The sequence below is a fragment of the Streptococcus ictaluri 707-05 genome, assembly GCF_000188015.2.
Lineage (GTDB): Bacteria > Bacillota > Bacilli > Lactobacillales > Streptococcaceae > Streptococcus > Streptococcus ictaluri.
In genome coordinates this window covers 57672-115342 of record NZ_AEUX02000006.1, presented here as the reverse complement: position 1 = coordinate 115342, position 57671 = coordinate 57672, and the positions used below count along the sequence as shown (strand labels likewise).

General features: G+C 37.3%; 51 protein-coding genes, 3 tRNA genes, 1 other RNA gene and 6 pseudogenes (2 of these 61 cut by a window edge). 9 read left to right on the top strand and 52 right to left on the bottom strand.

Annotated features, from left to right (window positions below; all coding sequences use genetic code 11):
• A protein-coding gene (pfkA, locus tag STRIC_RS05610) for a 6-phosphofructokinase (protein WP_008088741.1) crosses the window boundary here: on the bottom strand, positions 1-214 show its beginning. It extends 800 nt beyond the left edge of the window; only the first 214 of its 1014 coding nucleotides appear in the window; the start codon lies at positions 212-214; its stop codon lies off the left edge, out of view.
• A gap of 79 nt (positions 215-293) precedes the next feature.
• On the bottom strand, positions 294-3404 hold the full coding sequence (locus STRIC_RS05605; protein WP_008089567.1) for a DNA polymerase III subunit alpha: 3111 nt from the start codon (positions 3402-3404) through the stop codon (positions 294-296).
• Between the two features lie 201 nt (positions 3405-3605).
• Here STRIC_RS05605 and STRIC_RS05600 point away from each other — a divergent pair, with 201 nt between their 5' ends.
• The 3 genes from STRIC_RS05600 to STRIC_RS05590 are packed head-to-tail and all read left to right on the top strand — an operon-like array spanning position 3606 to position 5485.
• Positions 3606-3977, top strand: a complete 372-nt coding sequence (locus tag STRIC_RS05600; RefSeq protein ID WP_008088976.1) for a GntR family transcriptional regulator — start codon at positions 3606-3608, stop codon at positions 3975-3977.
• A complete protein-coding gene (locus STRIC_RS05595) occupies positions 3977-4675 on the top strand; it encodes an ABC transporter ATP-binding protein (RefSeq protein WP_008088941.1) in 699 nt (232 codons plus the stop codon). Before STRIC_RS05600 ends, STRIC_RS05595 begins: the two co-directional genes overlap by 1 nt.
• Positions 4676-4684: 9 nt before the next feature.
• On the top strand, positions 4685-5485 hold the full coding sequence (locus tag STRIC_RS05590; protein WP_008089033.1) for a hypothetical protein: 801 nt from the start codon (positions 4685-4687) through the stop codon (positions 5483-5485).
• A 46-nt stretch (positions 5486-5531) separates the two neighbouring features.
• Here STRIC_RS05590 and STRIC_RS05585 read toward each other — a convergent pair whose 3' ends face one another.
• Positions 5532-6143 (bottom strand): TVP38/TMEM64 family protein, encoded by a 612-nt coding sequence (locus STRIC_RS05585; RefSeq protein ID WP_008088994.1) that lies wholly within the window; start codon positions 6141-6143, stop codon positions 5532-5534.
• An 89-nt stretch (positions 6144-6232) separates the two neighbouring features.
• On the opposite strand from STRIC_RS05585, the gene ssrA reads away from it, so the two are divergent.
• Positions 6233-6580: a transfer-messenger RNA gene (gene ssrA, locus STRIC_RS11805) on the top strand.
• Between the two features lie 189 nt (positions 6581-6769).
• Positions 6770-7386 (top strand): annotated as a pseudogene (locus STRIC_RS05580) (DUF3862 domain-containing protein).
• 53 nt (positions 7387-7439) lie between these two features.
• Here STRIC_RS05580 and STRIC_RS05575 read toward each other — a convergent pair.
• The 9 genes from STRIC_RS05575 to parE form a co-directional block, all read right to left on the bottom strand.
• Positions 7440-7511 (bottom strand) — tRNA-Arg (locus STRIC_RS05575).
• A 94-nt stretch (positions 7512-7605) separates the two neighbouring features.
• Positions 7606-8811 carry a 30S ribosomal protein S1 gene (gene rpsA / locus STRIC_RS05570; protein ID WP_008089513.1) on the bottom strand — a complete coding sequence of 402 codons (1206 nt, stop codon included), beginning with the start codon at positions 8809-8811 and terminating at the stop codon, positions 7606-7608.
• A 126-nt stretch (positions 8812-8937) separates the two neighbouring features.
• Positions 8938-9009: transfer RNA gene (locus tag STRIC_RS05565), tRNA-Gln, on the bottom strand.
• A gap of 51 nt (positions 9010-9060) precedes the next feature.
• Positions 9061-9141, bottom strand: a tRNA-Tyr gene (locus tag STRIC_RS05560).
• Positions 9142-9201: 60 nt separating this feature from the next.
• The gene (locus STRIC_RS05555) at positions 9202-9432 is read right to left on the bottom strand and encodes a DUF2969 domain-containing protein (protein WP_008089390.1); all 231 of its coding nucleotides are present in this window, start codon (positions 9430-9432) and stop codon (positions 9202-9204) included.
• A 64-nt stretch (positions 9433-9496) separates the two neighbouring features.
• The gene (locus STRIC_RS05550; RefSeq protein WP_008089297.1) at positions 9497-10519 is read right to left on the bottom strand and encodes a branched-chain amino acid aminotransferase; all 1023 of its coding nucleotides are present in this window, start codon (positions 10517-10519) and stop codon (positions 9497-9499) included.
• A 60-nt stretch (positions 10520-10579) separates the two neighbouring features.
• Entirely contained in the window at positions 10580-13039 is a 2460-nt protein-coding gene (gene parC, locus STRIC_RS05545) for a DNA topoisomerase IV subunit A (protein WP_008089055.1), read from the bottom strand.
• Between the two features lie 283 nt (positions 13040-13322).
• On the bottom strand, positions 13323-14144 hold the full coding sequence (locus STRIC_RS05540) for a hypothetical protein (RefSeq protein ID WP_040832072.1): 822 nt from the start codon (positions 14142-14144) through the stop codon (positions 13323-13325).
• A gap of 38 nt (positions 14145-14182) precedes the next feature.
• A complete protein-coding gene (gene parE, locus STRIC_RS05535; RefSeq protein WP_008089374.1) occupies positions 14183-16132 on the bottom strand; it encodes a DNA topoisomerase IV subunit B in 1950 nt (649 codons plus the stop codon).
• 133 nt (positions 16133-16265) lie between these two features.
• Here parE and plsY point away from each other — a divergent pair, with 133 nt between their 5' ends.
• Entirely contained in the window at positions 16266-16907 is a 642-nt protein-coding gene (plsY, locus tag STRIC_RS05530) for a glycerol-3-phosphate 1-O-acyltransferase PlsY (protein ID WP_008089141.1), read from the top strand.
• A gap of 59 nt (positions 16908-16966) precedes the next feature.
• Here the strand turns inward: plsY and STRIC_RS05525 are convergent, their stop codons facing one another.
• The 10 genes from STRIC_RS05525 to STRIC_RS05480 form a co-directional block, all read right to left on the bottom strand.
• Positions 16967-18235 (bottom strand): dihydroorotase, encoded by a 1269-nt coding sequence (locus tag STRIC_RS05525; RefSeq protein ID WP_008089268.1) that lies wholly within the window; start codon positions 18233-18235, stop codon positions 16967-16969.
• Positions 18236-18257: 22 nt separating this feature from the next.
• A complete protein-coding gene (locus STRIC_RS05520) occupies positions 18258-18911 on the bottom strand; it encodes a uracil-DNA glycosylase (RefSeq protein WP_008089550.1) in 654 nt (217 codons plus the stop codon).
• Between the two features lie 153 nt (positions 18912-19064).
• Positions 19065-19718: an amino acid ABC transporter permease gene (locus tag STRIC_RS05515; protein ID WP_008088849.1), complete on the bottom strand. Its 654-nt coding sequence runs from the start codon at positions 19716-19718 to the stop codon at positions 19065-19067.
• Positions 19719-19745: 27 nt separating this feature from the next.
• Positions 19746-20594: a transporter substrate-binding domain-containing protein gene (locus tag STRIC_RS05510; protein ID WP_008088727.1), complete on the bottom strand. Its 849-nt coding sequence runs from the start codon at positions 20592-20594 to the stop codon at positions 19746-19748.
• Between the two features lie 35 nt (positions 20595-20629).
• Complete coding sequence (locus STRIC_RS05505; protein WP_008089058.1) at positions 20630-21496, bottom strand: transporter substrate-binding domain-containing protein; 867 nt, start codon at positions 21494-21496, stop codon at positions 20630-20632.
• 115 nt (positions 21497-21611) lie between these two features.
• Positions 21612-23069, bottom strand: coding sequence for an amidase (locus STRIC_RS05500; protein ID WP_008088999.1), 1458 nt, complete (start codon positions 23067-23069; stop codon positions 21612-21614).
• Between the two features lie 154 nt (positions 23070-23223).
• Positions 23224-23970 (bottom strand): GNAT family N-acetyltransferase, encoded by a 747-nt coding sequence (locus STRIC_RS05495; protein ID WP_008089119.1) that lies wholly within the window; start codon positions 23968-23970, stop codon positions 23224-23226.
• A gap of 21 nt (positions 23971-23991) precedes the next feature.
• Positions 23992-24621, bottom strand: a complete 630-nt coding sequence (gene pyrE, locus STRIC_RS05490; RefSeq protein WP_008089426.1) for an orotate phosphoribosyltransferase — start codon at positions 24619-24621, stop codon at positions 23992-23994.
• Positions 24622-24656: 35 nt separating this feature from the next.
• Complete coding sequence (gene pyrF, locus STRIC_RS05485) at positions 24657-25349, bottom strand: orotidine-5'-phosphate decarboxylase (protein ID WP_008089515.1); 693 nt, start codon at positions 25347-25349, stop codon at positions 24657-24659.
• Positions 25350-25723: 374 nt separating this feature from the next.
• On the bottom strand, positions 25724-26293 hold the full coding sequence (locus STRIC_RS05480; protein ID WP_008089081.1) for a hypothetical protein: 570 nt from the start codon (positions 26291-26293) through the stop codon (positions 25724-25726).
• A 221-nt stretch (positions 26294-26514) separates the two neighbouring features.
• Here STRIC_RS05480 and STRIC_RS05475 point away from each other — a divergent pair, with 221 nt between their 5' ends.
• A complete protein-coding gene (locus STRIC_RS05475; protein WP_008088765.1) occupies positions 26515-27423 on the top strand; it encodes a LysR family transcriptional regulator in 909 nt (302 codons plus the stop codon).
• A 72-nt stretch (positions 27424-27495) separates the two neighbouring features.
• Positions 27496-28601, top strand: a protein-coding gene (locus STRIC_RS05465; protein WP_156033570.1) for an IS3 family transposase whose coding sequence is annotated in 2 segments (ribosomal slippage) — positions 27496-27772 and positions 27772-28601 — 1107 coding nt in all. Because the reading frame shifts where the segments join, the coding sequence is not laid out codon by codon here.
• 102 nt (positions 28602-28703) lie between these two features.
• On the opposite strand, the gene STRIC_RS05460 is transcribed toward STRIC_RS05465, so the two are convergent.
• The 6 genes from STRIC_RS05460 to rpiA all read right to left on the bottom strand — a co-directional run bounded on the left by STRIC_RS05460 (position 28704) and on the right by rpiA (position 33874).
• Positions 28704-29477, bottom strand: a complete 774-nt coding sequence (locus tag STRIC_RS05460; protein ID WP_040832070.1) for a hypothetical protein — start codon at positions 29475-29477, stop codon at positions 28704-28706.
• Entirely contained in the window at positions 29470-30183 is a 714-nt protein-coding gene (deoD, locus tag STRIC_RS05455; protein WP_040832196.1) for a purine-nucleoside phosphorylase, read from the bottom strand. The genes STRIC_RS05460 and deoD overlap by 8 nt, the downstream gene beginning before the upstream one ends.
• 471 nt (positions 30184-30654) lie before the next feature.
• Positions 30655-31464: a purine-nucleoside phosphorylase gene (locus STRIC_RS05450; protein ID WP_008089507.1), complete on the bottom strand. Its 810-nt coding sequence runs from the start codon at positions 31462-31464 to the stop codon at positions 30655-30657.
• Positions 31465-31481: 17 nt separating this feature from the next.
• The gene (arsC, locus tag STRIC_RS05445; protein WP_008089289.1) at positions 31482-31889 is read right to left on the bottom strand and encodes an arsenate reductase (glutaredoxin); all 408 of its coding nucleotides are present in this window, start codon (positions 31887-31889) and stop codon (positions 31482-31484) included.
• 17 nt (positions 31890-31906) lie between these two features.
• Entirely contained in the window at positions 31907-33118 is a 1212-nt protein-coding gene (locus tag STRIC_RS05440) for a phosphopentomutase (RefSeq protein WP_008088805.1), read from the bottom strand.
• 78 nt (positions 33119-33196) lie between these two features.
• Positions 33197-33874: a ribose-5-phosphate isomerase RpiA gene (rpiA, locus tag STRIC_RS05435; RefSeq protein WP_008088713.1), complete on the bottom strand. Its 678-nt coding sequence runs from the start codon at positions 33872-33874 to the stop codon at positions 33197-33199.
• Between the two features lie 158 nt (positions 33875-34032).
• Here rpiA and mnmE point away from each other — a divergent pair, with 158 nt between their 5' ends.
• On the top strand, positions 34033-35409 hold the full coding sequence (mnmE, locus tag STRIC_RS05430) for a tRNA uridine-5-carboxymethylaminomethyl(34) synthesis GTPase MnmE (protein WP_008089379.1): 1377 nt from the start codon (positions 34033-34035) through the stop codon (positions 35407-35409).
• Positions 35410-35502: 93 nt separating this feature from the next.
• On the opposite strand, the gene pepV is transcribed toward mnmE, so the two are convergent.
• From pepV to STRIC_RS12130, 24 genes and pseudogenes are all read right to left on the bottom strand, one after another.
• Positions 35503-36912 (bottom strand): dipeptidase PepV, encoded by a 1410-nt coding sequence (pepV, locus tag STRIC_RS05425; protein WP_008088798.1) that lies wholly within the window; start codon positions 36910-36912, stop codon positions 35503-35505.
• Positions 36909-37115 carry a hypothetical protein gene (locus tag STRIC_RS05420; protein ID WP_008089316.1) on the bottom strand — a complete coding sequence of 69 codons (207 nt, stop codon included), beginning with the start codon at positions 37113-37115 and terminating at the stop codon, positions 36909-36911. The genes pepV and STRIC_RS05420 overlap by 4 nt, the downstream gene beginning before the upstream one ends.
• Positions 37116-37195: 80 nt before the next feature.
• Positions 37196-37798, bottom strand: coding sequence for a nitroreductase family protein (locus tag STRIC_RS05415; protein ID WP_008089153.1), 603 nt, complete (start codon positions 37796-37798; stop codon positions 37196-37198).
• A 126-nt stretch (positions 37799-37924) separates the two neighbouring features.
• Positions 37925-39706 carry an excinuclease ABC subunit UvrC gene (uvrC, locus tag STRIC_RS05410; protein WP_008089270.1) on the bottom strand — a complete coding sequence of 594 codons (1782 nt, stop codon included), beginning with the start codon at positions 39704-39706 and terminating at the stop codon, positions 37925-37927.
• Positions 39707-39795: 89 nt separating this feature from the next.
• A pseudogene (locus STRIC_RS05405) lies at positions 39796-41169 on the bottom strand (NAD-dependent succinate-semialdehyde dehydrogenase).
• Positions 41170-41251: 82 nt separating this feature from the next.
• Positions 41252-41941 (bottom strand): YjjG family noncanonical pyrimidine nucleotidase, encoded by a 690-nt coding sequence (locus STRIC_RS05400; RefSeq protein WP_040832068.1) that lies wholly within the window; start codon positions 41939-41941, stop codon positions 41252-41254.
• A 364-nt stretch (positions 41942-42305) separates the two neighbouring features.
• Positions 42306-43301, bottom strand: coding sequence for an ornithine cyclodeaminase (locus STRIC_RS05395; protein ID WP_008088930.1), 996 nt, complete (start codon positions 43299-43301; stop codon positions 42306-42308).
• A gap of 15 nt (positions 43302-43316) precedes the next feature.
• Positions 43317-44152 (bottom strand): annotated as a pseudogene (locus STRIC_RS05390) (sulfite exporter TauE/SafE family protein).
• A 12-nt stretch (positions 44153-44164) separates the two neighbouring features.
• Positions 44165-44950, bottom strand: coding sequence for a TrmB family transcriptional regulator (locus STRIC_RS05385; RefSeq protein ID WP_008088695.1), 786 nt, complete (start codon positions 44948-44950; stop codon positions 44165-44167).
• 163 nt (positions 44951-45113) lie between these two features.
• The gene (locus STRIC_RS05380; RefSeq protein ID WP_200857358.1) at positions 45114-46136 is read right to left on the bottom strand and encodes an IS30 family transposase; all 1023 of its coding nucleotides are present in this window, start codon (positions 46134-46136) and stop codon (positions 45114-45116) included.
• A 124-nt stretch (positions 46137-46260) separates the two neighbouring features.
• Positions 46261-46752, bottom strand: a complete 492-nt coding sequence (locus STRIC_RS05375; protein ID WP_008088922.1) for a YkgJ family cysteine cluster protein — start codon at positions 46750-46752, stop codon at positions 46261-46263.
• A gap of 63 nt (positions 46753-46815) precedes the next feature.
• Positions 46816-47865: an extracellular solute-binding protein gene (locus STRIC_RS05370; protein WP_008089023.1), complete on the bottom strand. Its 1050-nt coding sequence runs from the start codon at positions 47863-47865 to the stop codon at positions 46816-46818.
• 3 nt (positions 47866-47868) lie between these two features.
• Positions 47869-48648, bottom strand: a pseudogene (locus STRIC_RS05365) (response regulator transcription factor).
• A 3-nt stretch (positions 48649-48651) separates the two neighbouring features.
• Positions 48652-50285, bottom strand: a pseudogene (locus STRIC_RS05360) (sensor histidine kinase).
• A gap of 137 nt (positions 50286-50422) precedes the next feature.
• Positions 50423-51250: pseudogene (locus STRIC_RS05355) on the bottom strand (PTS system mannose/fructose/sorbose family transporter subunit IID).
• Entirely contained in the window at positions 51247-52056 is an 810-nt protein-coding gene (locus STRIC_RS05350) for a PTS mannose/fructose/sorbose/N-acetylgalactosamine transporter subunit IIC (RefSeq protein ID WP_008089518.1), read from the bottom strand. Before STRIC_RS05350 ends, STRIC_RS05355 begins: the two are co-directional and overlap by 4 nt.
• Positions 52057-52074: 18 nt before the next feature.
• The gene (locus tag STRIC_RS05345) at positions 52075-52566 is read right to left on the bottom strand and encodes a PTS system mannose/fructose/N-acetylgalactosamine-transporter subunit IIB (protein WP_008089530.1); all 492 of its coding nucleotides are present in this window, start codon (positions 52564-52566) and stop codon (positions 52075-52077) included.
• A 12-nt stretch (positions 52567-52578) separates the two neighbouring features.
• Entirely contained in the window at positions 52579-53004 is a 426-nt protein-coding gene (locus STRIC_RS05340) for a PTS sugar transporter subunit IIA (protein ID WP_008089334.1), read from the bottom strand.
• A 188-nt stretch (positions 53005-53192) separates the two neighbouring features.
• A complete protein-coding gene (locus STRIC_RS05335) occupies positions 53193-54212 on the bottom strand; it encodes a YeiH family protein (RefSeq protein WP_008089463.1) in 1020 nt (339 codons plus the stop codon).
• Between the two features lie 168 nt (positions 54213-54380).
• Positions 54381-55616 carry a transglutaminase domain-containing protein gene (locus tag STRIC_RS05330; RefSeq protein WP_008089535.1) on the bottom strand — a complete coding sequence of 412 codons (1236 nt, stop codon included), beginning with the start codon at positions 55614-55616 and terminating at the stop codon, positions 54381-54383.
• A gap of 251 nt (positions 55617-55867) precedes the next feature.
• Positions 55868-56521, bottom strand: a complete 654-nt coding sequence (locus tag STRIC_RS05325; protein ID WP_008088780.1) for an HD domain-containing protein — start codon at positions 56519-56521, stop codon at positions 55868-55870.
• A 9-nt stretch (positions 56522-56530) separates the two neighbouring features.
• On the bottom strand, positions 56531-56941 hold the full coding sequence (msrB, locus tag STRIC_RS05320; RefSeq protein ID WP_234944203.1) for a peptide-methionine (R)-S-oxide reductase MsrB: 411 nt from the start codon (positions 56939-56941) through the stop codon (positions 56531-56533).
• 60 nt (positions 56942-57001) lie between these two features.
• Positions 57002-57499: a hypothetical protein gene (locus STRIC_RS05315; RefSeq protein ID WP_162097585.1), complete on the bottom strand. Its 498-nt coding sequence runs from the start codon at positions 57497-57499 to the stop codon at positions 57002-57004.
• A 52-nt stretch (positions 57500-57551) separates the two neighbouring features.
• A protein-coding gene (locus tag STRIC_RS12130) for a hypothetical protein (protein ID WP_008089087.1) crosses the window boundary here: on the bottom strand, positions 57552-57671 show its 3' portion. It continues 69 nt past the right edge of the window; 120 of the gene's 189 nt are visible here — the last part of the coding sequence; its start codon lies off the right edge, out of view — the gene reads right to left on this strand; the stop codon is at positions 57552-57554.

The following is a 57671-nucleotide window of genomic DNA, read 5'->3' as shown; positions in this document are numbered from 1 at the left end:
GTGCGGAATATAGGAAAGTTCCTCCGCGTGAAATTTTATCACCAACACCCTTTGAACCTAATGGGAAAATATCTCCGTCAACCATACCTGCGTAGCCACGGTTAATACCACAAACTTCCATTCCTTCTGAAATTGCTTTACGAACAACTGCACGAATAGCAGCATTCATCCCAGGAGCGTCACCGCCACTAGTTAAAACAGCAATACGTTTCATTCTTTGGTACTCCTTTAATTAATTTAACGTTTTAATTATAGCACATTCGATTGCAAATTACTTCACTAATTCACTATTTTTATCGAAAAACCGTTTTCAAAACGTAGCTTTGGAGCTTTTCTTCTAACTCAGGTGTAACACTCACTTTCAAGTTATTTATCTCTATCGTTTCTTTTTCTTCTTGGTAGTGAATCACCACTTGGCTATCTCCTGGAAAGTCACCTAATACTTGAGACAACTCTTGATCAAATTGATGATTCTTAACTAACAACCATAATTTTTTTTGATTTGCCAGTGTCACTTCTTGTCCCACTAACTGAAGTCGTCCGTCTCTTTCTTTTACTCTACCACTAATATAATACAACTCTCCTTCTTTCAAAAGAGATTTCATAAGACTAAATTGTTCAGGAAAGAGTGTCACTTCTAGCTTCTTTTTAGTATCATTGACCGTTAGAAATGCCATTTGCTGACCACTTGTTTTTGTTCGAATGATTTTGATAGTTTCTAGTTGGACTAAAACCTTAGCTTGGCTGTCTTTAACTAATTTCACTATAGGTGTAAAGGAGTCTTTATTTCTCTCGGCAATAGCCGTTAAAGGATGCTTGCTAACGCCTACTCCTAATAACTCTTGTTCCAAATAATATTTTTCTGTTGGTGAATAATCCTCTACTTCTGACCAATTAAAAGAAGAGTCTGCAAATAAAGAGCCTAATTCATTAACAAAAACCAAGAGCTCTTCTAGATTACCAATTATTTTTTTCCTATTTTTTTCAAAGTTGTCAAATAATCCAATATTAACCAAAGGCTCAATAAAGCTCGCTTTCTGGTATTTCAGAGGAGTGCGTGTTAAAAAGTCTTCAATGCTCTTAAAGGGACGGTTTTCAATAATCCAATAAGCAAAATCTCTAGGTAAACCTTTGACGTTTTTTAGGCCCATATATATTGTATTTTTAGCAATCTTATCAGTAAATGGAATTGTATTAAGGGATAAAGAACCAATTTGAAAGTCAGATTCTAGTGCATCTGTAATATAATCGCTACTAGAATAGTTCATCATAATGTCAAAAAAGTCTTCTGGATAATGGGTTTTGAAATAGGCTAATTGAAAAGCTAAGGCGGAATAGGCAAAGGCATGACTACGGTTGAAGCCATAACCAGCAAATTTTTCCATGCGTTTAAAGAGTAATTGACTGACTTCTTCTTTTCTACCAAGTTTTCTGGCGCCTGCTAAAAAGTCTTCTTCCATTTTTTTCATTTCAAAAGCATTTTTTTTAGACATGGCACGGCGCAAAAGATCAGCTTTTCCTAAACTAAATCCTGCATAGACTTGTGCTATCTGCATGACCTGCTCTTGATATAACATAATGCCATAAGTGGGCTCTAAAATCGGAGCAACAATAGGATCGATTAAATCTATCTTCTCAAGTCCTCTACGACGTTTAATGAAGTTGTTGGTATAGTCACTAGCTCCTGGTCTGTTAAGACTTGTGGTTGCTACAATCTCTTCAAATTTAACTGGTTTAATGCGTTTTAGTAAGCTAATAGCACCATTTTGTTCAAATTGAAAAATTCCTTTAGTATCCCCTCTTGCAAACAATTGAAGGGTCTCTGAATCCTCTAGATCAATAGCTGATATGTCAATGCTGATGCCATAGTCTATAGCCACTTTTTCTTGCATTTTTTGTACAAAGGTTAAGTTTCTCAGTCCCAAAAAATCCATTTTCAAGAGTCCATTAGCTTCTACAGCTTGAGCATCATACTGTGTGATCATCATATCCTCGCCATTTTTAAGCGGAATATGATCTGTTAGATTATCATCACTCATGACTATACCTGCTGCATGAATAGAGGTTTGTCTTGGTTTTCCCTCTATCCGTCTAGCCATTTCAAAAGCTTTTTGATACTCAAGACGACTTGTTATGACTTGTCGAAAAGCCATGTTTTTCTCATAGACACTATCTAGTGTATCTCGAAAACCAATTTTCTTAGTTAGATGACTCAATTCATATTCTGGAACACCGAAGCGCTTAAAGACATCTCGAATGGCTTGTTTAGGCCCAAAAGTAGAAAATGTCACAATTTGTGCAGAATGTTGGCTTCCGTAACGGTTTCTCACATAGTGAAGAAATTCTGTGCGATAAATATCTGGCATGTCAATATCTATATCTGGCATGCTGTAGCGCTCTTTATTTAGAAAACGTTCAAAGAGCAAATTATTGGCCACGGGATCAATACCAGTAATTTGAAGCGCAAAAGCTACCAAACTACCCGCTGCTGATCCTCGGCCCATTCCCATATAATAGCCTTTGCTGCGTCCAAAACGCACTAAGTCCCAGACAATCAAAAAGTAATCCTCAAATCCCATCTCTGAAATGACAGATAGCTCATGATTTAAACGACTTTGATAAGGTTCACGCCATAAGTTACGTTTCTCCAAGCCTTCTTGTGTCCGCTGTCTCAGTTCTTCTTTGGCAGACTTATCTCGATTAAATCTAGGGAGCTTTAAATCCGTGTCAAAGTCGTATGAGATGGCCGAAATTAACAGACTTAAATTGATTAAAGATTGAGGGCAAAGCTGTTCAAAATAGTCCGTCATTTCTTGACAACTTTTCAAAGACTGTCCATTTGGCACTAATGCTGTTTCTGATAAGGTAACATTATCTCTAATAGCATGTAACACTTGTAACGTTTCTGTTTCTTGTTCTGAAAAGTAACGAACAGTTGGCAAAGGAATTACTTTTGACAAATCAACATTTCCTAGAGGAACTCCCTTTTCGTCAATACCAATATAGAAATCAAAAGGAAATCTTAGCTCATCTGTGTACTGTTGAGGAGCCAAAATAAGAGCAATTCCTTCTAAGAGCTGTAGAAATTTATCACTTGTTAGTGTTCCAGACATTTTCTCTGTAGACACTTTTAACAAGTTTGTATAGCCTGTATTTGTTTTGGCGATTAATCTAAAATCATAACTTTGATCAAACCAATCTAATGTTAAATCAAGTCCTAAAACTGGCTTTAGACCTTTATTGTGACAAGCTCTAATAAAGTGAAAAGCTCCATAGAGATTATCTTTATCCATTATTCCGATGCTTTGATATCCTAAAAGCTTAGCTTGATTGATATAGTTTTCTAAATCCACTAAACTATCCAAAAAGGAATAAACGGTCTTTGTATCTAACTGAGCAAACATTGTCCCCTCCCAAGTAATTCTTAATTCTATTATACTATGAAACTGACTTTGATGCTCTACTTTTCATTTTCAATGATATCATCTGATTTTTTAAGATTAATATAGGAATAAAAAGCACTAAAACTTGACATTTGTCTTGTTTTTCTGTACCATTTAAATAGTACAAACTTAAAAACTAAAACTTAGCAGAGAGGAGACCTCATGTCTTGGAAATTTGATGAAAAATCTCCCATTTATGCTCAAATTGCGCAGCATGTGATGATGCAAATCATCAGTCAAGAAATCAAAAGCGGAGAACAACTTCCAACTGTACGAGAGTACGCTGAAATTGCAGGCGTCAATCCTAATACCATGCAACGTGCTTTCACAGAACTTGAGCGTGAAGGGGTGGTATATTCCCAACGTACAGCTGGACGCTATGTCACTGATGATCAGGAGCTGATTGCTAGCAAGAGGCACGCCATAGCCATGAAAGAACTAGATTCTTTTGTTAAAAACATGACTAAAATTGGCTTTAATCGTTCTGAAATTCTACCTGTCTTATCAAGCTTTTTAAAGGAGGCTTCAAATTAATGGCACAATTATTACAATTGCATCATGTTTCAAAATCCTTCAGAGGTAAATTAGCCATCGACGACTTAACCCTCACTATTCCAGCTGGTAAAATTGTCGGTCTTTTAGGACCAAATGGCAGTGGTAAAACTACTTTAATTAAAATGATCAATGGACTTTTACAAGCAAATAAAGGTGATATAGTCATTGATGGCTACCGCCCTTCAGTCGAAACCAAAAAAATTATTTCTTATTTGCCAGATACTACTTATCTCAATGAAAACATGAAAATCAAAGAAATGTTAGACTATTTTGAAGATTTTTATTCAGACTTTGACCGCTCTAAAGCTGGTAGCCTTTTACGTGATTTGCATTTAGATCCTGAGGAACGCTTTAAAAATCTGTCAAAAGGAAATAAAGAAAAAGCGCAATTAATCCTGGTTATGAGTCGTAAAGCCAAGCTCTATATTCTTGATGAGCCTATTGGAGGGGTTGACCCCGCAGCAAGAGAATATATTCTTCGCACTATTATTAATAACTACTGTGAAGAGGCTTCTGTCATCATTTCTACTCACCTTATTTCTGATATTGAACCTATACTTGATGAGGTTATCTTTTTAAAAAATGGTAAAGTCTGTTTAACGGGCAATGCTGATGATTTAAGAGAAACACATCAGAAATCAATTGATTCTCTTTTCAGAGAGACCTACAAAGTATAGGAGGATATCATGTTTGGAAAATTATTAAAGTATGAGTTCAAATCAATTGGCAAATGGTATTTTGCATTGAATGCCGCTATTATAGCTATTGCCTGCCTACTTTCTCTAATACTAAAACGTATCTTTATTTCTCAGGATGAATATAATATGGCTTACAATTTTGGTTCCAGTATTAGTGGTAAAATGGTTCCATTGGCACTCTCATTAACCTTCGGTGCCCTTATTGCAGGTTCTTTACTTTCTACCTTGTTAATTATCATTAACCGCTTCAGTAAAAATATTTTTGGTCGTCAAGGTTATCTAACCTTAACACTTCCAGTTAGCGACCATCAGATTATTCTCTCAAAATGCTTGGTATCTTTTGTCTGCAGTCTCTTTAATTTTCTGATATTAGGTGTGGCAATTGTTATTCTAGTGATTCCAATAGTTGGAGCCAAAGAAGCCTTTGATTTTCTAAAAGAAGGCTTTACTTCTGCCCATCTCAGCAATAGTTTATTAATACTTCTTTATTTTTTAACCTCTTACTTAGCTGGTATTTTACTGATTTATTTGGCTATTTCAATCGGTCAACTTTTCTCAAATAAGAGAGGTTTAATGGCATTCATTGCTTACTTTACACTTTCTATTCTGATTAGCTTAGCCTTAACTTATATCAACACTCAACTGTTTGGAATTGATACCCAAGAAGATAGCTATCCTTTTGGAGAGCAGCAATTACTTTTAATTCTTAGTGCAGAACAGTTTGTTATCACATTAATATCCTATTTTGCAACCCACTTTATTATCAAAAACAAGCTAAATATACAATAAAAGTAAACTAAAAAGGATTAAGTGATTAATCCTTTTTAGTTTAACATCAATGAAATAACCAGGACACTAAATCTTTTCCAAAAATAAAGAGATAGCTATAACCAATAATAGAAATTGGCTTAGTCAGTGCAATTATGGTTATAAAGCGTTTTAAGCTCATATCAGTTAATCCTGTAATCATTACCATAATATCAGCCGGCGAGATTGGTGAAGCCATACAATCAATAAAAAATTTTTCATAGCCTGATGTTTCTAAACGTCTCTCATATTTATAGAACGTTTTCTGATCCATAAAAAGTAAAATAAATTTCCGGCCGTATACTTTAACTAAAAGAAAAAGGATAACACTGCCAATTAATATTCCAATATAGTTGTAAATAAATCCAGCAATCGGTCCAAAAATAAGAAAACCAGCAACTGTTGTGAGTCCACCTAGAATAACAGGAAAAACAATCTGAATGATCTGGACCATAATGAAAATAAGTGGTCCCCAAACTTTGTAATGATGAACCAGGTCTTTCAGGGCATTATTATCGTTTAATATGCCTAATTTATAGAGCCAAAAAGCCAATATAAAGGAAGCTATTAAAGCTAAAATACCTAAAATTTTAATGATTTTTTGCCAAAAAAGGTAAAACTTTGAATTTTCTTTTATCATAATTCAATCATACCACAAGCCTTGTTTTTTTGCTATTTCTAGAGAGTTTTGCTATAATAAATAGGTAAGTAGAAATAACTTCTTATTAAGGGGTTGTTACGGATTCGACAGGCATTATGAGACATGTTTTGCGACCCATCGGCAGATGTAAAATGCCAGTTAAATATAACTGCAAAAAATACAAACACTTACGCTTTAGCTGCCTAAAAACCAGTTAGCGTGACTTCAACAAGATTGCTTGTGTCCTGTTAGAAGTCTCAAAATAACAAGCTACACTAAAGTGATTGCCTAGCCACTTTAGAAGAGCTTTATAGACTCGTCAGCTAAGGGCTTGAGTTATGTGTCACTAGCTGATCAAATTAAGACATAACCTATGGTTGTAGACAAATATGTTGGCAGGTGTTTGGACGTGGGTTCGACTCCCACCAGCTCCATCCCTACTTACTAAAACTTTCTATAAGTTCTTAAAACCTTGTTTAATCAAGGTTTTTTGTTTTAGTTATTTAAATTCAATTTTCCTCTAAAATGAATATTGCAAGAAATCAATGCCTACACTTCTTCATGTCTAAACGTAGCCTGTACAAAAATGTGATATAATGGTAAAAAAGATTAGTTAGGAAGAACATATGAAACGCCAAAAATCCTTATCTTTGATACTCTTGCCTCTACTTAGCTTCAATTTACTTGCGTGTCAAAATCAAAAAAGTAAAGAATCATCTCATAAAAGCATCGAAACACAAAAAAAGTAAGAATTGCTGAGCATCAAGATATAAGATCACATTTTGAAAAAATAAGAATTGCAACTGCTGAAAAGCAATTTCAAGGGAGATCAACTATTGAAGATTTAATCGCACTTTTTGGAACAATTCAACAGCATGAAGAGCGCCCTGCTGGCAGTGTTACTCTCGATTCTTATACATGGGAATTTGATCAGGTTTCTGTCAATGTCAGTCTTTACCAAAACAGTGCTATTGTCAAAACAATTTCAAACTTTGCCTTGGAGCGTGAACTCAATTTATCAAAAAAAGAGTATCAGAAATTAAGAAAAGGAATGAACTATGAAGAAGCTAAGAAAATCCTAACTCAACCTGATAACTATAGCCAAGCAGCATCAAGCGATAAAGAAAGTCTACAAGCGGTTTGGATTAGTGGTTTAAAAACGCATGCGCAAGGCGCTCATATATCACTTCTTTTCGAAAACAATCAATTAGTGGAAATGTCTCAAATTGGCTTAACCGACTAAGATTGGACAAATAAGAAAAAAGCCTATTGAAACAGGCTTTTTTCTTATTTCAATCCACCTTGAGGGAATCGAACCCCCATCTCAAGAACCGGAATCTTACGTGATATCCATTACACTAAAGGTGGCAATACCTCAATAGTATACCATAATTCCACAAATTTTAAAATAAGATCAGAGAGAAAAAAGAAAAAGTTGAGCTAAAGCCCAACTTTTCTTTTATTACAATTCAATATCGCCAAATAAATCAGCCATTGAGAATCCAGTTTGAGTTTCTGGAAGTTCGTAGTCACGTTTTGCTTCGCGTTTTGGACGACGAGGACGTGATTGGCGTTTTTCTTCTTTGTTTTCACCTTCAGCTTGTGCTGGACGCTCTTCAAGAGCTTTGATAGAAAGTGATACACGTTCATCAGCAGCATTTACTTCAAGAACCTTAACAGTAACTTCTTGACCTACAGAAAGTACATCTTTTGGATTTTCAACACGTTTGTGAGAAATTTGTGAAATGTGAACAAGTCCATCAATTCCAGGTAATACTTCTACAAAAGCACCAAAGTCTATCAAACGTTTTACTTTGCCTTCAACGACATCGCCTTGAGCAAGTTTTTGTTCAACACCATCCCATGGTCCAGGTGTTGTCGCTTTAAGAGAAAGTGATACACGACCAGCTTCTTCATCAATTGAAAGAACTTTAACTTCAACTTCTTCACCAACAGAAACAACTGATTTAGGTGAAACGTTACGTTCGTGTGACAATTCAGTCACGTGAACAAGTCCATCAACACCACCAAGGTCGATAAAAGCACCAAAGCTAGTTAGGCGAGCAACTGTACCAGTGACAACTGAACCTTCTGAAAGTTTAGAGAAGACTTCAGTACGAGCTTCTTTAGCAGCTTCTTCAATAACTTCACGACGTGACAAGATGAAACGGTTTTCTGCTACATCAACTTCTTTGATTTTAGCATCAAATTCTTGACCAACAAATTTTTCAGTGTTACGTACAAAACGTGTATCAATCATTGAAGCAGGGATAAATCCACGAAGTCCTTCAAACTCAACTGAAAGGCCACCTTTAACAGCACGGGTACCTTTAACAGTAAGAACTTCACCTTCACGACCAACAAGTTTGTCCCAGGCTTTGCGAGCTTCCAAACGTTTTTTAGATACTAGGAAAGTAACTGTATCAGTATCTTTACCTACTACTTGACGAAGAACAAGTACTTCAACTGTGTCGCCAGCTTTAACAAAGTCGTTGATATCAGCATCACGATCGTTAGTCAATTCACGAAGTGTCAAGACACCTTCAACACCAGTTCCTTCGATAACAACGTTTGCTTGACCGTTATCAACTGTTAAAACTTCCGCAGTGACAACATCACCAGGGTTCACTTCGCTAACACTGTTTAGCAAATCTTCAAATTCATTCATTCTAAAAAATCCTCCAACAAAAGCTAGCTGATGCTAGCTTTTGTTAACAATATATTTTCTCAAGGTAACCCGCAACGACAACAACTCTTATCTTTGACGGTCTCAGGGAGCACCTGATACCTCTGACTGGGGTAGCTGGATTCGAACCAACGCATGAGGGAGTCAAAGTCCCTTGCCTTACCGCTTGGCTATACCCCAAACTTACTTAGAAATCTAATAATTTTCATAGAACTATCTAATCTCAAGTAATGGAAAGAGAGGGATTCGAACCCCCGAACCCGAAGGAGCGGATTTACAGTCCGCCGCGTTTAGCCTCTTCGCTATCTTTCCGTAACAACAAAAACTATTCTACCATAGTTTTTGTGAGCTTGCAAGTGTTTTTACTTAATTTTAATGATTCAAATTGTAGTTTTCAATAATATTCTCAACCGCTTGTTCAAGCGTTTTGAAGAAGGCATCAACACTGTCGTTTTTCAATACAGCAAACTTATCATCTAACTCTGCAATTTCACCAACTAGTCGTTTTCCGATATGTAATTGGTACCCATCTATTTGAGTATTATTAAGAGTTACTTTATGGTCCATTAATTGAATTTCAATTTTTTTATCTTTTTTGCTCATCACATTACCTCACTTTGTCTATTTTACACAAAATTAAAAAAGCTTGCAAGAGCAAGCTTTTAATTTAATCAACTTTAACAATCCAGCCTTCAGGCGCTTCAATATCACCAAACTGAATCCCAACAAGCTCGTTATAAAGTCGTTTCGTAACTGGTCCTACTTCTGTCTCACTATAAAAGACATGGCGTTTTCCACGATACTGAATACCACCAATTGGAGAAATAACAGCTGCTGTTCCACAAGCCCCAGCTTCAATAAATTTATCCAACTCATCAATGGCCACATCACCTTCAATAGCAGTCATTCCAAGACGCTCTTCTGCCAATTGTAACAATGAATACTTGGTAATAGATGGCAAAATAGATGGGCTTAGTGGTGTGATAAATTCGTTATTTGCTGTAATTCCAAAGAAGTTAGCTGCTCCAACTTCTTCAATTTTGGTATGTGTGGCAGGATCTAGGTAAATCACATCTGAGTAACCAGCTTCCTTAGCAGTTTTACCTGGCAATAAGCTTCCTGCGTAGTTTCCACCAACTTTTGCAGCACCTGTTCCATATGGGGCTGCTCTGTCAAACTCTTCTGAAACAATGAAGTTGGTTGGAGCTAAGCCACCTTTGAAATAATTACCTACTGGCATAGCAAAGATAGTAAAAATATATTCAGTTGCTGGTTTAACTCCGATAATGTCTCCAACACCGATTAATAAAGGTCTTAAATAGAGCGTCGCACCTGTTCCATATGGCGGTACAAAAGCTTCATTTGCTTTAACCACTTGCTTAACGGCATCAATAAACTGTTCCGTTGGAACTTGTGGCATCAGCAAGCGATCAGCAGTTGCTTGAAGTCTTGCCGCATTGCGATCAGGTCTAAATAATTGAATTGACCCCTCTTTTGTTCGGTAAGCTTTTAAGCCTTCAAAAGCTTGTTGACCGTAATGTAGAGCTGGTGAACTTTCAGAAATATGTAAGGTCGCATCTTCTGTTAACTGACCTTGGTCCCATTGGCCATCTTTATAATATGAAATGTAACGAAATGGTAATTTGTGATATTCAAACCCTAAGTTTTCCCAATCAATTGTTAATGTCATTATTATTCCTCTTTTCTTTTTAAATGTAATGATTAATTAAAATAATACTGGCACCCTATTTTAAAGGCGTTTTGCAGAGAAAACTTCCTGTTCAGATATGGTATCTGAAATAAAGGATCCATTGCTAGTTCGTTCAGAAAGTGGCAAGCTTTCTAAATTAATCTGATATTCTTGCCCTGTTTTACTTAAAACAAGTAACTTTTGGTCACTTATATTTTCCTCAGAAACTTCAGTAAATAAATCAAAGACGTCTGAGTTAGAAGCTGATTGCACCATGCCCGCATAAAAGACTCGATGTGGCTTGGCTTTTAGTTCTCTTAATACTAATAAGCCACGGTTGGCACGACTTGTTTGAGGAATATCAGAAAGAGCCACACGTTTTAAGGCACCTCGTTGAGTTAAGACAAAGAAACTATCACCACTTACGATTAATGCTGCGCTAAGCCTATCGTGTTCTTTTAGATTAATACCTTTTACTCCTGCTGATTTTAAGCCCTGTTGGGGAACATCTTGGCTAGAAAAACGAAGAGCATAACCATGTTGTGTGATTAAAAGTAAATCTTCCATCACAATTGATGATATCTTGATGACTTCGTCTTGACTATCTTTTAGCTTAATATACTTAGTAGACTTGGATTTGTAAGTTCTCCAAGGACTCAAATATTTTCGTTCCAAGCGTTTAACAAAACCATTTGCCGTAACTGCCACATACTGACCTTGATCAAAACCTTGAAGAATTTCAGCATGTAAGATAGTTTCGTCAGTCGCAAAATTAACTATAGTCTGTGATAAATGCTCTCCAATCTCTTTCCATCTTAAATCCACTAATTCATGAACAGGTCTATAAATGACATTTCCCATATTGGTAAATAACAAAAGATGCTCGGTGGTCTTAGCTTGCTGTACCATTAAGAGGTCATCGTCATCTTTTTTTCCAATTTCATCAATACTTGACGCATTAAAAGATCGTGGACTCGTGCGCTTAATATAACCGCCTTTTGTCACACTGACAACAGTCTCTTCCTCTAAGATTAGGCTCGCTGAATCAATCTCAATGGTCTGACTTTCGGCTTGTAACTCAGAAAGACGAGGGTTAGCAAATCTCTTTTTAACCTCTCGCAACTCACGTTTCATGACGTTATACATGGTCGCCTCATCACCAATAATAGCTGAAAGCGTTGTGATTAGCTGACGCAATTCTTCTTCTTCTTTTTGAAGCGTCACGATATCAGTATTGGTTAAGCGATAGAGTTGGAGAGTGACAATGGCTTCGGCTTGCTCTTCTGAAAAAGCGTAACTCACTTTCAAGTTTTCTTTGGCGTCACTCTTATTTTCAGAAGCGCGAATAAGCGCTATAATCTCATCTAAAATAGATAAGACACGAATCAGTCCCTCAACGATATGAAGACGCTTTTCGGCCTTGTCTTTATCAAACTTAGAACGTTTGACAATGATTTCACGTCGATGGCTGATATAGCTAGACAAGATTTTTTGAAGTCCAACTTGACGAGGGGTGAAATGATCGATAGCCACCATGTTAAAGTTGTAATTGACTTGGAGGTCTGTATATTTTAACAAGTAATTCAGAATGGTTTGACAATCCGCATCCTTCTTAAGCTCAATGGCAATTCTAAGGCCGGTACGGTCTGATTCATCACGAACTTCAGCAATACCTGGAACTTTATTATTGAAACGGACATCATCGATTTTTTTAACTAAGACAGCCTTGTTAACTTCATAAGGTATTTCTGTAACAACAATTTGTTGCTTACCACCTTTTAGATCTTCAATTTCTGTTCGAGAACGAACAACAACACGACCCTTTCCAGTTTCATAAGCTTTTTTGATTTCATCTTTGCCTTGTATGATCCCCCCCGTTGGAAAATCAGGTCCTGGAAGAAACTCCATCAATTTGTCTAATTTAGCTTTAGGATGGTCAATCATATAAACGACTGCATCAATGACTTCTGAAAGATTGTGAGGCGGAATATCAGTGGCGTAACCAGCTGAAATACCAGATGAGCCATTGACCAAAAGATTAGGAAAAGCTGCAGGTAAAACTGTCGGTTCTTTTTCGGTATCATCAAAATTCCAAGCAAAAGGAACTGTCTTTTTCTCAATATCTTGTAAAAGATAGCCTGCAATTTCTGACAAGCGTGCTTCTGTGTAACGCATGGCAGCTGGTGGGTCACCATCCATCGACCCATTATTCCCATGCATTTCAACAAGAATCTCACGGTTTTTCCAGTTTTGACTCATCCGAACCATGGCATCATAGATAGATGAATCGCCATGAGGATGAAAATTACCCATAATATTTCCGACAGATTTGGCAGATTTACGGTAACCTTTCTCGAAAGTATTGCCGTCCTTATTCATTGAATAAAGAATACGACGTTGAACAGGTTTCAGACCATCCCGAATGTCAGGAAGGGCTCTTTCTTGAATAATATATTTGGAGTAACGCCCAAAGCGCTCTCCCATAATATCTTCAAGAGACATATTTTGAACATTTGACATAAATTAAGATACCAAGCCCGTCAGTTTCCAAGTAAAAATAGGAAATCGCCAGCTCATTCTGATGAGCTAGGAGATTTATCTTTTTGACACAGAAACTAGGGCGGGTTCAATTCCTTTCTTTTGTTTTGAAAAGAGGTAGAATAATTATTAATTGGAATTTGAACTCACCATAGGGTGAGAGCTTTTCCTTTTGTTAATGTGAGATGAGGTTTAGCATTTAAGGTTTTGTTTGAACAGAAAAGATAGGCTTTGCTTATTTCCTTAAAGTATTCAATTGAATTTTTTAAATGGTTTCATTAAAAAACTTTGCCACGAACTGATAAACTTTGTCACTCCAATCATATAGACCTTCACCCTCATAATTTATATAATGAACCTTTTGATATAAGGATTTAGGAATGACATTTCTAAAATGTGATTTCAAGTGTAATGGAATAATACAGGCATAAAGTTTGTCTAAACTCAATTCAGTTTCTACTTTAGCTGGATGGTAACCATCAAAGACATATCCAACAGTATCAAGGATATCTGAATATTTAAAATGAAAACTAATCCCAGGAAGAAACTTTTCATGTAATTCTTCAATCTTTGGACTTCTCTCTAAAAATCTTTCCATTGCCAATCGGTACCCTGAAATTGTGTTTGACCATCCTAACATCACGTATTTAAAATAATCAGAAGGGTCCCCTGCGGCATTCCTTCTACTGTTTTCTAATAGTTTTTCATCAGAATGAAAAACTTTCGTCGCTGACATTATTTTTTCCAACTCAAAAATACCTCTTGCTGCTTTTACTGTGCAGGTGTGACTAAGAAGATTACAATAAATTGACTCCCCAAGCTCATTAAAAGTTGCAGCAACGTTTTTTTGACTTGGTTTAAAAGGGTAACTCGAAGAATGATTTTTTAAGTAAGCCTGCACTTGACTTAAGATATTTAAATCTTCACAAAAAATATCAGTTTTACGATGATAATATTTCTCATAGGAATAAAAAGCAAGTATTCTCTCGAGTTCCCAATCTTCTATTTTAGGATAATTAACAAGAGCTAAAAAATAAGTACCACCCCATTGAAGGCTATAGTCTTTTTTGCAAATATCTAATTTCATTTTCGAACCCACTAAAATTCTCTTTATATAGATATAATCTAAAATACTGTATTCTCTTCCAATGTAAACTTGACATTATCTTCAATCCACTGACGACGTGGTGCCGCTTTGTCACCCATAAGGACAGATACTCTGCGCTCTGCTCTTGCTAAGTCATCAATGGTTACACGAATAAAGGTACGCGTTTCTGGATCCATGGTCGTTTCCCATAATTGATTGGCATTCATTTCACCAAGTCCTTTATAGCGCTGCAATACAGCTCCTTTACCATAAGCTTTTCTCAAGTCTTCTAATTCCCCATCAGTCCATGCATAATCGACCTTTTCAGACTTGCCTTTACCTTTAGACATTTTGTATAAAGGAGGTAGGGCGATATAAACATGTCCTGCTTCTACCAAGGGACGCATGTAACGATAAAAGAAGGTCAACAGCAAGGTTTGAATATGAGCTCCATCGGTATCCGCGTCGGTCATGATAATGATTTTATCGTAATTAATATCCTCAAGGTTAAAATCAGCACCTACACCTGCCCCGATAGTATAAACCATGGTATTAATTTCTTCATTTTTGAGAATATCAGCCATTTTCGCTTTTTCAGTATTTAAAACTTTACCACGTAAAGGTAAAATAGCCTGAAACTTACGATCACGCCCTTGCTTGGCAGAACCACCGGCAGAATCCCCTTCGACTAAATAGAGTTCATTTTTCTTTGGGTTTTTGGACTGTGCAGGCGTCAGTTTACCAGATAAGAGGCCCTTATCTTTTTTGTTTTTCTTGCCGTTACGTGATTCATCACGCGCCTTACGAGCAGCTTCTCTGGCATCGCGAGCTTTAATCGCTTTTCTGACCAAGTTCGATGCTAATTCCCCATTTTCCAATAAAAAGAAGGTTAATTTTTCTGAGACGATACTATCTACAATGGGACGAGCAAGTGGGCTACCTAATTTATCCTTTGTTTGCCCTTCAAACTGTAAGTGTTGCTCAGGGACTAAGATTGATAGGACAGCTGATAGGCCTTCGCGGTAATCCGAGCCTTCCAAATTCTTATCTTTTTCTTTTAAGAGGTTCGTTTTTCTGGCATAGTCATTCATGGCTTTGGTGATAGCTGACTTGAGTCCTGTTTCATGACTACCGCCATCCTTAGTACGAACATTATTAACAAATGATAGAATATTGTCGGAAAAACCATCATTATACTGTAAGGCAACTTGAACTTGAAAATCTTGATCTTGCCCTTCCATGTAAATAACTGGAGTTAACATTTCTTTGTCCTCATTCAGATAGGAAACAAAGTCTTGGACACCGTTCTCGTAATGGAACTCTTCCTCGATTGGTTCATCACCACGATCATCCTTCAAGGACATTTTGACATTTTTCAATAAGAAAGCAGATTCTTTCAAGCGCTCTGCAATGGTATTAAACTTAAAGTCTGTTGTTGAAAAGATCCGTTCATCAGGCATGAAGGTGACAATCGTTCCTGATTTTGATTTAGGGGCTGTTCTGATTTTCTCTAAACCTGTGACAGGCTTTCCACCATCTTCAAATCGTTGCCTAAAAACAGCACCATCTCTTGTAATTTCAACTTCTAACCAGGCAGATAGGGCATTAACGACTGAAGAACCAACACCATGTAAGCCTCCAGACGTTTTATAACCACCTTGTCCAAACTTACCACCAGCATGCAAGATGGTAAAAATCACTTGAACTGTTGGAATTCCCATAGCGTGTTTTCCTGTTGGCATCCCACGACCACTATCTGACACACTGACAGAGCCATCTTTATTAATGGTTACTTTAATCTCATCTCCAAAGCCAGATAAGGCTTCATCAACCGCGTTGTCAACGATTTCCCAAACCAAATGATGAAGGCCAGTCGCATCTGTGGATCCTATATACATGCCAGGACGTTTACGAACGGCATCTAACCCTTCTAAGACTTGAATGGCATCGTCATTATAATTAGTTACGCTTATTTCTTTCTTAGCCAAAATTGACCTCCAGATTTTTTCATCTTTTTTATCTTACAAGTTTTTTAAGAATTTTGCAAAGTAATTCGCTAATTTTTCTTAATTCTTTTCAATCACTAGTTTCTCAAATCATGATTATGGTATAATATAAGGTATGAAATTGATATTATTAATCACAATAGCCTATATACTTGGTTCTATCCCTACAGGGCTCTGGATTGGCCAATATTTTTATGGCATAAATTTACGCCGACATGGTTCTGGAAACACAGGAACAACTAATACTTTTCGTATTTTGGGTGTCAAAGCTGGTTTAGCTACCTTGATGATCGATATCCTAAAAGGAACACTGGCAACCCTCTTACCAATGATTTTTGGGGTAACCGCTCTTTCACCAGTTGTGATAGGATTTTTTGCGGTTTTAGGCCATACTTTTCCTCTTTTTGCTCAATTTAAAGGTGGTAAAGCTGTTGCTACTAGCGCTGGGGTTCTTCTTGGTTTTGCGCCTTTTTACCTGCTTTTTCTAGCAGTTCTCTTTTTAGTGACCCTCTACCTTTTTAGCATGATTTCCCTAGCTAGTATTACAGTTTCTGTTTTAGGTGCTCTTACTGCCTTGATTTTCCCTGCTTTTTCCTTTTTACTCCCACATTATGATTGGTTTTTAACTCTTATGATTTTGCTTATGGCGAGTTTGATTATCGTCCGACATAGAGACAATATCCAACGTATCCAGAAAAAAAAAGAAAATCTGGTGCCTTGGGGGCTTAATTTAAGCGGACAAAAACCTAAAACTTAACATTATGTTTTCATTAAAAAAATACCATTAGACTTCATGCTAATGGTATTTTTTTCAACTTAAGCCCGATAAACAATGTCACCACGACAAATGGTGTACTTAACGACTCCCTTTAATTGTTCACCAACAAACGGTGAGTTACTCGCTTTTGAAGCAAAATCATGACTGACAATGCGATTCTCTTGATCTGCAAAAATGACAATATCTGCTGGTCCTTCTTCAGCTAGATATCCTGCCTCAAAATTATATAATGATGCAGGATTTATGGTCATTTTTTCTAAGAAAGACATGAGGGATAAGTGCCCAGGCTCGACTAAATTGGTCAATCCTAAAGATAAAGAGGTCTCTAGTCCTGTCATTCCAGAAGGCGCTTGAGTCATATCAGACACTTCTTTTTCATCTCGATGATGTGGCGCATGATCAGTTGCTATGATAGAAATGACTCCTGATTGTAACCCCTCAATAACAGCTAATCTGTCTTTTTCAGTACGAAGTGGAGGATTCATTTTAGCATTGGCTCCTGCCACTAATAAGAGGTCTTCTGTTTTAGAAAAATGCTGCGGTGTCACTTCAGCTGTGACATCAGCACCCAATTCTTGTGCAAAAGCAACCACTTTTACAGACTCTGCTTTAGACAAGTGCTGGATATGAACGTGAGCTTGACAGTCATAAGCAATCATGACATCTCTAGCAATCATGCTATATTCCGCAACACCCGTTGCTCCACAAAAGTGAAAGGCTTCTTTAGCAATGTCTTCGTTAAAACCAAGAACGCCATTTAGTTCTGGATCTTCTTCATGAAGAGAGATAAAAGTCCCATTAGCTTTAGCTAATTGCAAGGCTTCTTTTAAGACTTTTGCGCTTTGAAGCGGTATACCATCATCTGTAAAACTAACAGCGCCAGCTTCCATAAGGCTTTTAAAATCTGTCAGCTGTTGCCCATCAAAATGCTTGGTCACACTAGCATTTGTGTAAATGTTGATGTTTTCTTTCGCTGCACTGGCTAAGACCTCTTTTAGGATCTTGGCATCTGAAATAACGGGATTCGTGTTAGCCATCATAACAACCGTTGTCACTCCTCCAGCTGCTGCCGCTAAGGCTCCCGTATGAATGTCTTCTTTATGCGTTTGACCAGGTTCTCTAAAATGGACATGAATATCTACTAAGCTCGGTGCTACTATAAGGCCAGTAGCATCAATAACGTCTGCATCTGGACAGTCAATTGAAGGGGCAATTCTAACAATTTTTTGATCTTCAATCAATAAATCTGCCCCCTCATCTCTTTTGGTTTTAGGATCAATAAGGCGTCCATTTTTTATCAGTAACATGTCTTCCCCTCTTCTTGTAAGCTTATGACAACCAGTCAATAGGACTTAAACCATCCTTTACCAAGTAAGCATTTGTTTTTGAAAATGGCCCACTTCCAAAAAAACCACGATAAGCTGATAAGGGGCTTGGGTGTGCACTCTCTATAATATGATGCTTAGAATGCGTAATGAGGGCTTTTTTCTTTCTAGCATAAGCTCCCCAAAAAATAAAGACTACAGGTTCTTCCTTGTCGTTGAGAACTTTGATCACAGCGTCAGTAAATGGTTCCCAAATCAGTCCCGCGTGCCCGTTGGCTTGCCCAGCAGGAACGGTCAAAGACGCATTCAACAGCAAAACCCCTTGTTGTGCCCATGAGGTTAAATCATGTTGCTTTCTATCTCCCAGATCAGTTGCTAATTCTTTCAAAATATTTTGTAAAGAAGGTGGTGCAGGCAAGTCATCTGGAACGGAGAAAGAGAGGCCTTGTGCTTGCCCTGGTCCATGATAAGGATCTTGACCTAATATTAAGACCTTAGTCTTTTCTAAAGGAGTACTTTGTAGCGCTTTAAACACATTTTCACGGGCAGGGTAAATTGTCCCTTCTGCGTATACCTGATCTAAAAAGTGATTGATTTTAGCATAATAATGCTCAGGTAAATAATCTTTAATCTCTTGATGCCAGCTAGAATGAATCATTTTATACCTTTCTTCTTCTTTTCAAATTCTCAAAATTCAAGGAATGATAACTTTTTTCAACTATTTATTACTTCTTTCTCACTAGTTTATCATATTTTGGACTTAAAAAAACCTAGAAACAGTTTTTCTAGGGTTAATATTCGGCTTTTCAGTTTAACTGAGGCTCAGTTTGTTTTCTAGATAAGATTGGAAGTGTTCAAAAATCACGCACAAAGACCAATAAATAAAAGCAACCAATACATACATAGACATATAGTCCCACTCTCTTCCACCTACAATTTTGGCATTTTGAAAAATATCCGGTACTGTAATCATAGCAGCTAAAGAAGAACTTTTTATCATATCAATCACAACATTGCCAAGAGGTGGAATGGCAATCCTTAGGGCTTGAGGTAAAATCACCTTCTTAATGACTAAACCCTGAGGTAAACCAAGTGCCATGGCTGCTTCCCATTGCCCCTTATCCACGGCATTAATGGATGAACGAAAAATTTCAGATATATAGGCCGAACTGACTAAGCTAAAACCAATATAAGCACACAATAGAGCTGGTAGTTGCACTTGAAAATAAGGAAGTCCAAAGTAAAGCATAAAGAGAACCACAATCATAGGAACTCCCCTCATCATGGAGACATAGGCTTTGACAAATTTCCTAAAAACATAATATTTAGAGCGACCTAAAATGGCTAAAAGAATGCCTAAGCTGACTCCTGTTATGAAACTAAGACCTGCAATTCCAAGTGTGTATGGTAAACCCGATAAGACAAAAGTCAAGCTTTCTACAATTAATGACAAATTGATAAACATGTCGATTCTCTTTTCTAACGCAAGGAATTAGTCAACATCAGAAACGTCAATTTTTTTGAAGTCATATGTTTTTTCCTTTGAGACATCTTGGCCTGCAAAGAATTGTTCTGATAATTTTTTCAAACTGCAATCTTTTTTCATTTCTTTAAGCGTTTGATTGACCTTAGCTTGTAAAGTAGTATTGCCTAATTTTATCGCAAAATTAGATTCTGAAGGATTGTAGTAAACCCCTTTTAGAACTTTTACAGGAATATCAGGAAGAGCTTTCGATGCCATAGATTGTAAGTAAAAATCATTCAAAATAACATCTGTACGGCCATTAGCAACGTCTTTAAGGTATACATCGTTCGTCACGTTGTCGTAGATAACCAGTTCAGCACCAAATTTTTTGGCCACCTTCATGTAAGAAGTGGTTGAAGCTCCGGCTGCTTTTTTGCCTTTCAAATCTTTTAAAGATGTGATACCAGAATCGTCAGATTGACGAACAATCATTGATCCAAATGAGTATTTGTGAGCGTCTGTGTAAAGAAACTTCTCAGCATTTTTGCTATCTTTTTCAATAGAATAGGCAGCAAGATCTACCTGACCACTATTTAAAGCTGATAGCATCCCATCCACACCCATTTCTGTAAATTGAAGATCCAAGTCCAGTCTTTTGGCAATTTCTTTAATAATTTCAACATCGTATCCCGTTAATGCATTGGATTTATCATGAAAAGATTGCGGATAGAGGGTTCCTGATGTGGCAACTTTTAAAGTGCCTCGCTTTTGGATGGCTTTCCAGTTAGCATCTGCATCTGAGCCTTTATTAGTTCCGCAAGCCACTAGTAAAATGCTCGCAAGTATAGCTGTGATTGTTAAAACTAATCGTTTCATTTTTGAACTTCCTTTACCTTCCTTAATGACGTTTTTTATTCTACTGATGACGTATCAATAACTGGAATTTTTTTCATTTTTCCAAAAGCTTGGGTTAAGTCTTGTCCAGCATAATAAGTTTTAGAGATTTTTTTAAGACTACCGTCTTTTTTCATTTCCTTAATAACAGCATCAACTTTTTCTGCTAAAGCCTTATCCTTTTGACGCATAACAATTCCTTGCTTGGTTGGGTTATATTGGACATGGCTCATCTTGATATTCATATCAGGATTTTTAGATAACATGTAATCCACAAAAAGTTTTTGAGCGGGATAGTCATTAGGAATAAAGTCTGTTCTGCCATTGGCGACATCATTAAGGTAAACATCACCCGTAACATTATCATATGTGACTAACTCGGCTCCTTGCTTTTGAGCGACCTTCATGTATTCTGTTCCAGAAGCCCCGGCTGCTTTTTTACCCTTCCAGTCACTTAAATCTGACTTAGATATATGGGAGCTTCCATCTGCACGGACAATCATGCCTCCAACCCCATATTTATAAGGTGTTGACATATGATATTTCTTTTGGCGTTTTGGTGTGATGTCAAAATTGTTAAGTGACATATCCACTCGGCCACTATCTACTGTTGTAAATGCTTGATCAAAACCAGTCTCAACAAATTTAACCTTGATATCAAGTCTTTTAGCGATTTCTTTAACCATATCCACTTCATAACCGACTAATTGGTTCTTATCATTGTAATAAGAAGTTGGCTGATAAGTTCCTGGTGTAGCAACTTTTATCACACCTTCTTCTTTAATCTTATCCCAACTGTTATCTTGGGCAGTTTTATGAGAGGAACAGGCTGATAAGAAAAGACCAGCAAGTCCGATTGATAGTAAAGCTACTTGTTTTTTCATAGAAACTCCTTTTCTTAATAAAAATAGTATAACATTCTAATGTCTCAAAGTAAGTGGCAAAGACTTGGCATTAAAAAAAGCTAATCTATAATAGATTAACTGTTTTATAATATTTTTACTGTGGAACTTTTAGAAGATTAGCTTCTTCAAAGCGTTCTGCTAAAGCTAGAAGAAGGTCTTCACGTCCTTTATTGGCAAAGAATTGAATTCCCATTGGTAGTCCCTCTTTAGTCTCATAAGTAGGCAGACTTATGGCAGGATTTCCGGTTAGATTGGCAATAGCTGGGTAGGGATTGATGGCTAAACTGCTCTGAAACATGTCTTCAATTAACTGCAATCGTTCTTCGGGACTAAACGCTTCTGAGTGACTTAATTGATTTAACAAGGGCTCTGACACCTGCAAAGCGCCATGCTTAGGAGCTGGACTATTAGTTGTAAAAGTCAGCAATAAATCATAGTTTTGATGAAACTGAGCCATTTTGGCACTGTATTTATCCCAATTTTGTAAGGCTTTTGAATAGTGAGAAGCTAAGATTGGCTTACCTGCCTGATAAATCGCCCAGGTCATGGTTTCCATATCATCCTTAGTAACAGCTCGACCAAGTGAAGCCTCGATATTGTCAAACATCGCTGCTGTCTCAACAGCATTCATCACATAATAATCTCTAATCACCTCAGACATGTCAAATGGTAATTCCTCTAAAGCAATCACTTGGTGACCTTCTTGCTCTAAAAATTGGCTAGCCTTTTGTAGTGCCTGTTGGCTATCCTCTGATGCCAAGTGCCCATCAATCAATTTCTGATAAACGCCAATCCTTAGAGGTTTTTTAAGTGGAGCCATAAGAGCTTTTTCTGATAAGGGGTTTAAAGGAAAAGGACTTTCCGGTTGAAAAGCTTGCAATCCTAAAAGAAGATTACGGGTGTCTCTGACTGACTTGGTTAGAGCAAAATGCACCGAAGCTCCTTGCCAACCACGATATGAACCAGGTCCTGCTGGAATACGTCCTCTGCTTGGTTTTAACCCTATTAAACCATTAAAAGAAGCAGGAATACGAATCGATCCCCCTCCATCACTTGCTGGAGCTAACTGGCTAATTTCTGAAGCCACCAAAGCAGCCGCTCCTCCAGAAGAGCCACCCGCATTACGACTGTGATCTTTAGGAAGGTTAACGGACCCGTGTAACCGACTATCACTGATATTTTTAAAACCAAATTCTGGTGTATTGCTTCTTCCCAAAATAATGAAACCAAGGTCTTCTAAAGCCGTCACAAGATAGTCCGTTTTTGAAGCGCGGTAATTAGCAAACAATTTAGCCCCAGATGTGGACGGTTGTCCTTTTTGTTCTTGACCTAAATCCTTTAAAAAAATGGGTACTCCTGCAAAAGCTTTATTTGTAAAATCTCTTTCACTAGTTTCTTTTAAAGCCTCTTCAAAGCGCTGACTGGTAATGGCATTTAAACTAGGATTCAGTCTCTTGGCCTTTTCGATGGCATCTTCTACTAGCTCTTGGGGACTAACATGTCCTTGTCGTACTGCTTGAGCCATTTCACTAGCATCTGTATATGTCTTCATCGCGTCCCTTCCTTGCTAACAATTCAGTCCTATCTGTCTTACTGTTTTCAAATTAGTTTTATTTAACCACAAATGAATTGAAATAGCTATTGGAAAAAACGAAAAAGGCATCACTTTTATTAACTGATGCCTTTAATTCATTCTGTAATGACTGCTATCTTTTCCTATTGGATTGTAAAGCTGTCCAATAATAAGCCACTTCTTGATAACCTTGGTGTTGATACATGAGTCGATTCTCTTCCTCTGTAATCAAAATAATCTGTTCGAAGTCCTTGGAAGCTCTTCTTTGCAAGGCAGAACCGATTCCTTGACCTCGATAGTGACTTAAAACACTAAAGTCATCCATTTCAATAAAGTCACCACATTCCCAAGCTGTGATATCTCCAACGATTTGATCCCCATCTATGGCCAGATAAATTCTAGACTCAGACTTCATGAGATTAGCTTTGTTGTCAGCTAACATCTGTTGGGCATAGGACTCACCATATTCTAAATTAGCTTCGTATTTATAGGCTAAGTAAGATGGTAGAAGGTCATCAGATAATGCTTCAATACGAATATGTTCCTGTTTTTGAGGGCTTAATTTAAGATTAGTAATCTTATTTGTAAAAATCAAATGATTTTCTAAATCAAAGGCCTCATCAGCCAAATAAGTCTCAATACTCTCTGGTAAGGGAGCATTTTTAGCAAAAAAGATAAAAGCAAACTGACTAGGATAGTCTTTTTGTTCTTCAGTCAAATAGGCTAAATCTTTTTTTAATTCCTCTATCGTTGGCATCACATGGTAACTTAAATAATTGGAAAAGTAGCGTTCGTTAGTAATGGAATTTTTATAATGGGTTACTTTTGGAAAAACGCGATAGGGCTTTTCCTGACTCTCTAATAATGCCTTGTAATTCATCTTTTGCCTCCTTCAAGTCATCTAATCTTGCCAATTGTCCTGATTTTCTTTAAATTGTTTCAATAAACGTAAACCTTCTTCATTAATGTAGTCTTGCTCTTTAGCTACTGCAATTAAGGCTGAATAATGACTTAAGGTGTCAAGTTTGATACCAGCTGTTTGAAAACGTTTATCAGCTATTGGCAATTCATAAGTGAAGATAGCTACGACACCTAGAACCTCTGCACCTTCTTTAATAGCAGCTGCAGCAGCATCTAAAACAGAGCCACCCGTTGAAATCAAGTCCTCTACAAGAACCATTTTTTGTCCTTTGAGCACTCGTCCTTCTACCTGATTTCCGGCACCGTGATCTTTTGGTTTACTTCGAATGTAAGCAAAGGGCAGGTTCATTTTATCCGCAACAATGGCACCATGAGGAATACCAGCCGTTGCTGTCCCTGCAATGACTTCCACTTGAGGATAATGCGTTTTTATAAGGTCCACAAAGCCATTTTCAATTAAAGTTCTTGTTTCTGGGTAAGATAAGGTGATACGATTATCGGTATAAATAGGTGACTTAATCCCTGAAGCCCATGTAAAAGGATGCTCAGGCTTCAAGTAAACCGCCTCAATCTTTAATAAATCTGATGCAATTTGAGATGCTAATGTCATGACTGTCCTCTTTCTCTTTAAGTTAATTAGTGGAGTTAAACTGTCCACTCCGCTTTAATAGCAGCGTATGCAGCTACTGGGTCTTTGGCTTGTGTAATGGGCCGTCCTATGACGATATAATCGCTTCCTATTTGTTTAGCTTCTTTCGGTGTCATCACTCGCTTTTGATCCCCATTATCACTTCCCTTAGGCCGAATGCCTGGAGTTAAACAGCAAAACCCTTTAGGAGTTGCTTTTTTAATAGCTTCCACTTCTAAAGCCGAGCAAACCACCCCATCTAGTCCTGCCTGAGCAGTTCGTTTGGCATAGTGGAGAACAGATTCCAAAAGGCTGGTTTGAATATTTTGATCCTCTTGCATTTGCTTTTGACTAGTAGAGGTCAATTGCGTCACAGCTATTAGTATAGGACCATCTCCCAAACCTCTTCTAGCTGCTTCAAGCATTTCAACTCCCCCTGCTGCTTGAACAGTTGTCATATCAATAGCCATATTAGCCAATACCTTCATTGTGGCTTCAACTGTATTTGGAATATCATGCAATTTCAAATCCAAAAAAACACTATGCCCTAAGCTTTTGAGATAGTGGACCACTTCTGGTCCTTGGGCATAATACAATTCCATACCAATTTTAAGAAAAAGTTTCTCATCTTCTGGAAAAAGAGATAGAAATGCTTTCACTTTATCAAAAGTAGGAAAATCTAAGGCAATAATGGGACGTTCTTCGCACATTTGGAACCCTTTCTAAATTTGCTAGCTGATCTTAATAACAAAAAACCTCATTTCCAAAGAAACGAGGTTACACAAAATGAAGAGACCTATTGACTCTTTTTCTTCTTGTTTACCTTGTTCACCTCTCTGGACTCACTTAAAGGAAATTATTTTTAACCATTATACCCTTTTTAGAGCTCAACTGTCAAAACTTTTCTTAAAAAGAATCCTATTCTGATGAGCGATTCAATTGTAACTACCACTTATTCAAGTGGATCATTAAAAAGGTAGTAAGATTTCTTGACTAAAAAACCCTATCTAAAAAGATAGGGTAAGTAACAAGAATATGTAAATCAAAAACTTCGACTTAGTCCTTTTAGAAAACATTCAAGAGGCTAAGTCGAAGTTTGAATTATTTGATCATTAACTTGACTAGCTTCTATCGAAGCCACTTTAGGACTTTGATAATGCTTGATAAAAGCTTCTTCTTCTAGATTCACCATTTTAATATGATCATAAAGTGCTTCTGGCACTGGAGCTTCTTTTAAAGACATTAATATAATCTTTAGTGATGAAAAAACATCAATTAAAACACCAAAGACGCGGACACGTTTATCGCCTAAAATGGCTTGAAAAACTTCTTTTGACTGACATAACTCAATTAATTGATCCAAACCTTTGATCCAATTGTCAACGATGAGCAGGGTTTTGTTCATTAATTTAAATGCCGACTCTTCATACCAAAAAGTTGATTCAATTAAACGCTGTTGTTTATCAAGAGTATCAATTTTGGCTACAATATCACCCAATTCTGATTGAACTAAGTGCGTTGGAAATTCACTTCCTAAAATGGAAGGCGTTCTCTCCACCAATTTCAACTCATCACGAAATAAGGTCAAATAGTGAATACTGACTAATAATTTTTGTATTAAGATTTGATGACTCTTTTGTCCAGTTACATTCACACGACCACCACCTTTTTGACTAGTAAATACCTCGCTTATCAATACTATTAATATAACACAAGAGACTTAAAAGGGCAATGAAACAGGATAAATGTTACGGATAACAGGAGTCTATTTAGCTCATTTTTTTAGCCACATCAAGCACTTAGAGCTCTATAAAAATTTCTAACTTCCTAAGACTTCCACTTGCTTCTTTATTTTTTTTGAGATAGACTGTCAGTATGAGAATTCAACAGTTACATTACATAATTAAAATTGTAGAATGCGGTTCTATGAATGAAGCTGCTAAACAATTGTTTATTACCCAACCTAGTTTATCCAATGCTGTTAAGGATTTGGAAAAAGAGATGGGCATTACCATTTTTATTCGAAACCCTAAAGGCATCACTTTGACCAAAGATGGGGTCGAATTTTTATCTTATGCTAGACAAATTATTGAACAAACCTCTCTTTTAGAAGACCGTTACAAAAATCAAAACCAAAATCGAGAACTCTTTAGTGTCTCTTCTCAACATTATGCCTTTGTGGTCAATGCCTTTGTCTCATTGTTAAAGCGAACTGACATGACTCAGTATGAACTGTTTTTAAGAGAAACTAGAACCTGGGAGATCATTGATGATGTTAAAAACTTTCGTTCCGAAATTGGGGTACTGTTCATTAATGATTACAATAGAGATGTTCTCACTAAACTTTTTGAAGACAATCATCTAACTGTTTCAAGGCTCTTCAAAGCACACCCTCATATTTTTATCAGTAAGGCACATCCTCTCGCTCATAGAAGTTTATTAACAACTGATGATTTGATTGATTTTCCTTATCTTAGTTATGACCAAGGTCTCCATAACTCCTTCTATTTTTCTGAAGAAATGATGGCTCATATGCCTCATAACAAATCAATCGTTGTTAGTGATAGGGCTACGCTTTTTAATTTGATGGTTGGACTTGATGGCTATACAGTGGCAAGTGGTATTTTAAATAGCCATCTTAACGGCGATCAAATTGTTGCCATTCCTCTTGATGTTCCTGATGATATTGATATTGTCTTTATCAAACACGAAAAAGCTAATCTGTCTAAAATGGGGGAACGTTTTATTCATTATTTTCTAGAAGAAGTTAAATTTAATCAATAAAAAATGAATAGGTTACACTAAACTAGACAGAATTTATAAAGTGTTCTACACTAAAGAAAATAGGAGAATATTATGTCTAGAAAAATACGACGCCACTTCACCGATGACTTTAAGCAACAAATCGTTGACCTTCACAATGCAGGGATGAAACGAAGTGAGCTTATCAAAGAATATGAGTTAACCCCATCAACCTTCGATAAGTGGGTACGTCAGGCTAAAACAACTGGTTCCTTTAAAACTATTGATAATCTTACAGATGAGCAGCGTGAACTGATTGAACTCCGAAAGCGTAATAAAGAACTCGAAATGCAGTTAGATATCCTAAAGCAAGCGGCGGTGATTATGGCACGAAAAGAGAAGTAATCACTGCTAATAAAGACAAATATAGCATTTCAGCCATGTGTCGTTGGTTGAACATTCCTCGTTCTAGCTATTACTACAAGGCTGTTAAACCAGTCTCTGAAGCGGAACTTGAAGAAAATATCAAAGCTATTTTTCTCGAAAGTAAGGCCAGATACGGGGCTAGGAAAATCAAGAAATGTTTGGAAAATGAAGGCATCCAGCTGTCTCGTCGTCGGATTCGTCGCATCATGCACAAACTCAACTTAGTATCCGTTTATCAGAAAGCAGCCTTCAAGCCACATTCAAAAGGGAAGAATGTGGCAGCTATTCCTAATCACTTAGCCAGACAATTTCATCAAGAAAAGCCTCTAAATGCTTTAGTAACAGACTTAACCTACGTTCGTGTCGGTAATAGCTGGGCTTATGTTTGCTTGATTATTGATCTCTTCAATCGTGAAATCATCGGTTTGTCAGTTGGTTGGCATAAGACCGCCGAATTGGTTAAACAAGCGATTCAGAGCATCCCTTACGCTCTGACCAAGGTCAAGATCTTCCATTCTGATCGTGGGAAGGAGTTTGATAATCAGCTGATTGATGACATGTTGGAAGCTTTTGGAATCAATCGTTCTCTAAGCCAAGCAGGCTGTCCCTATGACAATGCGGTAGCTGAGAGCACCTATCGCGCTTTCAAAATTGAATTTATTCATCAAGAAACCTTTCAGTCACTGGAAGAATTAATCCTTAAAACGAAAGATTATGTGCACTGGTGGAATTACCATCGCATTCATGGCAGTCTCAACTACCAGACACCCATGACATGGAGATTAATTGCTTAAAGAAAAAAGCACTTTATAAATGTTGTACAGAAAAGTGTTGCCTTTTCAAAACACCATTTCAAAATGGTGTTTTAAAGTGTCTGTCGTATTAAATCAGAGGCATTAAATGCCTAATTCTTTTTCGATAATAGCATTGACTTGATCAAAATAGAATGGCTCTCTTTGGTAGGAAACTCCAGAAAAAGTTGCTAACCTAATAATACCCTCTAAAAAAACTTGTGAGGAAAAATGCGTAGTTCGGTGCAGTTCTTCTTCATCAAATGGCTTAATTAAGTGTGCTGAAGGGTTACGTACAGACTTTTCAAATTTTCTAAGAGTCACTACTAATGTTTTGATTTCCTCTGAAAGATTAGATAAAACTAATAAATCGGCCAAACTTCTTGTGGTCACATTTCTAGATTGCCTTTGAGAAAGATAAGTTTTAAAAACCTCAAGATTAGAGTCTAACATGGCCTGAAAATTCCAAGTATCATACTGATCATTTTTGGCATCAAAAATATAAGACTTGAATTGCGGAACTTCCTTTTCCATCAATCTCAGAAACAATCGGTAAAGAATGGGAGAGACAGATCTTACAAAATCTATGATGTCACCGTTCTTAGCTTTGACTTCCAAATCTAAGATATAATTAGCTATCTGTTCCTCTTCTGGATTAGCATTCATGATTAAGTTAATATCATAAGCTTCTTCAATCGCTTTATTTTGTGTATTGTGTTGAAAGAGATAAGAGACATTTAACTCCCGTCTTTCTTTCAAAAGCTCAATTAAATAAAGGGCTTTATTTGGAAATTCAGGTAAGGATTTAGCAATTTTATAGGCGTGATTATAAGCATAGACATCCAAAAGGATGTCTATTGTTTTAGTTATATCAGTCATTTGCGATTAAAGTTTCTAAACCAACCTTCATCATATCTGTGAAAGTTGTTTGACGTTCTTCTGCAGTTGTATCTTCACTTGGGTCATTCAAGTTATCAGAAATTGTCATAATACCAAGTGCTTTGACATGATGTTGTGCAGCATGATAGTAAAGTGCCGCTGCTTCCATTTCAATGGCTTTAACACCAAGTTTTCCAAGTGCCATATTACGTTCTGGCATATTAGAGTAGAAAACATCTGATGAGAGCACGTTTCCAACGTGAGTCGTAATTCCCATTTCTTTTGCAATATGATAAGCCTTATCTAAAAGACCAAAATCAGCAATTTGTGGGAAATCAAATTCTGGGAAATCATTACGAATAATATTTGAGTTTGTCGCAGCAGCTTGTGCCAAAACCAGTTCACGAACGTGGACATCTGGATCAATAGCACCAGCGGTACCGACACGAATCAATGTTTTTACCCCGTAATCAACAATCAATTCACGGGCATAAATCGAAATAGAAGGCAATCCCATACCAGTTCCCATGACAGAAACACGGTGACCTTTATAAGTTCCAGTATAACCAAACATGTTACGCACTTCATTGAAGCAGACAGCGTCTTCTAAGAAATTCTCAGCGATAAACTTGGCGCGAAGAGGGTCACCAGGAAGTAAAATTTTATCAGCAATTTCGCCTGGTTTTGCAGAAATATGAATAGACATTATTAAGATATAAAGGGCGACAGAGAACAAAGTAAAAATAGGAAACTGACGACGCATCCCAGATGCTAGACAGTTTATCTTTTTTACACAGTTCTCCGCCAGTATTCAATTCAATGAATACAGTTAGCCCTACCTTTCCTTTTATTTTGTAAAAAGATCAGAGAGCGAACAGAAAGCGACTGAAAATTAGGAACCTGAGCAGAAATCCTGATTTCTGACGAGGGTTATCTATTTTCCAAGCTTTCCGCTCGAGTTCAAATTTCATCATACTAAAGACGTTAAGAGGACAAAGGCAAAATAGGAAGTTGGCAGAAAATCCTGATTTTCTCGACAACTTATCTTTTTGACCAAGTCCTTAGCACGAGTTCGAACCAATGAATACAGCTAGCCCTACCTTTCCTTTTATTTTGTAGAAGGTTAGTGAGCGAACCCTAACCTAACCTTACTGAGTATTTATTTTAAACTGTTATTTTAGAGTTCAGTTAGGATTGCTTTTACTAATCCTTTGAAGTCTTCTTTGATATGTTGTGTGACTTCAACCACTTCTTCGTGGTTCAATTCTGATTGGAAACCAGCAGCAAAGTTAGTAATGGCAGAAATACCTAGAACTTTTAATCCAGAATGTGCTGCTACAATAACTTCTGGGACTGTTGACATTCCAACGGCATCAGCTCCTAGCACTTTAAAGGCACGGATTTCTGCTGGTGTTTCATAGGTTGGTCCCGTTAAGCCCATATAAACACCTTCTTCAAGTGTAATACCTTTGTCTTTGGCCACACGGTGAGCAATCTCACGATACTCAGAGGTATAAGCATTTGACATATCTGGGAAACGTGGTCCAAATTCTTCTAGGTTTTCACCGATTAATGGATTGTTACCTGTCATATTGATATGGTCTGTAATAGCCATTAAAGTTCCAGGACCACAACCAATACCACCTGCAGCATTCGTCACTACTACACCTTGACAACCTAGGGCTTTCATCACACGAACCGGGAAGGTCACAGCTTCCATTTTGTTACCTTCATAAAAATGGAAACGTCCTTGCAAGGCTAAAACTTTACGACCAGCCAAATCACCATAAATCAATTTACCAGCATGACCAACTACTGTTGATTGTCCCCAATTGGGAATATCTGCGTAATCAATAACAATTGCATTTTCAACTTCTTCAGCTAGCTCACCAAGTCCTGATCCTAAAATCAGACCAAACTCAGGTGCACTCACACCCTGTGCTAATAAATAATCTTTTGTTTCTGTAATTTTTGTCATCAGTGACATCGAAAATCTCCTTTATTTTAGATTGGATAAACCAATTCCCCATCTTCTTTTGTATAGGGACTAGGCAAGGGAATAGGAAGAATATCTAATAAAGTTTCAGAAGGTCGGCAAAGCTTGACTCCTTTTGAAGTTACCACAATGGGACGATTAATCAAAATAGGATTTGATACCATTATGTCTAAAATCTTTTCCTCACTTAAAGACAAATCCGCTAAATGATGGCTATCAAATTCAGGAACATTAGTCCGTAAAATATCTCTAGCGCTAACTCCCATTTCAGCCAAAAGCTCTTCCAATTTGTCTTGACTTGGAGGCGTTTTTAGGTATTCAACAATTGTTGGTTCAATCCCTGTATGACGAATCATGGCTAATACATTTCGGGACGTCCCACAGTTTGGATTATGATATATGGTGATTTCTTCCATAATTTCCCTTATCTATTTTAGTTTAAGTGATTAAGGAAGGATTCCCCAATCATAGCTGTTTCTACACTAAAGTTTTCAGCAATTGTAGCAGAAATATCTGCAAAATGACCTTGTGGAATGACACCATTTCCAGTAAAGGAAGCTGAATAAGCTAATAAAGGAATGTACTCACGGGTATGGTCTGTCCCTGCATAAGTTGGATCATTACCATGGTCTGCTGTAATAAGAAGTAAGTCATCTTCTTTCATATGTGCCATAATTTCAGGAAGACGGTTATCAAATTCTTGCAAGCAATCGCGGTAACCTTCGACATCACGGCGGTGACCAAAGTTAGCATCAAAGTCTACCAAGTTAGTGAAAGAAAAACCTTTTGTAAACTCAGGTAATTGCAAGGTTTTGATTAAGGTATCGACACCATGACTATTAGACTTATTGTGTCCCATATCATTTGTGATTCCTGAACCATTAAAGATATCATTAATCTTACCAACAGCATAAGTTGAAATACCTGCTTGTGCAAGTTTATTAAGTACTGTATCTTGGAATGGGGACAAGGCGTAATCATGACGATTTGAGGTACGGGTAAAGTTACCTGGTGTACCCACATATGGACGGGCAATAATGCGTCCTAAGAGTGCTGGACGTTCCAATGTGATTGAGCGGGCATACTCACAAATTCGGTATAATTCATCAAGTGGGATGATCTCTTCATGCGCAGCAATTTGAAGAACTGGGTCTGCTGATGTATAAACAATCAACTCACCTGTTTCCATTTGGCGTGGTCCAAAATCATCAATAACAGCTGTTCCAGAATAGGGTTTGTTAGCTTCACGAATAATTTTGCGACCTGAGAATTCTTCAATCTTTGTTAAGATTTCTTCTGGGAATCCATCCCAGAAAGTATCAAAAGGTTCTGTAATATTCAAGCCCATAATTTCCCAGTGGCCTGTCATGGTGTCTTTACCAAGTGATACCTCTTCCAACTTAGTAGCGTAGCCACTTGGCTCTGCTTCAGTTAGAACTGTCTTTAAAGGAACTGGACGAGAAATGTTTCCAAGTCCTAATTTTGCCATATTCGGAACCGCTAATCCTGCAGTTTCTGAAATATGACCGAGCGTGTCAGAATCTGTATCAGCTACACCGGCATTAAAGAATTTATCAGCATCTGGTGCAGCACCAATCCCAACAGAATCCAAAACGACCAAGTGAATACGATTAAATTTTGACATAAGTCTCCAATCTAGGGGAGGTTACGGTTGGCTCCCCAAAACCTATAAAATATTTAACAAATTTAACTAAGAAATGGCTTATTTATTAGCTTCTAAAGTGCTAACACCATCTTGGCCAGCCACAATTACCTTATCAACCATACCATTAAAGAGGCCATGCTCCACAACACCAACTGTCTGGTCCAACATGTGACCAAAAGCTTTTGGATCTTCAATAGTACCCAAGTCTAAGTCAATGATGAAATTTTGCATATCAGTGACTAAGCGTTGGTCGTCTTTCATTCGAAAAGAGGGTTTGTATTCCGCTTTTTCAAAAACACGAAATAGTCTTTGTGCGCCATATTGCACGACTTCGACAGGTAATTTGAAAGCACCTAATTGGTTAACCATTTTGGATTCGTCTACCACCCAAATGTATTCTTTTGTTGGAGTGGCTACGATTTTTTCCATAAGTAGGGCAGCTCCGCCACCTTTAATGCCATTGAATTGACTATCTACTTCGTCCGCTCCATCGACGGTTAAATCAATACTATCAACCTCATCAATTGATTTCAAAGGAATGCCAAGACCCTGTGCTTGCTTAGTAGTGACACTTGATGTGGTCACTCCAACAACCTTTAGCCCTTCTTCATTCACTCGTCGACCAATTTCTTCAACAAAAAAATAAGTAGTTGAACCTGTTCCAAGACCAATGGTCATTCCATCTGTTACAAATTGCGCAGCTTTAAGACCAGCAATCTTTTTTAGTGCTTCCATGATTCCTCCTTTTGGTAACTTTAAATCCTAACACTTTATTATAACATGAAAGCGCCAACTTGTTAATGAAAATCTCTCTTTGCTCTACCCACTGTCTTTTTCCATTCTCAGATGGTAATACCTTGCTTTCTGACAGGACTTATTCTAAAATAGAGGACATGAGTATAACTAAAGAATTTGATACTATTACAGCTATTTCAACCCCTCTTGGAGAAGGTGCTATTGGCATTGTTCGCTTATCCGGAAGTCAAGCCTTAGCCATCGCTAATTCTGTCTTTAAAGGTAAAGCACTTGATAAGGTAGCTTCTCATACCATTAATTACGGACATATCATTGACCCTAAAAACAATCAAATCATTGATGAAGTCATGGTTACAGTTATGTTAGCTCCCAAAACCTTTACTAGAGAAGATGTGATTGAAATCAATACCCATGGCGGTATCGCTGTCACAAATGAGATTTTACAACTTTTATTAAGACAAGGTGCTCGAATGGCAGAGCCTGGTGAATTTACCAAAAGAGCCTTCTTAAATGGTCGAGTCGACTTGACTCAGGCTGAGGCTGTCATGGATTTAATCCGTGCCAAAACCGATAAGGCTATGGCCATTGCAGTTAAACAGCTTGATGGCTCCTTAGCTCAACTGATTAATAATACTCGTCAGGAAATCCTCAATACTCTAGCGCAAGTAGAAGTCAATATCGACTACCCAGAGTATGATGACGTTGAAGAAATGACCACTGCTTTGATGCGTGAAAAAACCAAAGTGTTTCAAAGTTTGTTGGAGAATCTCTTACGCACCGCTAAACGGGGTAAAATTTTGCGAGAAGGTCTATCCACCGCTATTATTGGACGTCCCAATGTTGGTAAGTCAAGTTTATTAAACAACTTATTACGAGAAGAAAAAGCCATTGTTACCGATATTGCAGGAACAACACGTGATGTTATTGAAGAGTACGTTAATATTAAAGGAGTGCCTCTCAAGCTAGTGGATACAGCTGGTATCCGTGACACGGATGACATCGTCGAAAAAATTGGTGTTGAACGTTCTAAAAAAGCACTTCAAGAGGCTGATTTAGTGTTACTCGTTTTAAATGCCTCTGAAGCCTTAACTGAGCAAGATCGTCTCTTACTTGAACTCAGTCAAGGAAGCAACCGTATTATTTTATTAAATAAAACTGACTTGCCTCAACTGATTGAAAAAGAGCAGTTGCCAGAAAATACGATTGAAATCTCTGTCATACAAAATAAAAACATCGATCAAATTGAAGATCGTATCAATCAACTCTTCTTTGATAATGCCGGTCTCGTTGAACACGATGCCACCTATTTATCTAACGCTCGTCACATTTCTTTAATCGAGCAGGCGGTTCAAAGTCTCCAAGCAGTCAATGAAGGACTAGATTTAGGCATGCCAGTTGATTTGCTTCAAGTGGATATGACAAGAACCTGGCAAATTTTGGGAGAAATTACAGGAGACGCTGCCCCTGATGAGCTGATTACACAATTATTTAGCCAGTTCTGCCTAGGGAAATAAAAAAATGACCTCAAAAAAAGGAACCCCAATGAGTTCCTTTCAGATTGAAGACAAAGCCTCTGGAAATTGATTTTTCCAGAGCTTTTCTTTTTCTTATTTGATTAATTCATAGATGGCTTCAGCATAAATAGCCGCTGATCGGAAAATATTGTCCAGTGGCATGTACTCATTAGCCTGGTGCATCGTGTTTTCATCACCTGGGAACATGGCTCCAAAAGCAACCCCACGTTTTAAGAGACGTCCAAAAGTGCCCCCTCCAATAACCTGTTCATAACCTTTTAGACCAGTTTGTTTTTCATAAACGTATAGCAAAGTTGAGACTAATTCATCTTCCATAGTCACATAGTGTGGTGTGTGTTCATGCTCAGATAAGGTGACACTGGCAACGCCTGGTAATTGCTCAAGCCCTTTTTTGATGATGTTGGCATCAATTCCTTTTGGATAACGGAAATTCAACGCTATGGTGTTATCTGTAGCCTCTTTATCAAACTTAAAGACACCAGCATTCATGCTTAGAGCACCCATTTTGTCATCTTTAAAGGCTAATCCTAATTTTTCTGCTTCAAAATCTAAGTGAAGAACTTCTCCAGCAATATGCAAATAATCCTTTGCTGCCCCTTCAAACGTGAATTGGCTTAAGAATTTTGCTAATAAGGTAGCACCATTAATACCTGCTTCTGGCGTTGACCCGTGAGCTGACTTACCTATAATGGTGATTTGTAACTTACCATCTACTGCTTTTAGATTCCCCTCAACTGATTGTTCAGACAAGAATTGTTCTAAAGCTGCTTCAATCACATGGGCTTCATGGGGAGCACTAATAAGAGCTGTTGCTGATTCTGGCACCATGTTTTCACGTAAACCACCAGCAAAGGTATGAAGGATAAAGGCACCTTCATTTTGACCAGGGAAGTGAAGGTATTCCGTGATATTACCTTTTTCACCATTGATAATCGGAAATTCAGCATCAGGAGAAAAGCCGAAATCTGGATCTTTAAGCCCATTATGAGCAAAATAGTAATCCACATCACCCCAGCCTGATTCTTCATCTGTCCCTACAATGAAACGGACTTTTTTAGAAACAGGTAAGCCCAATTCTTTAATGATTTTCAAACCATAGTAGCATGCCATGGTAGGACCTTTATCATCTGATGAACCACGCGCATAAAGACGGTTATCTTTAACCACGGGTTCATAAGGATCTGTCTCCCAACCACTTCCAGCTGGTACAACATCTAAGTGTCCAAAAATACCAAGAACTTCATCACCTTGTCCGAATTCAAAGTCACCAGCATAATTATCGATGTTACGAGTCTGATAACCATCACGCTCTGCCATAGCTAAAAAATGTTCTAAAGCTTTTACCGGTCCAGGCCCAAAGGGGTGCTGAGCATCCGCCTGTGAATCATCTCGTTCTGAATTAATGCGAAGAAGGCTTGATAAATCTGCCATCAAGTCATCTTTGCGTTTTTCTACTTCTGCTTTAAAATCAATCGCTGTCATTTTTTCTCCTTTATTTTAAGATATAAGTAAGATAGCAAAGTAGCTGTTAAGCCAATAGTTGCTAATCCTAAAATTACTGATAACCATGGCACTAGAGCTATTAGAGTTCCTAGTTTAAAAACAGATAGTCCAACTAAAGAGGAAACTATCAAGATAAAAAAATAATCTTGAGTACTGATCCAATCACTTTCTTTTTTCATCATAAAGCCTTTCTGTAGCTAACTCTATTATCCCTCTTAACAGATTAAAATCGTTTCGATGGTATCAAAGTAACCTATCTCTACTAACGACGTTCAATCACTTCGTCTACTGGTAAGCGGTAACTTGGTTCTGGCATCTCATCACTATAACCGACTGTAATTAATAATTCAGGTCGGAATCTCGGATCAATGTCTAGAATTTCGTTAGTGATACGCTTGTCAAAACCAAGAATAATATTGGAAGCAATTTTTTGGTCTGTTAAGGCAAGCACTAGATTCATAGCAACTAACCCTGCATTTACAGCTAGATACTCTCCCGTTTGTACGTCAGAAAATTTAGCAAAACGTGGAGGTAAGGTTTCCATGTAATATCCGATTAAGTCATCTGGCAATGATTTAACACCAATTCTAGCAATTTTTCGGGAGCGAAGCGCTAAATCAGTATCTGAAAAGAGAGCCACTACATATTGTGCTTGTTCTACCTGATCCTTATTAGCCAATGGCAAGTCTTTGGCTAAGGCTTCTTTTTTGTCTTCAACAATAACAAATTTCCAAGGCTGAATGTTATTAGCACTAGGTGCTAATGTAGCGATTTCAATAGCCGTTCGTAGGTCTTTAAAATCAACGGGTTTGTCGTTGAAAGTTTTAATAGCATGACGCTTTTTATTCAATTCTAAAAATTTCATGTAATGCGTTCCAATCTAATATTAAATTTTATCTTGCATTTCTATTTTAGCATGATTTGAAACTGTTTTCATCTATTTTTCAATTTTTACCACACCTGCACACTAAAATAGTTTTACAAGATTTTCTTACTCCTCTTTGACTTTAAAGCTCTCTTTTAAAGCTCTAACAACTGCTTCTGGTATACCTAAAGATCTGATTTCTTCTTCGCTAGCCTTTTCAATAACAGCCATATTCTTGAAATGTTTTAATAAGGCTTGTTTTCGCTTAGGTCCTAAGCCAGAAATATGATCCAGCTTTGAAGAAAAAGAGTTTTTACTGCGCACTTGTCTGTGAAAAGTTTTGGCAAAACGGTGTACCTCATCTTGAATACGATGCAACAAAAAGAAGACTTCAGATTGTCGCGGTAATTCTACGATGGACAAGGGATTCCCAAACAATAATTCTTGGGTTTGGTGCTTGTCATTTTTCTGAAGACCCGCTACTGGAATGGACAAGCCAAGTTGGTTTTCAATGACATCTCTAGCTACATTGACCTGCCCTTGTCCCCCATCAATGATAATTAAATCAGGAGCTTGAAGCTGGTCTTTTTGCACTCGGCTATACCAACGATAAATGACTTCACGCATGCTAGCATAATCATCTGGACCAATTACTGTTTTTATTTTAAATTTGCGATAATCTTTTTTACTTGGCTTACCATTAACAAAAACAACCATAGCCGCTACAGGGCTTGTCCCTTGGATATTTGAGTTATCAAAAGCCTCAATTCTCATTGGTCTTGGAATACCTAATAACTGCCCTAAGTCTTCGATCGCACCGCTTGTTTTTTTCAGGTCTTTTTCCAAAAGATCAAATTTTTGTTGCAGACTAACTCTGGCATTCTTGGTGGCCAGTGCAACTAATTGTTTTTTCTCCCCTCTTTGGGGCTTGATAATCTTACTTGGCACAATAGCTGCTACTAACTTGTCATCAATGTCTGAAGGAATAAAGACTTCTTTAGGCACAAAATGATTCTTGTCCTGATAAAATTGACCAATGTAAGTCAAAAAATCTTCCTCAGCTTCATTGTAATAAGGAAACATATTGACATCTCTTTGAATTAGTTTTCCTTGGCGGACAAAGAAGACCTGCACACACATCCATCCCTTATCAACAAAATAACCAAAAATATCACGGTCTTGCAGGTCTTTACTCATAACCCTTTGTTTGGTGCGCATGGTTGCAATTCCAGAAATCAAGTCACGATACTCGGCAGCTTGTTCAAAGGCCATCTTTTCAGAAGCCACCAGCATCTTGGCACGTAAGCCATCAATGATTTTGTCATCTTTTCCGTTTAAAAAGTGCTTGACATCGTCTACCAGTTGATCCCAATAAGCTTTATCCGTGTGACAAATGGTATGAGCATGACATTGCCCTAGATGATAGTAAAAGCATACTTTATTGACAGGATTCTTGCATTTTTTAAAAGGGAAAATCCGGTCAAGTAGTTTCTTGACCTCGTTAGCCGTATAAGAATCTGGGTAGGGTCCAAAATAGAGGCCATCTTTTTTCTTAATTTGTCTGGTAATCATTAAACACGGGAACTGCTCATTAGTGATTTTAATGAAAGGGTAGGATTTATCATCTTTTAATTTGATATTATACTTGGGCATATTCTCTTGAATGAGATTAATCTCCAACAAGAGCGCTTCTGTATCGGATTCTGTAACGATGAATTCAAAATCCTCGATTTCTGATACTAATAATTCCGTTTTCGTATCATGACTACCACGAAAATAAGAGCGAACTCGATTGCGTAAATTCTTAGCTTTACCAACGTAAATAATGGTACCATTTTTATCTTTATGTAAATAACAACCTGGGCTATCAGGAAGCAACTCCAGTTTGTGTTTAATCAGTTCATTCATGGTCTTATTCTATCAAATTTAAGGAAAGTTTGACATTAAAAAGCCATAAAACAAGCAAATGTTCTATGGCTTTTCTAAAACCGAAAGGGTTATTTATTTGGTGTGTAAATAAGGTGTTCATTGACAAATGAGGTAAAACCAAGTTCGCTCAATTCGCGACCATAACCAGAATTCTTGATCCCACCGAATGGTAATTCTGGCAAGCTAGTCCAACCAGAGTTGATAAAGGACATACCAGTTTCAATTTGAGCGGCTACTTTTTCAGCATGGTCTTGGTTACTACTAAAGACAGTGCCTCCTAAACCATAATTGGAGTCATTCGCCACTTCAATGGCTTCTTCTTCACTAGAGACTTTGTAGATTTCTCCGACTGGCCCAAAGATTTCTTGATAATATATAGGATTGTCTTTTGTTAGGCCAGAGATAATCGTTGGCATCACGAAGTTACCTGGATGGTCTATCCTTTCACCACCATAAATTAACTCTGCCCCATGATCGAGCGCTAACTGAATTTGTTCAAGAACATCTTCTTTAGCTTGAGCAGATGATAGTGGTGCTAATGTGGTTTCTGGATCCATAGGATCACCCCACTTAGCTGTTCTAAAGACCTTTGTTAAGAGATCAACAAAACGGTCATAATCCTTATCTAAAACGATAAAGCGTTTGGAAGAGGTACATACTTGACCTGCATTATAAAGGCGTGAGAAATAAAGCACCTTTTCCAATTCATCCCAGTCAGCATCATCCAAGATGATAAAGGCATCATAACCACTCAATTAGAGAGTCGTCTTTTTAAGGTTTTTACCAGCTTCTTGGGCAATGGATGCGCCTCCACGTTCTGAACCAGTCAAGCAAACACCCACGACACGTTTATCATCTATAACCTTAGAGACTTGATCGTAGGAAATAAAGAGATTGGTAAAGCTTCCTTCTTCTGCGCCTGATTCTCTAACCAATTCTTCAAAAGATTGTGCCGAGCGTGGGCAAATGTATGCATGTTTTAGGACCATTGGATTACCAACAATAAAGTTAGGCGCAAAAACTCGCATGATTTGATAGTAAGGGAAGTTCCAAGGCTCAACGGCTAAGATAAGACCTGTTGCTTGTTTTAAGTAATAAGCTTGTCCAGAATCTGTTTCTAGTGGCGTTGATTTTAAAAAGTCATCTGCCTTATCAGCGTAATAATCAGCAATATCAGCACAGAGTTCAATTTCGCCTTGCGCCTCTGTGAAGAGCTTGCCCATATCTTTTGTCATGATCTCAGCATACTTGTCACGGTCACGACGCAAAATATTTGCGATTTGATGGAGTTGGGCTTTACGGTCTTCTAAAGCGTCTTCCTTGCGCCATTTTTTATAAAGTAAGTGTGCTCTTTCCAGAACATCTTCTAATTTGCCATCAGTCATATTGTCGAATTCATGAAGGACTTCGTTTGTAAAAGGGTAAATTGTTTTATAAGCCATAATCATAGCCTCCTTTTCTTATTATCTCAAGTCTATCAGATTTTGAAAACGATTTCAAAAAATGGCTACGCTATTTTTTTCACTAAGAATCAAGTAAGTTTAGAAGTTCTTGATAGGAAGAAATCTCATACTTAGCTTGTATAGTGGTCTGGTTTGATAAGTGTTGATGATTAAACCAGACGGTATCAATTCCTGCATTAAGGCCTCCTTGGATATCTGCTGTTAAACTATCTCCAATCATCAAGGTTTTGGAACTGTCATAATCGGGAATCTGAGCAGCGAACCAATCAAAGAAAGCCTTATCGGGTTTTTGAAATCCTGAAAGTTCAGAAACAAAAACTGCCTTAAAATATGGCATTAATCCTGAAACTTGCAAGCGTTCCTTTTGAATACTAGCAATGCCATTAGTAGCCGCATATAGCTCATAGCCACTTTGTTTCAACCTAGCTAGTAAATCATTACTACCAATATAGCTTTGTCCCTGTTTTTTTAAATGTTCCTGATAACGGTTAGCTAAAACAATTCCGTCTTCGTTTCTTCCAAAATGGGCGAGTAAGCGACTGAAGCGACTATTGACCAGCTCTTTTTTGCTGATTTGCTTATCTTCCAATGCTTTCCATAGCGCTTGATTCATTGGTTTATAAAAGGCCTTGTAAGCTTGGATATCCTCTACTCCATAATCGTTTAAAAGCGCATCAAGAGCCTGATCTTCGGCAGCATCAAAATCTAATAGGGTATGATCTAAATCGAATAATAAAAACTGATAATTCAAAAAAACACCTCTCATCTGATAATGCTTACTATTATATCATGAAGAGACCAAACAAGACTTCTTCAAATGTTAAATAAAAAAACAAGCAAGGCTGTTGCTTGTTTCAGTTTGAAGAAAAAGTCATTTATTGCTACTTTCCTTAGGTGCTATCGGACGGTAGCGACTTCTTAGAAGGATTCCATACCTAACTGTCGAGCCTAAGGTCTCGCCAGTTTCGAGTGTCTAAAATCTTGCTATTAAAGGGATTTTAGACACTTTCAGCACGGCGGAAGTAGCCTTAATAAGCTCGCTATCGCTCGCAGAAATAGAATATTTAGTAAATCTCTTGCAAAGCTTTGCTTGTTTTTACAATTATCTTATCATTTTAAAAGTCAATTTCTGTGCCAATTCCTTTTTCTTTGGCTTTTTCAATAATTAATTGAGCCGTTACAATGTCTAAGACCGCAGAACCAACACTCTTAAACACAGTGACATCTTCTTTGCATTGACGACCTTTAATTTTGCCCAGCAATAATTCTCCAAGTTCGCCACTGTAATCTTCTTTTTTAAGTCGACCATCTTTTAAGGGAGCCTGAATATCACCTGCTTCAGCTAAAACACCATCATTTGTATCAAAAATAACAGCATCTGCTTCAACTAATAGATCAGCTGGCAATTCTAACATTTCAGGGGTATAGGCGCCAATCCCATTGACATGGACTCCTTTTTTAAGGTCCCAAGCCTTGAAAGTATTGACTTTAGAAGTGGTAACTGATGTAAGAATATCAACGTCCGACACAACTTTCTTGGCTGTTTCAACGGCATAAATCTTAGTCTTGAAGACGTCTTTGACATCATTTGTCAAGGCCTTAGCAAATGCTTTAGCTCGGTCAAAATCAATATAAAAAACTTTAAGTTCTTCTAAATCTCGAGCTGTCATCATGGCAATAGCCTGTTGATAGCCTTGACCGCCGGTTCCAATGAGCCCGGCAATTTTAGCATCAGGATTGGCCATTTCTTCTGTAGCTGCACCTTGGATAGCTGCTGTACGCAACTGTGTTAGGTAAGTTCCATCTAAAATAGCTGATACAATGCCTGTTTCTGGGTCCAGAGAAACCATTGTGGCTGGAACTGAAGGCAAACCTTTGTTAATATTTTCAGGATAAACAGAAACTATTTTCACCCCTAAAGACGACTGATTACCTTTAGTTACAGCAGGCATATAAAGGCTTTGACCATTAAAATCAGTCACCTCCAAATTTGTTCGTAAAGGCACTGTTGAGTTACCAGCGCTATAGAGTTTCACAGCTTCCTTAGCGGCTGCGATAGCATCTGACATGCTAAAACATTGTTCAATATCTGATTTTGTTAAAATAAGCATCCTTTTCCTCCGTTCTTATCGTCTTTTTAACATACCGTAGGCACTGTACAAAAGAATAAAGGCCACAAACCATTGCAATAATGAAGTATTCAAACTAGTAACAAGAAAAACGGCACATAAAACTCCTAAAACGCCAAAGGTTGAAGTAAAGAGTGTAATTTTACGGCTGTATTCTCCAGATTTAACGAATTGAACACTACCAACTGGGACTGAGAAAGTTGCTGCTCCCATCATAATTGGAAAAGCGACAGCAGGATTGAGGCCTAACAGGTAAACCGTTATCATGGTCAAAGCATATGACCCGATACCGATATTATTTAAAGCTCCAAAAATGGCTAAAGCTACTGCTGCAATAAGCAATTTAAAACCTGAAAGTGCACTAGCGTCTCCACCACCTGGTAGCCAGCCAAATTTACCACCAAAGATAATCAAGGCAGCAATAATCATTCCTACGCCAATGGACAAACGTAATTGATTAGCAGGTAATTTGACCGCAAATTTTGCCCCAAAATAGGAACCAATCATTTGACTAATAATGCAAACCACAAGCGTCACAATACTAACTTTAATACTTGTTATATAAGCAAGTGCCATTACCGCAACTGGAATCGTACATTGTGTATTTAAGGTTCCAGGTAACTTTTTGACACTGGTCCAATTTAAACGTGGATATAAACTGGTACTGATTGCAAAATCTGAAATCCCTAAAGTTGATAAAAAGAAAATCAAGGCACTTGTAAAAGGAAGAGCTAAAGTATTAGCTCTTCCTTTTACAAGTGCCTAATAAAGGTGATTGCAAAGTATGCATTCACAAGAACAACTAAAATGAGTAATATGTTTTTGAAGGTCATGGCCTATCTCCATTAAAAAATGTGTCGAATACCTTCAAAGTCTTTTCCATAATCTTGTGACAAGATATCTCCATGTTCTTGAATAATCTTAAGAGTGTAGGCATCGTGCTTAACATATTCTTTAGCTATTTGTCGCATGGCCACATTTTTTGACCAGATAACATCACATCTGGTATCCAAGGTTCCAAATAAAACAATAGCATCATCACAAATTACGTTAACCCAATGCCCACCCATATCTTTAATTTTATCCATTTCAAATCCATGAGGGTAAAAACGTTTGAAAGGTAGAGCATAATGACCACTTTCACTAAATAAAATGCAAACAAAGGTTTCTAAACGCGCCTCTGCTGCTGTTAAAGCATCTACAATGGCAGGTGTTAAAGAATCATCCCAAATTTGAATATAGAGACTTTCCTTAGCATGCTCAATCATGTATAACATTTTTAATTGAACCGCTTCTTTATTTTCCATCTGCCACAAGAGAGCGTCAGCTTCTTTTTCTTTCACATTTGAAAGATGGTCATCCAAATAATTAATATCACTTAAAGTCATTTGTTTTAACATGCTAACAAACTCTTCAGGTGACAAGGCTGAGTACATTTTTGGTTCACTTTTATTAACAAGTACGACACCTTTTTTGACCAGATTTTCCAAATTATTATAGACCTTTGAGCGCGGTACGCCAGACTTCTTACTGACTTCATAACCTGTCATTGAGCCATTTTCTACCAAACTTAAGTAAATATTGGTTTCTGATTCTGTATAGCCGAATTGTTTCATTTTCTTTACCAGCATATGAACTCCTTTTATAGTAGCTACTTACAGTAACTACTATAAAATGCCTTTAGCACTTCGTCAATTAAAAATTGTGATTTTTTAACATTTTTTATCTAAAAAAATTCCCCGCAAGTTGTCAAGTCAAGTGCAACCAGTTCATAGATAACTAGAGTTCCAGATGTTAAGCTGTTCGGGATAGCTCAAACAGGAATTTTGAGGATTGATATTGAAGAAGTCGTCTTGGGCGCTCATTGATGGCAGTAATATAATTGTCAAGTTCTTCAGAGGTTAGTGGATTAAGTGAGACTCCTTTAGGGACATATTCTCTGAGGAGGCCATTGAAGTTCTCGTTTTTTCCTCTCTCATGTGAAGAATAGGGATGTGCAAAGTAAACTTCAACAGCTTCTAAGTTTGAGAGTAAACTAAACTCAGAACCATTATCCGCTGTGATGGATGCAATAGGATACTGACTGATGAGATGCGTGACAGCACGGTTAATGGTTTGGGACTGCTTGTCTTCTAGCTTAACTCCTAGTGCATAGCGTGTCTGGCGCTCTACCAAAGTCAACATAACAGCTTCACCTTTGGTTTTCTTGCCGAGAACCAAATCAATCTCCCAATGCCCAAATTCAGAACGATCATTAATATATTCTGGACGTTCTTCGATAGATTTACCTAAAGTCTTCTTATTCGTCTTCATGACTTTCTTAGAACGTTTTCTGATACTAACCATCTTAGGCAAATCGATTGGTTTAATAGCTAATACCCCCTCTTTGATATAACGATAAATCGTTTTGGTAGAGGGGACGACTTCTTCAGGATGGTTCACTTTGTAAGTCTGAACAAAACTATCCACACTATGGAGACGAATGTTAGCCGTCAAGGCAGATTCTAATTGTTCAATGAACCTAGCGGAGCAGTCATTCAACTTGAGATAAGAACTCTTTTGACGATTGGTTTCATAGACACGTTGCCCACTATCAGCGAAATAGGCGTTGAAGAAGGTTTGTTTTCCATTCTTATCCTTTACCTGTTCTACTGAACCACGTTTTATTTCTCGGCAGATTGTAGAACGGTGACGACCCAAGAGTCGAGCAATCTCAGCGGGTTTCTTTCCCATTTTAAGATAAGCAGCAATTTCACCCCGTTCTGTGGCTGAAAGATGAGAATAGGATGATTTTCTGGTAGAATTAATGTTGGACATGTTCATCTGCTTTCCATACTGAATTGGGGAATTCTAGTATATCAGACGAACATGTCTTTTTTGTTGCACTTCATTTTACAACGCGGGAAAAAAAATTCCCCCTAATTAAACTAGAGGAAATTGTTTATTTTTTAGACAAAGCTTGACTGAGTTTTTCAACAAAGAGATAAGCTGCGGGGCAAATCAAAGTATTTTTCAAGGTTAAGTGATTAATTTGATAAATTTTCTTTCGATCAGTGTGAGGAAAGTCTCGACAAGCTTTGGGGCGGACATCGAAAATACTACAGAGATTATCCCCACCTAAAAAAGGACAGGGCATGGATTGAAAGACTTTATCGCCATCCTCATCCACGCGCAAATAAGTGCTTTCAAATGTAGCGAGTTTCATGCGAAATAATTTAGCAATCTTGGTGATGTCCGATTCTGTCAAATCAGGTCCCAAATCTTTACAACAATTAGCACAGGCTGTGCAATCAATTTCTTGATGAATCTCTTGTACCACTTTATCAAGGTTTTTAGGGGCTTTCTTTTTCAAACTGGCTAAAAATTTAGCGTGTTCTGATTGTTTTTGAAGCGCTAGTTGGTGATACTTGTCGATATCAATTTCTTTTGTCATTACTTAGGAATCTTTCTTCAGTTCTTTAGTCGCTTCATTATACCATAGATTGAGTGTTTCTTCTTACTCCTTTTGCTCATCTAACTCTTTTCGCAGCTGATTGTATTTAGCTAAAATCGCGTTTTTATGTTTGCTGACATAATCATAATCTTCTGTCAGCGTTTTGATACTGTCTAGAGCTTTGATATCACTGCTGGTTTGAGCATCTTGTCTGATCGGTCGATTGGTAGTTGATTGGGCAAAGGTATTTTGAACTTCTAGAGAGAGTAAAAAATCAATAAATTTTTTGGCATCCTTTGGTGATTTCGACCCTTTGATAAGAGCCATAGAGGAAGGTAAAAAAACAGTTCCTTCTTTTGGGTAGACAATGCTGATATTGGCACCACTTTTTTGAAGATTGACACAGGGATCTTCATAGGTTAAGCCTACAATCATTTTACCGTCTGCTACAGATTGATAGTCATCTGCTGAACTGCTGGACTTGATGGCGTTAATATTTTGAAGAAGTGCTCTGACATAGTCCCATGCTTTGGGATTTTTGTAATCTCCTTTAGCTAAGAGCATATTAGTTAGTTGAGCAAAGGCACTGGAAGAGCTATTGGGATCACCAAAAGCAATTTTTCCCCTCAGTTCGGGCTGCAGTAAGTCATCATAGCCTTGAATCGAAAGATCTTTTGCTAATTCATTGTTCAGAATCAGGACACTGCCATTAATGGTATATGGCGTAGCTACTTCACTAGGATGAACATAGTCCGCAATAAGGTGCTTGATATTGACAGATTGATAAGCATCAAATAAGTGACGGTGACTCTCAAACTGACTGTAATTACCACCAAAGAATAGGTCGGCCTGTGTGGGCGAATGCTTTCTTTCTAAAGATTGCATGAGTTGACCAGTACTTCCTTGAACCAATCTTACTTTAATATGATATTTTTCTTCAAAAGCAGGAATGGTTCCCGTGAGAATACTTTGGCTGTTTGGACTTAGAATAACCAATTCTCTCACCTTTGAAGAAGGACTTGTCTTTTTTTTAGCAACATTAATATAGGTTAGCCATATTCCTAGCAAAATAGATAGGAAAATAAGTATTAACTTGATTATTTTTTGCGACATCACTTATTTCTCCAAAATCTCTTCATTAAGCACCTCTTCTTTAAAGGATTTTACGGTTTGACCCATATATTTTTTAAAAACACGATCAAAATAGCGATAATCATAAATGCCAACAGCTTCTGCAATTTGATAAACAAGCATATCTGGCTCTTTAATCATGAGTTGTATAGCTTGATTGATGCGATATTGATTAATGTAATCGCTCAAAGTCATATTTAAATGCTTCTTTGTTAAAGTATAGAGGTAACTTTCACTATAACCTAATTCATGAGCTAATTGACCAATCATGATTTATTCATGATAATGCTCATGAATAAAGCGCAACATTTCCTGAGCTGTTTCTGGCAGTTGCTCCGTTATCTGGGGGAGTTTCAAATAAAGATAGCTGTAATCATTGATTCCTCTGTTTCTTTGCTGGTCCAACCTAGCCATAATTGTCTTTAAACAATCATAAAGAACCTCTTTTTCTAGCGGTTTTGTCAAAAATTCTAAAACACCATAGTGCAAAGCTGAACGTGCATTTGGAAAATCTGCGTAGCCAGAGAGAATAATTTTGGCATAAGAATAGTCTTGGGTCGCATCAAACATCTCAAAAGCTGTCATGATAGGCATATTAATATCTGTCAAAACAATATCTGGATGGGTTTCTTTAATAAGAGCTGCTCCTTCTTTGCCATCTTTAGCTTCACCTACTACCAAAATACCTAAACTCTTGTAATCAATAGCATAATGGAGCCATTTGCGGATAAGGTGTTCATCTTCAACAATGACTAATTTGTACATGAATTACTCCTTTATCTTAAACATCACAGAAAATTCCTCTTCCTTCTTATCAAAAATCAGCTCAACTTCTGAAAATTGATGCTTGAGACGACGATAAGAATTAACCAAACCATGGTGAGAGTCGTCAGATAACATCATCAGGCGCATTTCTTTTTCTTTTTGGCTACTAATACCTGGCCCATTATCTGATACCTTAAAATATACCCACTCTTCTTCTTTAACAATGGCTATGTGAATAGACACATCGTGTCGATAACGAAAACCGTATTTGATGCTATTTTCAACTAATGGTAATAAGAAAAGTTTTGGAATTCTCAGAGTCTCAAGCATGGGATCACAATGAATGGTATAACTTAATTCTTCAAACCTTACCTTTGTGATTAATAAATGAGATTCTAAAATGGTTAAATCTTCTTTTAGTAACACAGCTTGAGAGGAACCATTGAGACTGTAGCGTAAGAGTTTGGTTAGTCGGATCACAATTTTTTCGGTCAGCTCAGGATCGTAATGACTCGTAATCAAAATAGTTTCCAAAGTATTATAAAGGAAATGAGGATTGAACTGTGCTTCTAGCATTCTTTTTTCAAAAATTAATTTTTCTTTTTCCAACTCTAGGGTCTTGTCATGCAAACCTTGTAGTTGCCCAACCATTTGATTAATCTGATTAGCTAAATATTGAAACTTATCTTGACTGTCTAACTGAATTTTAGTTTGTTCTTGATTAACAATCGCTGTCATATCTTTTGTTATTTGATGAATAGCACGAGAATTTTTAGAAGCAATTTTGTCTGCCAAGGCTTTAGATTTCCAATTTAAAACCATAAAAATAGTGACTGAAGATATGATAGAAAATAAAAAAACAAAACGAATAGGAATTAAGGGACGATAGATATGAAGAAAAATTCCAGGACTTAAGACTAAATGACGATGAACAAAAGCACGATTGCCTTTAAAAATAAAATAATGATTTAACTCAGCACTGTCCACCTTATCTAAGGTTGAACTGATAAAATCTCGCCTCGTAAACGTAAAACTATTATCAAATCGATCAGCAATAATCAGCTCAGAATTAATATCACGAGAAGGATTAAGAAAATCTTTTCCATTAGCCAAAAGCAAACTATAGCCTTTAATCACATGATTGACTTTTATAGGCTTAATCAAAGCTAAAAAATGCTCTTCATCATTGGTCATCATCACTTTAATGATTTTCCCTTTAGCTTGACTCTTTTGAATAATTTGCGACAAGTAAACAGACTGATTAAAAAAATTACCCAAATGTTGGTTACTTGCAAATAAAAGCTGACTTTCTGGACTAAAAATCAAGAGCTCAGTTTGGATCTGCGAACTATTTCTTAGATGATAGTATTGTTTGCTCAAATCAGCAGAACTCAGCTGATGGTTTAAAAATGACGTCAATAAACTCTTGTTTAGCTCAGTTAGAAGACGATTTTTTTGTGGAGCATTTTCTGATAATGTCCTTCGACTCTCTTTGAATCACGATAGAGGCCAATTTGTTGAGGGGCTAAGGAGAAAATCAGAAAAAAGCCAATTAATAAAAGAGACAAAATCAGTGACTGATGTGAAAAGTCATGAGAAATATCCTCTTGTAAGTGTTTTTTAAATCTTTCTTCCATAAGCCACCCTTTCTATTTCTTTATTATACCAAAAGCCAAAGCCTAACTGTCAACGAGATGCCATCCTGAATAGCACGAATTGAAAAAAGATAAGCAAAACAGGAGACTAATGTTTTACTTATCTCTATCTGAATGGATTAGCAAATACCAAGAAGGCCTAAGATAATCCCTAAGAACATGATGCCAAACATGATCCAGTTAATATTTACTTTTTTACGAAGAAGCTAAAAAGCTGTGAATGTAACCACTAATGGCACAATACCAATAAAGAGTTGGTCTAAATAATCTTGAATAGAGGCTGCTTCTTTAGCACCTTTTGCAGCAACCGTTAAGATGGTTTTAAACTTAACGTTTGAGGCAGTCATGGAACCAACCATCATTAAACCAAGCATACTTGATGTTTTAGTGACGATTCGAATACCACCTGATTCATATAATTTCTTGATGAATCCTGCTCCTACAGAATAACCACCGTATAAGCTATAGTAGTGAATAATAAAGGCTGGAATATTATAAAGTAATAAGAAGACAACAGCTCCCATTGCTGAACCAGTGCTAGCTAGTGAAATCCCAATACCTGCAGCAATAACACGCAAGATACCCCAGAAGAAAGAATCACCAACACCTGAGATAGGTCCCATCAAGGACGCTTTAACCGCAGTAATGGAACTAGCGTCAAACTCAGGATCTTCACTATTTTTCTTCTCCATAGAAGCCACAAGTCCCATGATGAAGTTGTTGATATGCATGGTAGCGTTAAACCATGTGGTATGTCTCACTAAGGCATCTGCCTTTTCTTTATCAGTTTTATAAAAGAGGTTAATAACTGGTAGTAAGGTGTAAATAACCCCGATAGCGTGATATTGTGTCGCACCTGTACGACTAGCATTCATGGTCCATGAACGCCAGAAGACAGAGCGAAGCATTTTGCGTTCTTCTTTAGTCAACTGTTTTTGAGATGTCATGCGAAGAAATCCTCCTCTTCTGATTCTTTAGAGTCAAATTTAGTTTGTTTGCTAATTAGTCCATTGCCAATAGCATCCATTTCTAAGTCTCTTTGTGAGCTGATCACACAAATCACAGCACCAAGAGCAGCAACTGCTACTGCTGGCAATTTCAAATAAGCTGTTAAGACGAAACCAAGTAGATAAAAGACTGCTAGTTTGTTAGTCCAAAGTAGTTTCATCAGCATGGCAAAACCAACTGCTGGCAAGAGACCACCTGCAGCACTCAACCCATTCATCAAGTTTTGTGGGATATGTTCCACAAAAGCATTAACCGGTCCACTTCCCACTAGAATACCAATAAAGGAAATAGAAGCGATGATAAGGTAATAAACAATCCAAGTTCCATAGTGAAGAAGAACTAATTGATTTTGTTTGTTTTCAGCTGCTGCTTTATCTACCCAAGGAGCAAAAATATTCATGAAGACATTTTTCAAGAACATTACAACAAAAGCTGCAAGCATACCAATCGGAACCGCTAAAGTCATGGCTGCTTTTTGGTCAATATTAGAAATGATAGTAAAGGTTGTCGCCATAGCTGTTGCTGTTACAGGCTCTGCTGCTATAACTCCACCAATGTTAACATTTCCTAAGAAGAGGGCCTCTAAAGAAGCTCCCATTAAGATACCGACTTTCATATCACCAAGTAATAACCCTGTCACCAATCCCACAACTAAGGGACGCTCCATCATACTTTGGCCGGTTAAATAATTTCCTCCAAAACAAATCAAGACAGCTAAAGCCGCCATTGTTGCTGGCATTAACATATAAGATACCTCACTTTATTATTTGACTAACTGACTTAAGCTAACTTTGCTATTAGATGGCAAGACTTGATTAAAGACATCTAGGTTTGGAAGGCTAGCTAATTCTTTAGCAGCTTCTAACTCTTCTGGGTTCAACAGTAAGCTAGAAGTTAATTTTACTTTGCTGGCAGGATCTGATTTATCAAAGTGACCAACATTAGCCACATTGACAGCTTCTAAATCGCTTACATTTTTAGCAATGCGACAAGCATCAGTGACAGAATTAACAATAACAAAAATACGTTTGTCTTTAGCACGTGGGTCGTTGAATAAATTAATGGAATCTTCAACAGAACGAATCAAGAGTTTCATACCATTTGGCACTGCCATTTTTAAGGTCATTTGTGTAATTTCATTTTTAGCAGCTTCATCGTTAGCCACAACAAGTAATGGGGCATTCAGTTCTTTTGTCCAAACAACGGCTACTTGACCATGAATCAATCGGTCATCAACACGAATTTGAGTAATCATATTTTTTCCTCCTTAGTTAAAAAAATCATCATCTGAGTCTACAGAAGTTTCTGTAGCGACTAATTGTACTTGTGATTCATTAATAGTAGTGATAATGTCTTCTTTTGTAATAGCTTCCTCTGGTTTTAAAAACATAAGAGATAAAAGTGTTGCTAAGTTGCTATTTGAGATTAAGAAAATATTATCTTTACCACTTGCCATCACAGCAGCTAACATTTTTTGGTTAACACTACCACCTAATAAATCGGTGAAGATTAAGGCTTGTTCATCCTTAGCAACACCTGTAATGAAAGCATCGATTTGAGTCGTGTAATCACTATCATCAATATAGGCATCAATAGTTTCAATAGCTTGACCACAGCCAGCTAAAATATCAATTGAGCTTTGTAAGCCACTGGCTAACTTGCCATGACTTCCAATGAGAAATTTTTGTTTCATTTTTTCCTCCAATTAAGGGCAAAATTTGGCGTAACCAGTTTAGCACTGGCCTTATTACAGCTTTATTTTATCAAATGAAAACGTTTGTAAAGTGGACTATTCTATCCAATATGTAGACAATTCTACACAAAGAAAAAAGGAAACCCTAAGGTTTCCTCAATATTTCTCCTCTCCTGAGAGCTGGTAACTTACCACATTCCTAGTAAACTTTGCATGACCAGACTCACCATGGTGATGCTTATCCAACAGATAGCCCCCAATAAAATGGCTTGACCACCAGTTTTAATCAACTTAACTACTTGCGTATTTAGACCAATCGCAGCCATAGCCATGACAATGAAAAATTTAGACAAACCTTTCAATTGATCTACAAAAGCCATGGATATCCCGGCTGTTGCTAAGAGGGTTGTTAGTAAGGAAGCTAATAAGAAAAAGATAATGAATCTTGGCATAGCTTTCATAAGACTAAAAGACTCTGATTGTTTCTCTTTTTTGTTACGCTTGGCTTGATAGACGGAAAGTCCTAATGTAATCGAAATAATAGCTAATGTTCTGGTTAATTTGACAATAGTTGCCCCATCTAAGGTGTTGGATTGATGAAGAGCATCCCAAGCTGTTGCTGTTGCTGTAACTGATGACGTATCGTTAACAGCCGTTCCAGCGAAAATCGCGAAACCTTCATTTGATAATCCTAACCACTGACCTAAGCTTGGAAATAAAAGAGCTGCTAAAATATTAAATAAAAAAATAACAGAAATAGCCTTTGCAATGTCTTCATCTTTAGCATCAATAACAGGAGCTGTTTCTGCAATAGCAGAGCCTCCACAAATGGATGAACCAACCCCTACTAAAGTAGCCGTATCACGGTCAATCTTCAGGTACTTCTTTCCCAAAAATGCCATTAATAGCGCACAAGTGATGGTGGACAAGATAATTGGTAATGATTGTAAGCCAACAGCCATGACTTGGCTAAGATTAAGGCCAAACCCTAATAAGACAACGGCCAATTGTAAAATATACTTGGATGTAAAGGCAATTCCTTGATTTGTTTTTTGACGGTTTTGATAAAACATGGCCAAGACCATACCTAATAAAATAGCAATAACTGGAGCACCGATAATAGGAAATAAATGACCTAGGTACCAGGCAGGTATTGCTAAAAGTAGAAAAAGCAAGAATCCTGGCAATTTCTTCAAAATGGTTGACATAAGACCTCCTTTTTACGTTTCTATTATAAAACTTTTGAAAAAGAAAGTAAAACTAGCCTAAATGACCATAAAAAAAATAAAAAGCTAACCCCTTTGGGGAAAGCTTTTTATTTTTTTATGTAGACGTAACATTTGTAAATCTAAAACTTCAAATCAACCTTCATCGGGCTATTCTTCTGACATCGTGCTACCATACACTAACCACTCACTTGGTTGGCTATTTGACATCCCGTCCTCAAAGGCTTTCGAATACTCCATTTCCATGGTGAATTGAGGTTGACGCTGACTCACGTCAAAAGCCTGGTAAGGTCTCCCGAAATAATCAATTCGTTGACGTCTATGAGGTAGGTTAGCGCTGGTTGTGTCTAAGAAGTACCATTGACCATCATAATTAACACGAGTCACTTGGTGTGGAATACCATGAGCATTTAACCCGCCAACGACATAGGCTTTTATTCCCATTAAATTAAGAGCTCTAGCTGTGATAGCACTGTATCCAACACAGATTCCTTTGCCTCTTTCTGTAATCGCAAAAATATCAGAAGCACGATTATAAGCTGCTTTATTATCAATACTCATAGCTGCTTCTTGATCATATTCAAAATTATTTGCGATAAATAGGCACCACTTACGAAGTTTTTCTTTCTCTGAGCGTTCTTTCATTGCCCCAGATTGATCAATTAAAGCCTTAATTTTATCATCATTAGCTAAATAACGATCTAATCCAGCATTAGTATTTTCATAATTAACTGATCCAGCACCAACGCCCTCCACATAGTTCATGATGCGAATGGTTCTAGAATAAAAATCTTGATTTCCAATAGTTTGTTGATTAGACACTTGCCCTATTGAAAGACAAGCATTTGCTAATAAGAGCTTCAAAGGGATGCTTTCATTTAAATCAAATGTAGCAAAAAGACGTTTTCCCTTTAAATCAAAATCTTCAATGGTCTGCCTTACGATGCTATTAAATTCATCAAGACTATTGATCAGTCTGTCATTTTTATTGATTAAAATGACAGTATCGCCACCATTTAGCCAATTATTATTTAACTTAACAAATTGATAGTTATTGTGATAATCACTACCTAAGTGATCAGAAAAATCTCTATCAAAGTCAAAAGGCATGGCGGTAAAAATTTCTTGATTTCCCAATACAGCAATCTTAATCCCTGCTACTGTTTCGCCATCTCTTTCTTGAGATATTTGACTTAGTAATTGTTCTGTCTCAATGTTAAGAGTTTGAAACTGATTGCTTTGATTGTCTGAATCTGAACGGTCAAGCATTGAGGTTAAAGCAATAGAAGGCTGATCCACTTCATTAGCAGCAACACTCATGGAGTCCAGCAATAAACAAGATGATACTAGTAATGTACCACCTAGTCGACGTAACTTATGTGACATAGGTATTCTCCTCTTTTTTGTTATCCATCAATCTCCAACTAAATTATATGACTTTATTAAAAATTAAGCAAATACCATTTTAAATGATAAATAGATTATAAAAAATAGCGATAAAAATAATTGCACTTTTTTATATTAAGCAAAAACTAAAAATCTCACTACATGATAAAGTGAGATTTTTTCAAAAACATGGGTTATCAGAAGCTTTTAAGACAGTACGTTCCTGTCTTTAGCTTATTAGCAATGACTTTTCAGCGCTTACCTTCCCATTCAGCATAGAATTCTTCTAAATAAGTGATTAAAAAGTCATGTCTTTTTTGGTCCATTTCTTTACCATAATCAGTTGTCATCAAATCTTTTAGTTTCAACAACTTTTCATAAAAGTGCATAATAGCCGTATCTTTACCATTTCGGTAGTCTTCAAAGCTCATTTGCTTTCGTGGTAACCTATTAGGGTCATGGATCAAACGTCCTTTATGACCAGAATAAGCCATGCAGCGAGCGATTCCAATAGCCCCTAAAGCATCTAAGCGATCAGCATCTTGAACAACCTTGGCTTCTAAGCTTGTTAACTCTGAACCATGACCCCCTTTAAAAGAGATGGTATCAATGATAGTTTCAATTTGGTTCGTTTCGTCTAAGGAAAGTCCAATAGTCAGCATCCAGTCATGCAACTGCTGTTTAGCCAACTCTGGATCAGCCTGAAGTTTGTCATCTATCATGTCATGTAAGAGGGCTGCCATTTGACAAATAAAAGAATCCGCACCTTCTCTAATCGCTATTTCTTTGGCGGTATGCCTTACGCGAACCACATGCCACCAATCATGTCCACTGGCTTCTGATGATAAGTGCTCTTTAACCAATGCTTCTGTTTTGAGGAGAAGGGACTGCTTTCGATGATCCATAAGAATAACCTAATCCTTTTTGTCAAACAGTGATAACCATTTGCCATAGCCTTCTTTTTCCATTTGATCATAGGGAATAAAGCGTAAAGCTGCTGAGTTGATACAATAACGTAAACCTCCAGCTTCTTTAGGTCCATCGTTAAAGACATGGCCCAAATGTGAACCAGCTTCACGACTTTTAACCTCAACGCGACGCATTCCATAAGAAGAGTCATCATGATTAGTTACCATACGATTTTCAACTGGCTTTGAAAAGGCTGGCCAACCACACCCAGAATTAAATTTTTCTAAAGAAGAAAAAAGAACCTCTCCGCTGACAATATCTACATAGATCCCTTTTTCAAAAAAGTCATCGTATTGACCAGTAAATGCACGCTCAGTTGCAGCATGTTGAGTGACTTCATAGGCTAAGTCCCCAATGCGTTTTTTTAATTCTTCTTAACTTTCCATAATTGCCTCCTTAAAATTCTGATAGTACACTTATTCTATCAAAAAATCAGCCATCTTTTGAGCTAGAAGTTTAGGTTTTTCCAAATAAAGAAGATGACTTGTCCCTTCAATAATCTGAAGTGACTGTGTCTCTTGAATACTTTTGATACTCTGTGAAAAAAGTTTGCTAATGTCTTGTGATATGAGCATTAAAGTATCACATGTCAAATCAGTGGACTCAAAAAGACCTAGAGCTTGGCGACGCAAAGACAAAAGCCAAAGAACCTGTTCGTGATGTAAGTTTAGATAAAAGCCCTTACCATCTTCATTTCTAAAAGATGTCACAATAGCTTTCTCTTTATCTGACCAATCTAAGTCAAGATTTTGGAATTCCGTGCTTAAGAATTGATCAAGGTTGGGGTAATATTTTGAAGCCATATAAGTCTTCGCTTCCTTTAGCTCCTTTTCTTTGGGAGGTAAGTCCTCTTCCTTTAAAAAACCACCATCTAATAACACTAATTTTTTGATTTGACCGCATACTGAAGCCAAATAAAGAGCCAAATCTGCTCCTAAGGAAAAGCCAGCTAAGTAAATACAATCGTCACTGATTTTTTTCTTGAAACCAATCTTTAAATGCTTCTAAATCCCTTATATCATGGCTCTCTTCATTAGGATGTCCTGGCAAAGGCAAATAAGCCAGTTCTATCTGTTGAGCTGCTAA

Bases quoted from the DNA above. Each gene is read 5' to 3' on its own strand.
- STRIC_RS05605 (WP_008089567.1), bottom strand. From the start codon at position 3,404: ATGTTTGCTCAGTTAGATACAAAGACCGTTTATTCCTTTTTGGATAGT.
- STRIC_RS05600 (WP_008088976.1), top strand. From the start codon at position 3,606: ATGTCTTGGAAATTTGATGAAAAATCTCCCATTTATGCTCAAATTGCG.
- STRIC_RS05595 (WP_008088941.1), top strand. From the start codon at position 3,977: ATGGCACAATTATTACAATTGCATCATGTTTCAAAATCCTTCAGAGGT.
- STRIC_RS05590 (WP_008089033.1), top strand. From the start codon at position 4,685: ATGTTTGGAAAATTATTAAAGTATGAGTTCAAATCAATTGGCAAATGG.
- STRIC_RS05585 (WP_008088994.1), bottom strand. From the start codon at position 6,143: ATGATAAAAGAAAATTCAAAGTTTTACCTTTTTTGGCAAAAAATCATT.
- rpsA (WP_008089513.1), bottom strand. From the start codon at position 8,811: ATGAATGAATTTGAAGATTTGCTAAACAGTGTTAGCGAAGTGAACCCT.
- STRIC_RS05555 (WP_008089390.1), bottom strand. From the start codon at position 9,432: ATGAGCAAAAAAGATAAAAAAATTGAAATTCAATTAATGGACCATAAA.
- STRIC_RS05550 (WP_008089297.1), bottom strand. From the start codon at position 10,519: ATGACATTAACAATTGATTGGGAAAACTTAGGGTTTGAATATCACAAA.
- parC (WP_008089055.1), bottom strand. From the start codon at position 13,039: ATGTCAAATGTTCAAAATATGTCTCTTGAAGATATTATGGGAGAGCGC.
- STRIC_RS05540 (WP_040832072.1), bottom strand. From the start codon at position 14,144: ATGAAATTAGATATTTGCAAAAAAGACTATAGCCTTCAATGGGGTGGT.
- plsY (WP_008089141.1), top strand. From the start codon at position 16,266: ATGAAATTGATATTATTAATCACAATAGCCTATATACTTGGTTCTATC.
- STRIC_RS05525 (WP_008089268.1), bottom strand. From the start codon at position 18,235: ATGTTACTGATAAAAAATGGACGCCTTATTGATCCTAAAACCAAAAGA.
- STRIC_RS05520 (WP_008089550.1), bottom strand. From the start codon at position 18,911: ATGATTCATTCTAGCTGGCATCAAGAGATTAAAGATTATTTACCTGAG.
- STRIC_RS05515 (WP_008088849.1), bottom strand. From the start codon at position 19,718: ATGTTTATCAATTTGTCATTAATTGTAGAAAGCTTGACTTTTGTCTTA.
- STRIC_RS05510 (WP_008088727.1), bottom strand. From the start codon at position 20,594: ATGAAACGATTAGTTTTAACAATCACAGCTATACTTGCGAGCATTTTA.
- STRIC_RS05505 (WP_008089058.1), bottom strand. From the start codon at position 21,496: ATGAAAAAACAAGTAGCTTTACTATCAATCGGACTTGCTGGTCTTTTC.
- STRIC_RS05500 (WP_008088999.1), bottom strand. From the start codon at position 23,069: ATGAAGACATATACAGATGCTAGTGAAATGGCTCAAGCAGTACGACAA.
- STRIC_RS05495 (WP_008089119.1), bottom strand. From the start codon at position 23,970: ATGAATTACAAGGCATTATTAGAGAGTCAGGAAAAGCCCTATCGCGTT.
- pyrE (WP_008089426.1), bottom strand. From the start codon at position 24,621: ATGACATTAGCATCTCAAATTGCATCAGATTTATTAAAGATTGAGGCG.
- pyrF (WP_008089515.1), bottom strand. From the start codon at position 25,349: ATGTGCGAAGAACGTCCCATTATTGCCTTAGATTTTCCTACTTTTGAT.
- STRIC_RS05475 (WP_008088765.1), top strand. From the start codon at position 26,515: ATGAGAATTCAACAGTTACATTACATAATTAAAATTGTAGAATGCGGT.
- STRIC_RS05460 (WP_040832070.1), bottom strand. From the start codon at position 29,477: ATGACTGATATAACTAAAACAATAGACATCCTTTTGGATGTCTATGCT.
- deoD (WP_040832196.1), bottom strand. From the start codon at position 30,183: ATGTCTATTCATATTTCTGCAAAACCAGGCGAAATTGCTGATAAAATT.
- STRIC_RS05450 (WP_008089507.1), bottom strand. From the start codon at position 31,464: ATGTCACTGATGACAAAAATTACAGAAACAAAAGATTATTTATTAGCA.
- arsC (WP_008089289.1), bottom strand. From the start codon at position 31,889: ATGGAAGAAATCACCATATATCATAATCCAAACTGTGGGACGTCCCGA.
- STRIC_RS05440 (WP_008088805.1), bottom strand. From the start codon at position 33,118: ATGTCAAAATTTAATCGTATTCACTTGGTCGTTTTGGATTCTGTTGGG.
- rpiA (WP_008088713.1), bottom strand. From the start codon at position 33,874: ATGGAAGCACTAAAAAAGATTGCTGGTCTTAAAGCTGCGCAATTTGTA.
- mnmE (WP_008089379.1), top strand. From the start codon at position 34,033: ATGAGTATAACTAAAGAATTTGATACTATTACAGCTATTTCAACCCCT.
- pepV (WP_008088798.1), bottom strand. From the start codon at position 36,912: ATGACAGCGATTGATTTTAAAGCAGAAGTAGAAAAACGCAAAGATGAC.
- STRIC_RS05420 (WP_008089316.1), bottom strand. From the start codon at position 37,115: ATGATGAAAAAAGAAAGTGATTGGATCAGTACTCAAGATTATTTTTTT.
- STRIC_RS05415 (WP_008089153.1), bottom strand. From the start codon at position 37,798: ATGAAATTTTTAGAATTGAATAAAAAGCGTCATGCTATTAAAACTTTC.
- uvrC (WP_008089270.1), bottom strand. From the start codon at position 39,706: ATGAATGAACTGATTAAACACAAACTGGAGTTGCTTCCTGATAGCCCA.
- STRIC_RS05395 (WP_008088930.1), bottom strand. From the start codon at position 43,301: ATGCTTATTTTAACAAAATCAGATATTGAACAATGTTTTAGCATGTCA.
- STRIC_RS05385 (WP_008088695.1), bottom strand. From the start codon at position 44,950: ATGCTGGTAAAGAAAATGAAACAATTCGGCTATACAGAATCAGAAACC.
- STRIC_RS05380 (WP_200857358.1), bottom strand. From the start codon at position 46,136: ATGTCCAACATTAATTCTACCAGAAAATCATCCTATTCTCATCTTTCA.
- STRIC_RS05375 (WP_008088922.1), bottom strand. From the start codon at position 46,752: ATGACAAAAGAAATTGATATCGACAAGTATCACCAACTAGCGCTTCAA.
- STRIC_RS05370 (WP_008089023.1), bottom strand. From the start codon at position 47,865: ATGTCGCAAAAAATAATCAAGTTAATACTTATTTTCCTATCTATTTTG.
- STRIC_RS05350 (WP_008089518.1), bottom strand. From the start codon at position 52,056: ATGTTAATGCCAGCAACAATGGCGGCTTTAGCTGTCTTGATTTGTTTT.
- STRIC_RS05345 (WP_008089530.1), bottom strand. From the start codon at position 52,566: ATGATTACTCAAATTCGTGTTGATGACCGATTGATTCATGGTCAAGTA.
- STRIC_RS05340 (WP_008089334.1), bottom strand. From the start codon at position 53,004: ATGAAACAAAAATTTCTCATTGGAAGTCATGGCAAGTTAGCCAGTGGC.
- STRIC_RS05335 (WP_008089463.1), bottom strand. From the start codon at position 54,212: ATGTCAACCATTTTGAAGAAATTGCCAGGATTCTTGCTTTTTCTACTT.
- STRIC_RS05330 (WP_008089535.1), bottom strand. From the start codon at position 55,616: ATGTCACATAAGTTACGTCGACTAGGTGGTACATTACTAGTATCATCT.
- STRIC_RS05325 (WP_008088780.1), bottom strand. From the start codon at position 56,521: ATGGATCATCGAAAGCAGTCCCTTCTCCTCAAAACAGAAGCATTGGTT.